The 57,671-nt window shown below is 50.9% G+C and carries 37 protein-coding genes (1 of these 37 running past the window's edge); 13 read left to right on the top strand and 24 right to left on the bottom strand.

Features of this window, described 5'->3' with window-relative positions; all coding sequences use genetic code 11:
- The 10 genes from lptB to GX117_00315 form a co-directional block, all read right to left on the bottom strand.
- Positions 1-686, bottom strand: the 5' portion of a protein-coding gene (gene lptB, locus GX117_00360; GenBank protein NLO31797.1) for an LPS export ABC transporter ATP-binding protein. Its footprint begins 22 nt before the window's first position; 686 of the gene's 708 nt are visible here — the first part of the coding sequence; it begins with the start codon at positions 684-686; its stop codon lies off the left edge, out of view.
- Positions 687-737: 51 nt separating this feature from the next.
- Positions 738-1,619 (bottom strand): hypothetical protein, encoded by an 882-nt coding sequence (locus GX117_00355; protein NLO31796.1) that lies wholly within the window; start codon positions 1,617-1,619, stop codon positions 738-740.
- Entirely contained in the window at positions 1,616-2,209 is a 594-nt protein-coding gene (lptC, locus tag GX117_00350; GenBank protein NLO31795.1) for an LPS export ABC transporter periplasmic protein LptC, read from the bottom strand. Before lptC ends, GX117_00355 begins: the two co-directional genes overlap by 4 nt.
- The gene (locus GX117_00345) at positions 2,206-2,982 is read right to left on the bottom strand and encodes a type III pantothenate kinase (protein NLO31794.1); all 777 of its coding nucleotides are present in this window, start codon (positions 2,980-2,982) and stop codon (positions 2,206-2,208) included. Before GX117_00345 ends, lptC begins: the two co-directional genes overlap by 4 nt.
- A gap of 221 nt (positions 2,983-3,203) precedes the next feature.
- Positions 3,204-3,950, bottom strand: coding sequence for a biotin--[acetyl-CoA-carboxylase] ligase (locus tag GX117_00340; GenBank protein ID NLO31793.1), 747 nt, complete (start codon positions 3,948-3,950; stop codon positions 3,204-3,206).
- Entirely contained in the window at positions 3,937-4,773 is an 837-nt protein-coding gene (nadC, locus tag GX117_00335) for a carboxylating nicotinate-nucleotide diphosphorylase (protein NLO31792.1), read from the bottom strand. The genes GX117_00340 and nadC overlap by 14 nt, the downstream gene beginning before the upstream one ends.
- Positions 4,774-5,201: 428 nt before the next feature.
- Entirely contained in the window at positions 5,202-6,119 is a 918-nt protein-coding gene (locus GX117_00330; GenBank protein ID NLO31791.1) for a hypothetical protein, read from the bottom strand.
- Positions 6,120-6,179: 60 nt separating this feature from the next.
- On the bottom strand, positions 6,180-7,496 hold the full coding sequence (locus GX117_00325; protein ID NLO31790.1) for a hypothetical protein: 1,317 nt from the start codon (positions 7,494-7,496) through the stop codon (positions 6,180-6,182).
- A 180-nt stretch (positions 7,497-7,676) separates the two neighbouring features.
- On the bottom strand, positions 7,677-9,392 hold the full coding sequence (locus GX117_00320) for a PKD domain-containing protein (protein NLO31789.1): 1,716 nt from the start codon (positions 9,390-9,392) through the stop codon (positions 7,677-7,679).
- A 267-nt stretch (positions 9,393-9,659) separates the two neighbouring features.
- The gene (locus GX117_00315) at positions 9,660-10,364 is read right to left on the bottom strand and encodes a small multi-drug export protein (GenBank protein ID NLO31788.1); all 705 of its coding nucleotides are present in this window, start codon (positions 10,362-10,364) and stop codon (positions 9,660-9,662) included.
- 66 nt (positions 10,365-10,430) lie between these two features.
- Between GX117_00315 and uvrC the strand changes: the two genes are divergently transcribed.
- Complete coding sequence (uvrC, locus tag GX117_00310; protein NLO31787.1) at positions 10,431-12,278, top strand: excinuclease ABC subunit UvrC; 1,848 nt, start codon at positions 10,431-10,433, stop codon at positions 12,276-12,278.
- A 44-nt stretch (positions 12,279-12,322) separates the two neighbouring features.
- Here the strand turns inward: uvrC and GX117_00305 are convergent, their stop codons facing one another.
- The 9 genes from GX117_00305 to hisI form a co-directional block, all read right to left on the bottom strand.
- A complete protein-coding gene (locus GX117_00305; GenBank protein NLO31786.1) occupies positions 12,323-17,125 on the bottom strand; it encodes a tetratricopeptide repeat protein in 4,803 nt (1,600 codons plus the stop codon).
- A 41-nt stretch (positions 17,126-17,166) separates the two neighbouring features.
- Positions 17,167-18,333, bottom strand: coding sequence for an N-acetyl-alpha-D-glucosaminyl L-malate synthase BshA (gene bshA, locus GX117_00300; GenBank protein NLO31785.1), 1,167 nt, complete (start codon positions 18,331-18,333; stop codon positions 17,167-17,169).
- A gap of 154 nt (positions 18,334-18,487) precedes the next feature.
- A complete protein-coding gene (locus GX117_00295; protein NLO31784.1) occupies positions 18,488-19,879 on the bottom strand; it encodes an NAD(P)(+) transhydrogenase (Re/Si-specific) subunit beta in 1,392 nt (463 codons plus the stop codon).
- A complete protein-coding gene (locus GX117_00290) occupies positions 19,876-20,184 on the bottom strand; it encodes an NAD(P) transhydrogenase subunit alpha (GenBank protein ID NLO31783.1) in 309 nt (102 codons plus the stop codon). The genes GX117_00295 and GX117_00290 overlap by 4 nt, the downstream gene beginning before the upstream one ends.
- Before the next feature lie 74 nt (positions 20,185-20,258).
- Complete coding sequence (locus GX117_00285; GenBank protein ID NLO31782.1) at positions 20,259-21,425, bottom strand: NAD(P) transhydrogenase subunit alpha; 1,167 nt, start codon at positions 21,423-21,425, stop codon at positions 20,259-20,261.
- Positions 21,426-21,609: 184 nt separating this feature from the next.
- Positions 21,610-22,440, bottom strand: a complete 831-nt coding sequence (locus GX117_00280; GenBank protein NLO31781.1) for a glutaminyl-peptide cyclotransferase — start codon at positions 22,438-22,440, stop codon at positions 21,610-21,612.
- 82 nt (positions 22,441-22,522) lie between these two features.
- On the bottom strand, positions 22,523-22,966 hold the full coding sequence (locus GX117_00275; GenBank protein ID NLO31780.1) for a hypothetical protein: 444 nt from the start codon (positions 22,964-22,966) through the stop codon (positions 22,523-22,525).
- A 275-nt stretch (positions 22,967-23,241) separates the two neighbouring features.
- Positions 23,242-23,415 (bottom strand): 50S ribosomal protein L33, encoded by a 174-nt coding sequence (gene rpmG / locus GX117_00270; GenBank protein ID NLO31779.1) that lies wholly within the window; start codon positions 23,413-23,415, stop codon positions 23,242-23,244.
- Positions 23,416-23,572: 157 nt separating this feature from the next.
- The gene (hisI, locus tag GX117_00265; GenBank protein NLO31778.1) at positions 23,573-24,043 is read right to left on the bottom strand and encodes a phosphoribosyl-AMP cyclohydrolase; all 471 of its coding nucleotides are present in this window, start codon (positions 24,041-24,043) and stop codon (positions 23,573-23,575) included.
- A gap of 296 nt (positions 24,044-24,339) precedes the next feature.
- Here hisI and GX117_00260 point away from each other — a divergent pair, with 296 nt between their 5' ends.
- The 3 genes from GX117_00260 (at position 24,340) to dinB (ending at position 30,189) form a co-directional block, all read left to right on the top strand.
- Positions 24,340-27,669 carry a DUF4981 domain-containing protein gene (locus GX117_00260; protein ID NLO31777.1) on the top strand — a complete coding sequence of 1,110 codons (3,330 nt, stop codon included), beginning with the start codon at positions 24,340-24,342 and terminating at the stop codon, positions 27,667-27,669.
- Between the two features lie 98 nt (positions 27,670-27,767).
- Positions 27,768-28,928, top strand: a complete 1,161-nt coding sequence (locus tag GX117_00255; GenBank protein ID NLO31776.1) for an exo-alpha-sialidase — start codon at positions 27,768-27,770, stop codon at positions 28,926-28,928.
- 52 nt (positions 28,929-28,980) lie between these two features.
- Complete coding sequence (gene dinB / locus GX117_00250; protein ID NLO31775.1) at positions 28,981-30,189, top strand: DNA polymerase IV; 1,209 nt, start codon at positions 28,981-28,983, stop codon at positions 30,187-30,189.
- Between the two features lie 43 nt (positions 30,190-30,232).
- Here the strand turns inward: dinB and GX117_00245 are convergent, their stop codons facing one another.
- Complete coding sequence (locus tag GX117_00245; GenBank protein ID NLO31774.1) at positions 30,233-32,308, bottom strand: hypothetical protein; 2,076 nt, start codon at positions 32,306-32,308, stop codon at positions 30,233-30,235.
- A 657-nt stretch (positions 32,309-32,965) separates the two neighbouring features.
- Here GX117_00245 and GX117_00240 point away from each other — a divergent pair.
- The 4 genes from GX117_00240 (at position 32,966) to GX117_00225 (ending at position 38,818) form a co-directional block, all read left to right on the top strand.
- Positions 32,966-33,280, top strand: coding sequence for a hypothetical protein (locus GX117_00240; protein NLO31773.1), 315 nt, complete (start codon positions 32,966-32,968; stop codon positions 33,278-33,280).
- Between the two features lie 211 nt (positions 33,281-33,491).
- A complete protein-coding gene (gene cysE / locus GX117_00235; GenBank protein ID NLO31772.1) occupies positions 33,492-34,280 on the top strand; it encodes a serine O-acetyltransferase in 789 nt (262 codons plus the stop codon).
- A gap of 172 nt (positions 34,281-34,452) precedes the next feature.
- Complete coding sequence (locus GX117_00230) at positions 34,453-35,853, top strand: hypothetical protein (GenBank protein NLO31771.1); 1,401 nt, start codon at positions 34,453-34,455, stop codon at positions 35,851-35,853.
- 157 nt (positions 35,854-36,010) lie between these two features.
- Positions 36,011-38,818, top strand: a complete 2,808-nt coding sequence (locus GX117_00225) for a hypothetical protein (GenBank protein NLO31770.1) — start codon at positions 36,011-36,013, stop codon at positions 38,816-38,818.
- A gap of 58 nt (positions 38,819-38,876) precedes the next feature.
- On the opposite strand, the gene GX117_00220 is transcribed toward GX117_00225, so the two are convergent.
- Together GX117_00220 and GX117_00215 are read right to left on the bottom strand one after the other, a co-directional pair.
- Complete coding sequence (locus tag GX117_00220) at positions 38,877-42,695, bottom strand: tetratricopeptide repeat protein (GenBank protein NLO31769.1); 3,819 nt, start codon at positions 42,693-42,695, stop codon at positions 38,877-38,879.
- Between the two features lie 108 nt (positions 42,696-42,803).
- Positions 42,804-47,039: a tetratricopeptide repeat protein gene (locus tag GX117_00215; GenBank protein NLO31768.1), complete on the bottom strand. Its 4,236-nt coding sequence runs from the start codon at positions 47,037-47,039 to the stop codon at positions 42,804-42,806.
- Between the two features lie 52 nt (positions 47,040-47,091).
- Here GX117_00215 and GX117_00210 point away from each other — a divergent pair, with 52 nt between their 5' ends.
- Together GX117_00210 and GX117_00205 are read left to right on the top strand one after the other, a co-directional pair.
- On the top strand, positions 47,092-47,340 hold the full coding sequence (locus GX117_00210; protein NLO31767.1) for a hypothetical protein: 249 nt from the start codon (positions 47,092-47,094) through the stop codon (positions 47,338-47,340).
- Between the two features lie 220 nt (positions 47,341-47,560).
- On the top strand, positions 47,561-48,919 hold the full coding sequence (locus GX117_00205) for a Gfo/Idh/MocA family oxidoreductase (GenBank protein NLO31766.1): 1,359 nt from the start codon (positions 47,561-47,563) through the stop codon (positions 48,917-48,919).
- Between the two features lie 61 nt (positions 48,920-48,980).
- On the opposite strand, the gene GX117_00200 is transcribed toward GX117_00205, so the two are convergent.
- Positions 48,981-50,501, bottom strand: coding sequence for a sugar isomerase (locus GX117_00200; protein NLO31765.1), 1,521 nt, complete (start codon positions 50,499-50,501; stop codon positions 48,981-48,983).
- A 272-nt stretch (positions 50,502-50,773) separates the two neighbouring features.
- Here GX117_00200 and GX117_00195 point away from each other — a divergent pair, with 272 nt between their 5' ends.
- The 3 genes from GX117_00195 (at position 50,774) to GX117_00185 (ending at position 55,893) form a co-directional block, all read left to right on the top strand.
- Positions 50,774-52,600 carry a hypothetical protein gene (locus tag GX117_00195; protein NLO31764.1) on the top strand — a complete coding sequence of 609 codons (1,827 nt, stop codon included), beginning with the start codon at positions 50,774-50,776 and terminating at the stop codon, positions 52,598-52,600.
- 136 nt (positions 52,601-52,736) lie between these two features.
- Positions 52,737-54,041, top strand: a complete 1,305-nt coding sequence (locus GX117_00190; protein ID NLO31763.1) for a metallophosphoesterase family protein — start codon at positions 52,737-52,739, stop codon at positions 54,039-54,041.
- A gap of 106 nt (positions 54,042-54,147) precedes the next feature.
- Positions 54,148-55,893: an MBL fold metallo-hydrolase gene (locus tag GX117_00185; GenBank protein NLO31762.1), complete on the top strand. Its 1,746-nt coding sequence runs from the start codon at positions 54,148-54,150 to the stop codon at positions 55,891-55,893.
- A 226-nt stretch (positions 55,894-56,119) separates the two neighbouring features.
- Here GX117_00185 and mgtE read toward each other — a convergent pair whose 3' ends face one another.
- Positions 56,120-57,493: a magnesium transporter gene (mgtE, locus tag GX117_00180; GenBank protein NLO31761.1), complete on the bottom strand. Its 1,374-nt coding sequence runs from the start codon at positions 57,491-57,493 to the stop codon at positions 56,120-56,122.
- Positions 57,494-57,671 lie beyond the last annotated feature (178 nt).

Below are 57,671 nucleotides of genomic sequence, written 5' to 3'. Positions count from 1 at the left end.
AGATATATTTTTCGAACGAGCGGATCCTCAGCAATATCTTGAGGCTTACCCGCTGCCAATAGAGAGCCTTCATTGATGATGTAGGCGTAGTCTGTAATAGCCAGTGTATCACGTACATTATGATCGGTTATAAGAACGCCGATTCCCCGCTTACTCAGGTCGCGGACAATCAGCTGTAAATCGGCTACAGCAATGGGATCAATACCTGCGAAAGGCTCATCCAACAGAAATATTCGCGGTTCGATAACAAGGGCGCGAGCAATTTCCGTGCGGCGCCGTTCTCCCCCGGACAAGGTATAGGCAGGACTGTCGGAGAGATGGGTGATATTGAGTTCGGTCATGACGCTGTCGATGCGCGCGATACGTTCCGCGCGTTTCAGCGATTGGTATTCCAACACGGCTTGAAGGTTTTGCCGCACCGTCAATTGTTGGAAGACAGAGGGCTCTTGGGGCAAATAGGCAATTCCGGCGCGGGCACGGCGATACAAGGGCGTCTTGGTAATGTTAATGCCGTCGAAGTGTATGGTGCCGGCATCGGGTTTCAAAAGCCCGACAATCATACTAAAGGTAGTGGTTTTACCGGCACCATTCGGACCAAGGAGCCCCACCACCTCGCCTGCCTCCAAGGCAAGAGAAATTTCTCGGACAACGACCCGTTTTTTAAATGCCTTGGTCAGGCCTTCCATATAAAGTAATGCCTGTTGGTCCGTTGACACCGTGCGCTCCTTTAAGTTGGATTAGAATGCAAAAGGATAAGCGGCTTCCAATAGAAGCCGGTTCAGCTTACTCAAATCATTTTGTTCAAGATTGTCGGCAGCCGTCAATTGGCGTGCTTCGTCAGATAATGTTTTACCTGCCCACGCATCGGCAGCATAGAATCCCTGTGCCGGCAATATGCCGTTAAAGAGTCGTAAAATATCTTCTTTGCGTTCGACCAACTGCGCCGTTTCCATCTGAAGCAGCAGTTGCTGGTTTTGCGTTGACATCTGCTTGAGGATCTGACGACCGGGAGAAGGATCGGCTGAAGCGGCTTCCGCCTTAATGGCGTTCATGAGACCGGGCCAGTCTTTAATATCATCCTTGCGCAATTCATAGGCTTTGGAGGCGGGCGCAGCGGCACCATTTGCAGCGCCATGCAAAGGCACCTGATCGGCTCGTACGCGGGTAACCTCAAAAGTATTGGTTTTCAGATTTAGAATCATCTTTTCACCGCGCAAACCCTGCAGCCGCTCGCTATTCACGACGGGATTGCCGGAAAAGACGAGTTCCCCCGAATTAAAATTCCATTCTGCACGGCCCGCGCTGATCTCGGCATCGGGGTGCTTAACCTTGACATTACTTTCCATGACCACCGTCGCCGGTGTGGCACGCCCTTTTTCCCAGGTAAATTTCATGGTACCGGCTTCGATGGGCAAGTCAGCCAAGCCGGGTTCATCGGAGAGAAGCCGTATACGTACACCGCCGGTCATCTCTTCGATGGCGCCGGTCGCGAAATTACCTTTCATCGTACCGGCTTCTATTTCCATTGAGGAATAGCCGCCCATGCCGCTGTCTGTTTGCGCCATTAGCGGCAGACTCAAAAAACATAAGGCGATTATGAAAATCTTTTTAGGAATCACGTTAGTTCCTTTCCAAAACGCACCACGCCGGACACGTCCGTAAGTTCAAAAACACGTTCATCGGGGTAGAGGCGCATACCGGCAGCGTTTAACTGTAAATCCGGATCATCAATAATAACAGATCGATCTGTTTTTGCGGTTCCTTGGGTACCTTCTTCCCGAGACCATTCAATATCATGCAGCATTATTTTTAAGCTTCCTGCCACCATCCGCACTTCTCCTTCCAAGCGCGCACTTTTGTCCTGCTCAAAAATACCTTGTGCAGCATCCAAGGTAATTTCCTGATCATCTTTAGAATAGATGACGGCATGGGCCTTTTCAAAAGAATAAATCTGTTCCTCTTGAACGGAAAAAGAGTCGGCACTGATCCACAGTTCGGGTTTGCCCGTTGCCGTATCGGCGCTGGCGGGGCGGTGCATGTACAAATTAATCCCCTTCATTTGCATGGGCTCCACAATGGGCGCCGCTCGTGAAACCAATGCGCCCGTATTATCTTCAAGAATCGGCGCAGCTCTTTCTTCCTGAACAGGCTTGCTGCAAGCGCTGACCAGCAAAAGAGATACCAGAACACCTAGGATAACTTTTCTCATGATCCTTTCCCCAAGTTCCGTTCGTAAATGGCGCGCAGCCCTTTCAGGGTCAAGAGCGGATCCACAAGATCGATACGTTTGGAAACACTGCTTATCCGACGGGCATAACCACCGGTCGCAATGACCTTCGCATCACGGCCCAGTTCATTGCAAATTCGACCCACAATGCCATCGACCATATCCGCATAGCCATAGGTCAGGCCCGCTTGAATGTTGGTTACCGTATTGCGTCCGATCACTTCTTTGGGCGCTACAATATCGACGCGAGGCAGTCGGGCACAGCGTTCAAAAAGGGAATCTGCCGATAATTGTATGCCGGGGGCAATGACGCCGCCCAGCCACTCCATACGCTCTGTAATCACGTCGAAGGTAATGGCCGTTCCAAAATCAATGACGATGAGGGGGCCGGGATATTCTTCGAGGGCGCCAACGGCATTGGCGATGCGGTCTGCGCCCACTTCCCTCGGATTTTCACATTGGAGCATAACACCCGTTTTTACGCCGGGCTCAACCATCAGCGCATCAATGCCAAAAGCGCGGTTGCACACATATTGAATGGCGCCGTTTAAGGGCGGCACCACACTGGACACGCAGCAACCGGTGATTTCCTGTTGATTCACCTGAATACTTTGCAACAGCATGGTCAACAAGATCGACAATTCATCGCCGGTACGGTAATTCGAAGTAAAGACGCGCCATTGACCCAAGAGTTCCTTTTCTTTGTATAAGCCCAAAACCGTATGGGAATTTCCGATATCAACTACAAACAACATGATTGCAGTATCCTTTTTTCAAAAAGTTCAACACTATTTTCAGCCTTATTTTGCGTTGCCCCTCTCGCGCCGAGATGATCGTGAGAGGATACGGAATAAATTACTGTATGTCTTTCGTCGCTCTAAACGCAAACAAAGGGCAAGCTCTCTTGATCACAATTTTATTCGATTAGAAAAATGTTGCGCTCCTGTATCTTTGATTGGCGGCGCCTCAACACCGGCTAGGGGCTGTTGGGGATCGTTATGTCGCCGTATTCAATCCGTTGTATGCCTGCTATAGTCTCGACGAAGAGCGTGCCTTCCATATCAATGGCGGTCACTCTGCCGCTGATGTTGCCACGAGAAATCTCTTTGCCGATCAAATCACAGGCTTTGACCCATTCTTCATGAACAGCAAGCAATTGTCCGCTCTTTAGCCGCTGCACAGCGGCGTCAAGGTGCATGATCACCGTATAGAACAGTGCTTGCAAATCCTTGGTTTCGCCGCTTGCTATCCGCAACGACCCTGCCTTATGGCGCAAGGACGGCGGGAAATCTTCTAAGTCATGGTTTACGTTCACACCAATGCCAAGGGCGATTCGGTTCTCCCGTTGTTCGATCAAAATGCCGCCTACTTTCCTCGTGTTACACAACAAATCGTTCGGCCATTTCAGCCGTATAGGAATCATCAAGGAAAGGGCATTATATAAGGCAATGGCAGCGGCAAAGGCAATCCCGCGCAACGGCCCGTTGAGACTCACACTGAAATACAAGCCTTTACCGGCAGGGCTGTGCCACTTCGTCCCGTGCCGGCCGCGGCCTTGCGTTTGTTGATCCGCTATGAAGACCGTTCCGTCTGTCTCACACGCCATGGCGAGCAGATTGGTCGATTCGGTCTGCGGATACCAGATAATTTGTTTGGCAAGGAGCCGGGTGCCATCCAGACTTTTCGGATAGGGGCTGCCCAAAACGAACTCAGGCGTGCTCAATGAGCAAGGTCATATCAATAGACCGGGCAGAATGGGTTAAAACGCCGACCGATACGAATTGGACGCCTGTTTCAGCCATGGCACGGACCCGATCAAGGGTGGCATTGCCACTGGCTTCAAGAAGTACCTGATGATCCTTAACGCGGCTTACCGCTTCTTTCATATCGTCCAAACTCATATTGTCCAACATAATAACACCGGCGGCGGCCTTCAGTGCTTCGTCAAACTCATCCAAGGTACGCACTTCAACAGCAATACGCATGAGATGGTGTGTTCTTTCTGTTGCGCGGCGCACCGCTTCCGTTATGCCGCCTGCCATCATCACATGATTTTCTTTAATCAAAATGCCGTTAAACAGCGTATGGCGATGGTTGGATCCGCCCCCGTGAACGATCGCTTCTTTTTCCAACTGGCGGATCATGGGACTCGTTTTTCGCGTTCCGCATATCTTACAGGGAAGTCCTTTAACTTCCTTCACAAACTGGGCGGTGAGCGACGCAACACCGGAGAGGCGCTGCACAAAATTCAACGCTGTCCGCTCGGCTGTGAGCACGGCCTGCGCATTTCCGGTGAACTCTGCGAGCAAATCACCATTGCCGAAAGGAGTGCCGTCTTGTAAGCCGCTCCAGTCTTGAACGTCAGCTTCCAAGAGATCAAAGGCACAACGAAAAGGACGCATCCCACTGAGGACGCCCGTATCTTTTGAAATCAATCGGGCGCGGCACCGCAGATCGGGGGAAACGGTGGTGTTGGTCGTTAAATCTTCCTGACCGATGTCTTCAGACAAAGCCAGGGACACTGTTTTTTCAAGCATTTTTTTCATGTATCAAACTCCATAAAGACGGGTAAGGACCGCACAAAAATCTTATCTCTCCCCCTTTTGCTTTCAGATTTCGATTGTGGGCAAACCGTCGCTCCAATAAAAGACTGTATTATACCTAAATGAACAACCTTGATAATTTTTTATAAATGAATGTCTATTATGTCTATATTAATGCGGCACTTTCCCGGTTCCCGCATGGTACAAAAAACCGGCGTGACCGCTTTGTAGTCAGTCCGGCATCATCCTTCCGAACGCTATGGTATAGCATCCCGGCGAAAAAACCCCTGCAACTCCTGAACAATTCTAAAAAAAGAAGGAACCCAAACTTATCCGATAAATTTTCATGGATTCGGGTTTTGTCGAAATTATACCGTATTGGGACCGGTGCGTTTCTATTTTATCAAAAGGAGCCTCTTTTTACTGAAGTCTCACATCCTGTAACGCAGGCGCAGCGGCGGCGCAGGCGGCATCCGATACGCCTTGGGCTTGGCGGATTCACCACTTTTTTCATCGCTGCTTTGAGGTTGCGGAAAGGCACGCACACGGAGTTGATACCCAAAGGGTGAAGTCAACGGAGCGGTGCTGTCTTCCCGTTGCTCTTGCGCTCCTGTCGTTACCTCTTCTCTATGGGCTGTTTTCAGACGTTGCTGCTCGGCTCCTTCAATGAGAGGCGCTTCTATTTTTTTCGTGGCAGGCGAGGTCGTGTCTTGCCCCGCTTCAAAATTTAAGCTTAATCCGGGATGGGTTTCGGATTTATCGATGGGCTCTCCCAGATTGGTGGGCGAAACGAGACGGTGCCCTCCTTCCCCTTTATCAGGATAAGGTTCTTCAGCATCCCACGGGCCTGATTTTCCCGACGCATCAAATTGCAAGTTTTTATCGCTGAGAGAAGGATAGCCGTCACTTTTTTGAATATCAGGAAGAGCATCTGTAAGCCACGCTTCTTTGTCTTCCTCCTTTATCCCCTCCGGTACGGTGGGTATAGGTAAAGTCTCTTTAATATCGGTTATCTGAATGTTGTGAGCGGAGCCGCCATCTAGAGGCTCAATAACTTGCCTGTCCTGCCGAACCGCTAATCGACCGAAATAAACCTGACCGTTCTCCATCTCTACGTATAACGGCGCCGTGGACGAGATTTGTTTCACGTTTTCCAAGGGCGTCATCATCTGACCAGCCAAGGAGGTTCGAAAAACGAGGGTATTATTTTTAATCCGCGAAAAACTTCCCGACAAGGTCTCCTTATTCTCCAAAACAATGAGATCACCATAGGCCTGTGTCGCGAACAAACAGTGTTTCGCAACCAAGCACAGCAGGCAGCACATCCATTTGAAAGAACTTTTTTTCATGGCAACAATTAGTGACAGTGATAATACACACGGATTCGGAAGGAACCGCAATTTATTCTATTATTTACGGCGCGGTCCCCAACTGGGTCCTTCTGCGGGCATCTCAACGCGGGAGACCGCTTTTTCCGTCATGGTGCTCAAGGTAATAGCCCACAATTCGGGACGGCCCCGACGGCTTGAAGTAAAGGCAATATGCCGTGAATCGGGCGACCAACAAGGCGCTTCATTGATACCGGGCGAGTTTGTAAGCCGCTGCGGATTCGAACCATCGGCGCCCATCACATAAATTTCTAGACCTTCGCCTGAAATAGACGATACAAAAGCAATCATCTTTCCATCAGGCGACCAAACCGGATCATAGGCGGAGCCGCCATGGAAGGACAAGCGGTTTTGGTTCGAGCCGTCAGCATTCATGACATAAATTTGCGGCCGCCCGGCACGGTCACTCACGAATGCGATCCGGCCGCCATCAGGCGAAAAACAAGGCGACGTGTCGCCATCCCGATTGTTGGTTAGACGTAGCGTATTGGACCCGTTTTTGTTGCGCAAATATATTTCTGCGTTCCCGTCTTTACTCAGGGTCATGGCTAAACGTTCATTATCCGGCGCCCACATGGCGGCGCTGTTGAGCCCCACTTCTTTTGATAAGGGATGGGTAGCGCCTGTGGCGCGATTCAACACGTAAAGAAAACTGTAACGGTCTTTGTACGAGAGATAAACGATATCTGAGCCGTTCGGCGATATTTCCGGCATGATAGACAGGGAATTGTGATTGGTTAGGCGCCGCACATTTGCGCCATCATAATCTGCAACATAAATTTCTTTGACGCCGGGCCCGGAAATGCCTGCAAAAACGATTTCTGAAGTACCGATACCGGGCACCCCGTCGACCACACGGATGACCTCTTCTGTGAAACGGTGGGAAGCCAAACGATAATGGCTTCTGTCGACGCGGATTTCTTGACCATAAAGTTGTGTATTGCTATAGAGGTCAAAGAGCCGAAATTGCGCTACCAATGAATCGCCATCCTGATAAATGTAGCCATGTACCAAATTTTCCGCACGGGTCGCGCGCCATGCGGGCAAATCGATGGCACTGACGTTGGCTTCAATTCCGGTGAATCCTGCGGGATATCGTGCCGGCGGCAGGGCTACAAAAAGTCCGGAAAATTCAAGGTCATCGGAGACGGCTTGGGTCATTTCCGCGGCAATACTGACAAATTGCGCATCAGATACGGCGAAGTTGGGCACAGCTACCAACACACGGCTGTCCATGCCGATATCGGAGGTAATACGCACAGCTTCCTCAGTGTATCCGTGTATTCCGGCAATAAGAATAATCAGCGGAATAAAAACTAACGGTCTAAAACTATTCATCCTCTTTATCCTTTTAATGTATGTTTTTATGCTTCGATCTTGTCCACACCGGATCGAGCAAAGGATACCATAATCTCTATGATTATCCTATCTAAATTATCCGAACACACGGAGTTGTGTGCAACTTATCGCTGCCAATGCTACGACCTTTGCGCCAAAAACAAATGATCTCTCAAGATTTTAGTGTATTGTTCTTGGGATCAGGCTTTCTAAACCGGCAGTTTGAAACATAGAATCGGTGAAACGATACAAGCCGTATCCATAAAGTTTTCCCGGTCCCTCAAAGCTTTCCGGAACCAATACTTTATATTTCATTGAACCCGGTATGGCGGGCGGCGTAAACCAAGAGAATTCTAAGTCTCCCTCAGTACCTTCATCGGGTAAGACATCGGGCAGTGTCCCCAGACCATTGACACATTCAACAAAAGACCAGCCCTCGGGAAGCGTCTCAACTAATCCAAAGACCAGCGGCGATTCAATTCCAAACGCCTCAAAAAATACGGTGATCTCTATTATTTCGCCGGGAGTATACGCACCAACCTCGCGATCAAGTACAAATATGGTCTGATAGCTGCGCAGTTGTGTTTCTACCTCATTGGAACTCAAAAGCTCCCCCTCCGCTTCGTACACGGCTATGGGAGGGAATAAAACAATTGCTTCCTCATCGGGAGCTTTAAGGCGATAGCTGAATGTCAAAGGAAAGGTGAAGGGTGACGACCAAGAAAATTCTAACAAGTCTTCTGATCCGATGTCGGATGACGCAGCTAAGCCGCCGTCATCAACGATCCCTTGAAAAACCCATGACCCCGGCAATTGCTCTTGCACGACCAAAGAACTAAGCTCTATTTCGCCTTCAAATTCCAAGGTAACAGTAAAGACTATTTCTGCGCCGGCCTCATATTGATAGTCTGTGTCTACGGTGTGTTTCATACGAAGTGTTGGAGACTGCGGTTCCACAGGCACATCTTCGCCCTCGCCTTCAATAATTTCTTCGCCCTCGCCCTCAACGATCTCTTCGCCTTCACCTTCAGTTATCTCTTCGCCTTCGCCCTCAGCAATTTCTTCTCCTTCACCTTCAGTTATCTCTTCGCCTTCGCCCTCAATAATTTCTTCGCCTTCACCTTCAACGATTTCTTCGCCTTCACCTTCAGTGATCTCTTCGCCTTCGCCTTCAACGATCTCTTCGCCCTCACCTTCAGCTTCGGCTTCCCCTTCGCCTTCAACGATCTCTTCGCCCTCACCCTCAATAATTTCTTCGCCTTCACCCTCAGCTTCGGCTTCCCCTTCGCCTTCCGTCTGATTTCCTTCAACTTTAATATAGGCACGCTTTACTTCACGAAATCGGCCTATGTCCAATATGAGTTCAAAAGAAACGGAATATAAGCCCGGTTCATCATAGCTATGAATGGGATTTTGCACTTCTGAAGTTGTGCCATCCCCAAATTCCCATAGAACCCCCCGGACACGATGTTGACCACTCCGAGACACGTCAACAAACTGAACCGTCAGCGGCGCAGCCCCGGTTCTTGTTAAGGCAATAAAGTCAGGGCTGACATCTGAATCTCTTGCGGTAACTGTGACGGCCTCAGCTTTTTTCACTTCCTTTTTAAACCACAGGCTGTATGCGGTTAGGCTAACCGTATATTTACCCGCTTTTGTATAGGTGTGCCGGGGTTCTTTTGCGGATTCGGTTGGTGTACCATCTCCAAAGTCCCAGGAATATCGGGTAATAGGCAGCATCCGTCCATAAGAATTGTTCTGGAATTCGACTTGCAGGGGAGCTTCGCCTGAAGCAGGCTGCACGCTGAAATCTGCTTCCGGGCGCACGAGCTCAGATAGGGCAACAACGGCGCTGATAATAACGCACAGATATAAAAACAGGAGTTCAATTTTCATGAAAATAGTTTTCCTCGTATCGCTATAATATTTCAATCACCCAACACGGGGGATGATGGTACCGTTGTTTACTATCTTGCGTTGTCTAATAGAAAACATCATAAAATTCTTATCATTATGCCCTATTAAAGCAAAATTGAAGAGCGTTTATATCTACAGCACGCCCGCTTGCTATGATAACGAAATGATCTTACCTGCGCAAATCATTGCGGATAAAATCATTCCGTTTTTTTTAACGAGTCTTTTCCATTCCTTGCCGGCAGCATCCTAGGGTTTATCTAAAGGCGTGCCGCCTTGGGGGGTGGAAACACTTTGCTTACGCTTAGTTCCCCAAAAGACGCCGAGCAACGCCACAAGCAATACAGCGACAAGGATCATGGTCGCCACATCAGAATTCCATTTATTCACGTATTCATAAAACCAGACCCAAGCGGCGATGGCGATAATATTTCCCGAATTTACTGCGACGAGCGTAAGTCCTACTGACATGCCTATAATATATCCGAGAATAGAACCTACTAATGGACCGGTACTCCAAAAAGGAAATAAGACAAAAATCATCAATCCCAGGAATCCATAGGGGGCTATAACGGGTTTATAATTTAAGGCAACGGTATGTAAGTTGTCCAACGTAGTGCCAATGTATGGAATACGCGTTAAATGTTTATAGCCTTTTACAAAAACAGGAAACACCAGGCAAACGACTGTAAATTCAGACACCGACGTCAAAAGAAATAAAAACGTGGGCGAGAAACCGAATTCACGTCCAACACCGACGGTGGCTGCTCTGCCCAGAAAGCTTGCGTAAAAAATGATTTGCCACGTTTTACCATAAGGCGCCCCCCAAAAAAACCATGCGCCAAGCCACACAGATAAACTGACTAAGAGCAGGAAGAATCCGAGTGCTATCAAAGTGGACAAGAATAATGACGAGGGTTCGCCCTTTTGTTGAATGGACTGGGATTGTTTCATGTATAGTGATTCCACACCGCTGAAATTATTACTAGACACAATGGTAATTACCGTATTGTATACAAAATGAAAGACAAACAAGACAACAACATTATTTCTTCCGCGCTGAAGAAAGATGCCGATGCAGCGCCCACAACTCCCGGCTGCTACATCATGCGTGATGAGGCAGCCAAAATCATGTACATCGGCAAGGCAAAAAACCTGCGCGCGCGTATCCGCAATTATATCAATGAGAGCGATAGCAGATACAGTGTGAAATTTCTCATGCGCCGCGTCGCCTCTATAGAGTATATACGAGTCTCTTCCGAAAAAGAGGCGCTGCTCCTCGAAAACACCCTCATCAAAGCGCATAAACCACGGTATAATGTTCGCCTACGAGATGATAAAACCTATGTGAGCCTGCGTCTGGATCCTACAGAAAACTTTCCTCGCCTGACCGTAGTGCGCCGCAGAAAAAAAGATAAAGCGCGTTATTTTGGTCCTTATCATGATACACGAGCGGCAAGAGAAACGATAAAACGCCTCCAAAAACTGGTGCCGCTCCGTGTGTGTTCCAACCACGTGCTGGCAAACCGAACACGACCGTGCATCTATTATCAGATAAAACAATGTCACGCTCCCTGCGTAGGATTGATTAGCAAGGAGGATTACGCGGCATTGGTGCAGCAAGCACTACTCATATTAGAAGGCCGCAGCGGCGATCTCCAAGAACAATTATTAAAAGAGATGAACACCCTCTCTGATGCGCTCCGTTTCGAAGAGGCGGCAGTGGTACGGGATCGGCTCCGTGATCTGCATACTACCATGGAACCGCAACGCAGTGTCGTACACGGTCGGCGTGCCCGAGACAGAGATGTCTTTGGCTATCACGCAGAAGGAAACTATTTGCAGCTCCACGTTCTTTATTATCGTAACAACGCCATGGTTGGCGGCAAAAGTTTCGCTTTTGATCGCATTGAAGCGCCTTTACCGGAGCTGCTGAGTTCTTTTTTATTGCAATATTATGAATCTACGCCCTTTATCCCATCTGAAATTCTCGTGCCCATCGACTTGGAAGAACGCAGTATCCTCGCAGAAATCATCAGTGAACAGCGCGGTGCTCCAACCACCTTGCGTGTACCGAAACAAGGCGTCCTTATCGGATTGGTGGAATTAGCGTCGGATAATGCCCGTCAGGCCTTTATTGAACGGAAGGGGCATGAAAAAGCGATTCAAAATACCCTCGAAGAAATTCAACAGACGCTCCATTTACCCGTATTGCCCAATCGGATTGAATGTTTCGATATCTCAACCATCCAAGGCGATACAACCGTGGCGGCCATGGTCGTTTTTGAGCGCGGTGTTCCGGTAAAGAGTTGTTACCGGCATTATATGATTCGCTCCATTGAAGGGCAAGATGATTACGCATCGATGCGAGAAGTAATCTTTAGACGCTATAGTAAAATTTCACGACAGGAAGATCTGCCTGACCTTGTGCTCATTGACGGCGGGAAGGGACAGCTAAATGTTGCCCATACCATTCTTAAGGATCTTGGTTTTGATAGGCTCGCGTGCGTCTCTATTGCCGAGGCGCGCAGCGGGAAAAATAACAGCGCATCCTTTGAACGCTTTTTCATACCGGGTCGAAGCAATCCGATCATACCGAAACAGAATAGCTCGGTCGTTCGGCTTTTGAGTATCGTCAGAAACGAGGCGCATCGTTTCGCCATTACTTATCACCGAAAGAAACGTTCGAAAACAAGACTCACCAGTGTTTTGACTACCATCCCCGGGATAGGCTCAAAACGAGCAAGACAATTGTTGAGTGCCTTCGGCTCGGTCGCTGAAATCAAAAAAGCCTCTGTGGAACAACTCGCCGCTGTTCCTTCGATTAGCAGAAACTTGGCGCAAATAATCCATGACGCCTTAGAATAACAACAGAGACTTACAGACCATCCTTGAAGGATAATGTCTTCGAATCACCGCGGCCCTTTCTCGAGTTTTTCGAGGCGTTGTCGTGGCAAATGCGCAGTGGGATGGACGTTACTAATTGCCTGCCATCCTTGCAAACGTGCTTCCGGATCATTTTTTGCCGTATAGGCGGCATCTAAAAGCTCCGCTGTTTTAAGAGATTCCGGTTCACGCATTAGCAGACGGGTGAATTGCTCGATCGCTTCATCAATAACACCTGCGCGGAGCAAGACCTCTCCCAAATGCATGAAATGAGACAAGTTTTCCGGTTCCAGCTTTTGCGCTGTCCTCAATAAACGCTCCGCCTGTACGAGCCCTTCGTTATCCTTATTTTGAAGTGCCACATCTGCTAGGAAGCGAGCGCTGTCGTCGACAAGTTCCGGGCGTTCTTTTGCCGCCGTACGAATTTGGTCAATACCCAAGTCCTCATTTCCCGCAAGGCAAGCCAATACACCCGTAATCCAAAGGGCTTCCGACGATTGCGGATGCATTGCGGACAGCTTGTCGGCTAAGCGCTGTGCTTCGCTTATATCGCCTGCTTTTACCCATGCCAATACGCTATAGGCATAAGGCAAGGGTGATTCCTCTTCCCCGTCTTCGGTTAAAGATAACCATGTCTCCAATTGCATCTCCTCGGGAAGATGGTGGAACAAGAAATGCGCGGCTTGTGCGGCGGCGCCACTATCGGCTTCGACCCGGATCGCCTGAACCCAGCTTTTAACAGCACGTTCCGTCTTTCCCCAAGCCAATTGCGTCTGACCTAAACGCAATAAGACGAAGCTTGAGTCGGGCGCCATCGCAGAGGCAAAGGAATACATCAACTCCGCTCTGGACGGTTTTTCTTCTTTGAGAAAGCCTTCACCCAGCGCCATTAATTGTTCAACCATGACAGGCGCGTAAGGAGAACTTGCGTCCAAAGACTTCCGTACCAGCGCCACGCCATGCCCCCAGTTCCCCGCTCCGATCAATGCGCAGCCTTGATTAAAAACAAGATCACGGGGAAAGTTTTCGGATTCGCTCAAGTTTTTATATAGTTCGGCCGCCTCTACATAGCGGTTATTGGCTTCATAGGCACGGGCAAGATAACGTCGTATGAGCGGATGTGCGGGACGTTTACGATCCAAGTCCTGCCATATCTGCAACAGCCGTTCCGGTTTATCACAACTGCGCTGCACGAGCGGAAGAATTTCGCTCAAGTCTTCCACGTTGGACAGCGCCTCTTCACACAAGGCCAAAGCGCGCTCGGTCTCGCGCTGTTCAAGATGGGCAAGAATCCGAAGGCGCCAGCCTCGCTCTTTTTCGGGAGCTAGGGCGACGGTCACTTGTCCCAGCCGCTCCATGGCATTCGTCCGTCCTTCGTCGTGAAGCTGATCCAAGACCATGAGGATCCACCCAATCGCATCATCCTTCAGTTCGGGCCGTGCCTCAATTTGAGTCAAAATCTTTTGTGCGTCGTTGGCTTCTGCTCCCGTTGCGATCTCTGATAGAGCTATCAAGATGGGAAGACTCGCACCGATGTCCTCAGTGGAATCCATTGTTTTCAGAATGTCGAGAGCAGCCGAATACTCTCCCGATTCAAAAGCAGCCCGCCCTTGGACCTCTTGTTTGCGAAGAATCAAATCGTGAATGGCTTTATTCTCAGGAAATTCTTTTCCCAGCTCTTGCCAATAAGAGAGAGCGTCTTTATCGGGGCGGCTCAGCATCTGATCCATCCACGCAACGGTTTCCTCTGCCATAGAGCCATTGATCAAGCTTTTTAAAAGCTCCATAGCCGGTTCAAATTCGTTTCCCAAAGAAAAAGCCTTCGCCCGTCCCAGCGCCAGCCTTTCACTGTCGGGGAAATAATCCAGTGCACGCTGGTACGTATCCATGGCTTTGCTCACCTCATTAGCGGCGAGTAAACGGCGCCCTTCCCGATCAATATAAAATATCACGACGTCTTCCAGCAGAGGATGCTCGCCCAAGATGCGGAGCAGTTCTTTTCTATCCGATAGGAAATAAGCAATTCCTTTTTGGGCAATCTTATAACGAAGCATCAGTTCCGGATGATCTTTGTGTGTGGGATAGGCCTTCCCATAGGCATCAGCGGCGGCGGCATCTAAACCGGCCCTTTCCAAAGTGATCCCAAGCTGTAACCAAGGATAAAGGGATTGGGGGTGCTGTTCAGTCAAATCTTTCCAAAACGACAATTGCTCTTCCGTCGTGGCGCTGCTTTGGAGCAAAGAGATCATACCGTTAACAGCGACTTCATTATCCGGTTCTTCTTCCAAGACGAAACGGTATTGTTCGAAAGCTTTATCAGGGTCTTTCGCGCACATCGCCCCTGCCAGCTGTATGCGTAAAGGACTGCGTTTCTCGGATTTCTGATCCCATATAAAGCGATAAATATATTCTGCTTCACTTATTTTGTCTTCAATCAGATACTGATGGCCAATCACTTCCAACAGTCTCAACTGGCGGCTCTTTTCGTCCTCGGTACGGGGATTAATAGCGAATGCAGCATCCAAAGCCTCCTCCGTCTGCCCCTCTCTAAATAGCAAATCGCTAATGAGTATGCGTGTTTCAGGTTTTCGGCTCAAGACCAATTGTGCGCGGGCGAGAAAACAGGCTTCTTCTTTACGTCCGAAACTTTGTGCTGCAAAAAACAAATTAGGATTGTCCACGGCGTTCATTTCTTCTTGATAATACAGGAGCGGATCAGGCAATCCGTTAATTCGTTGATAGCATTTTTCAGAACCGGCATCGTCCGTAAGCGCCACCTGCATCAAAAAATCCAGTTCATCAGGCGGTGACACTTCGTAGAACCCGAGAAAAGCGTCTGCTTGATCATCGGGCAATGCGATCCCTTGAAAGCGATTTCTACCTAGCAAGAACTCCTTATCAACGAGCGGCATAAGCAGCTCATAAACGGGAAAGTAGTAGCGGATGTTATGGCTCTTTTCGGAGACATAGGGCAAAGGCAAGAGTTGCGAAAAGTCGTTGAGGTTTATCACGGAATCATATTTTTGTATGAGCCATTCTACGCAGGCATCGGCCTTTAATTCGACCATCATCAGCCGCGTCCGCACATGCCAGAGACGAAATTCGGGATTGAAAAATCCGGCAAGGATTTTATAAAGGGTTTGAAGATCCGAATCCGCGGGACCTCTTGCCGAAGTGTTCTCAGGGGCAAATAGAGTCCAACCGTGTTTACTTTCCATACGGACCGGCACAGGTGTCGTTTCCGCCTTTCTATACAGATTCAATAAAGGTCTGATCTTGTGTTCTTGGTAGATGCGCGATACCATGAGCGGCGCGATCAGCAAAATAAAACATAGAGATAAAAATACGGCGGCGCGGATACCGGAAACAATCCACCACCCTTTGGGGGGCACACCGCGTTTGTAGAGATGAACGGTAAAAATCAGTGTCCAATTGAGCAAAAAACCAAGGATCCAAAAAGGGAAAAAAGCAAGGGGAAAAGCATGTCGGTATTCACACTGGAGCCCAATATATCCCAATACGTATAGGACGAAGAAAAAGATGCCCAATGCCCACAAGGGCTGATGAACCGCCAAGATGAGGAGAACAGCCACTGCGTAAACCAGCCCGAAGCGATTCAAATGAGCCGCCAGCTTATGATGAAAAGAATACATATACGCGTGCCCTTTCGTGGGCATAGCAAAGGTGTGCGGATAGGCATCGGCATAGCGCAGATTCCTCAAGACGGCGCCATAAGCTCTGGCAAGAAAATCAGCGGGAAAATAGCCAATAGCCGATTTAAGCCAATTCGTTCCTGCCACATCGGCACCTGAGGTATCTAAGGAAAAATTACTTTTGTTTTCGCCGCTTGTTCTGCGCATATGCGATTGGATAGCAGAAAACACATAGCAGTCTGAGCCTGAGGACAAGGGTCTGTAAGATGCAGGAAGCAGTCCTAGATTGTATTGTCGTTTCGTGGAGAGACCTTGTACTAAGTGGTGATTAGGGTGGGTTGGTCCCTCTATTTCTGTAAACAATGGTAGGATTGTGATCAAAAAACAAAGAGGTAAAAGAAGCACTGACATTAAAGGGCGCAAGCGCGACCTACCTGTCCCGTCCACACGTAAGGCGACAACACTCAAGACCGCCCAAGCCAAAGGCATGAAAACAACGAGATCCATCCTGAACCCGCAGCCAATACCGATGGTCACGCCCAAGACAATGGAGAGAAATAATAATTGGCGCGAGGAGATCTTGTGTCGGATAGCCCAACCTAAGCCCCACAATACACTCAGGATAAAAGGAGCCTTGCTGAAATCCCGTAATTCTGTGATACGCCCCAACATTGCCGGAGAAAGTATTACCAAAAACACGAGAACGAAAGCGATGGAGCGGCGCATCCCAAGCCGCATCAACCCATAAATAGCAAGGCTTGACCACGCAAAGAGCAGCGCAAGCAAAGGTTCCGTACTGGTCCACGAAATACCAAAGAGCCGCCAAAAGAGTGCCACACTATAATTTAAATAGCGATGATACGTGGCTACTTGTGAGGGACTTTCCACGACGATTTCCGGAACGGCGTCTTCGGGAAGGGATTCAATTTCGCCATTTAAGAAGGCGCGCAGCTCCGGGTACTCTAGGACGTTGGGTGAAATAAAGCCTTTGCCTTGAACGAGCATAGCAGCAGGACCATAGAGCAGTTCAATGCCGGTCACAGAGGAACGATCGGTGCGCAGCGAACGTAAATGTCCATAGCCGACAGCGCCGCCTATACAAAAGATCAAGAAGGCTAAAAGAATGTCTATGATAGGGCTATGCGAAAATAGGCGCTGTGTCCACCTCGATTTCACGCGTATTCCTTTCAGCAAAAAACAAGGGCACTAGAGGCGCATTATTTAGGCATACCCGGAAGATGTCCTTCTGGGTGGGGCATATTTGCGCGCCGCGCTAATATCTCCTCGTACAACGCCTCATATTGGTCTACAATCTTCTCGCGGCCAAATTCTGTGGCGGCGACCTTGCGGCCCCGCTGGCCCATCTGCTTCGCCAATACGGGGTCACTCAAAATTTTTATGGCGTGCAGTGCCATACTCTCAATATCGCCTACCTCACACAAAAAGCCTGATTCGCCGTGGCGCACGACCTCGGTCACGCCGCCGCTGCGCGTCACAATGACCGGCACTTCACTCGCCATCGCCTCAAGGGGCACCAGTCCGAAACTCTCGTGTTCACTGGGCTGCAACAGCAGGTCAGCAGTCGCCAATAAACACTCGATATTGTCACAATTGCCGAGATATTGAATTTTATCTTGGATACCCAACTGTTTCGCAACCCCCGTTGCAGAGAGCCGTTCGGGGCCGTCGCCGATCATGATTAATCGGGCGGGCATCTTTTCCAAGACTTTGCCAAAGACACGAACCACGTCGGTGACCCGTTTGACGGGCCGGAAATTAGAGATGTGCATGAGAATCTTTTCGTTGGGCGCTGCCAAGGCGATACGGTCGGCAGGCTGATCACAAAAGCGATCCATATCCACGAAATTATAAATGGTCTGCACCGGCTGGGTCAGCTGAAATTCGTTTTCTGTTTGTTGGCTGAGCCACTTAGAAACAGCAGTAACGGCACAACTGTTTTCCATCACATACCGGGTGGCACGGTAAAAACTGGGGTGTGTTCCCACCAAGGTGATGTCGGTCCCGTGCAGCGTCGTGATTAAGCAAAACTGTTTTTCACGGGGCAGCATATCCCTGCCCACGAGAGCAGCCACCGAATTGGGCATGGCATAATGACTGTGCCACACTTGGATATCATATTCTTCCGCCACTTCGGCGATTTTACTGGAGAGCGCAATGGAATAAGGCGGTATTTTGAACAAGGGATAACTAATGGTTTCCACATGATGGGTGTAGAGATTGGGAATAAAGCGTCCTAGCCGAAAGGGTTCTTCCAAAGTCACAAAATGAACTTCATGACCACGTTGCGCGAGGGCAAAGCCCAATTCAGCCGCTAATACACCACTGCCGCCGACGGTCGCCTGACACGTAATACCTATTTTCATACTATATTTAACGTCCTATCGTTTTCGATTTTTGAACAAGAGCACACTATACACCATGTTCCCTCACAAATAAAACAGAAGAAAGAGCAAATCACTTCCTGAACCACCGAATACAGTGAGCAGCGACGCGCCCGGTGCAGCCCCTGTTCGAAACTTATTGCAGGGCTTCCAATTGATCTTTTAGGTCGGCTACGGTGACCGAAGCGTCTCCCCAAAGCGTTACCACATGGGCTTGCGTATACAGTGTATTTTCAACACCTGAATAGCCCGGTTTCGCATCAAGATTACACACAATCACCGCCTTCGCTTCGGATACCTTTAAAATAGGCATACCGAAAATAGGCGTCCCTTCCGCCGTCGCTGCGGCAGGATTCATCACATCACAAGCGCCCACGGCAACGACCAAATCTGTTGCAGCGAAACGGTCATTGATTTTAACCATATCATAAAGCATTTCATAATCAACGCCCACTTCCGCTAATAACACGTGCATATGGCCGGGCATACGGCCCGCCACCGGATGTACCGCCACCCTCACGTCTTTTCCCCGTGCCTCCAAGGCGTCCATCAGATCTTTTACCACCTGCTGCGCCTGCGATAATGCCATGCCGTAACCGGGCACAATAATCACGGTCTCCGCCTTTTCCAACAAGGCAGGAATATCCGATTGGGTCAGACCTTGCGCTGATTCCTCTCCCCTATCGTCAGCCACAGCCTCATCCGTTGCCGCGTCTTTTTTCTGAGTACTATAGACCGTGAAGCCGCTCAAGACCGCCCATAAATCCCGATTCATAGCGCGGCACATAATTTGCGTTAGAATCATCCCCGCCACGCCCACAAGGGCGCCGACACCTGCAGTCAGTATATTGTCCATGGCAATACCGCTCACGCACGCCGCAACCCCGGAAAGGGAGTTTAAAAGCGAGATGATGACAGGCATATCCGCGCCGCCTACACGGAGCGCCATGAACCAGCCATAGACCAAGGCAAGCACCGTCAAGATATATAGAGACACGTGACCAACTCTATCCACGGGAATCACAATCAACACGAGTATCACCACGAAAAGGATCCGAAGCGCTTGGGAATAGCCGAGAAAGGACACGGGGCGTGACGACAGCTTTCCTTCAAGCTTCAGCGCCGCCGCCATACTGCCGCTAAAGGTGACGCTGCCTATAGCAAGGGCGAGCGACGCAATAAGCCGGTTGGCCCACGTCATCTCCGCGGACAAACACGCGAGAATCACCAAGGCGGAAGCGGCACCGCCAACGCCGTTAAACAAGGCTACCAGCTGGGGCATCCGTAGGGTACCCGCCCGCTGCGCCAACAACAAGCCCAGGATACCGCCCACGCCGAGTGCGGTCCATGCCGCAGCGTTCATGAAAAGCGCGTATTGGTGGAAGGTGAGTATGACAGCAACAGCCATGGTCAGCGCGCCCAGGCGGTTCCCACGCAAGGCTGTTCTCGGCGATTGCATGAGGTAGATACTATAGAGAAAAACGGCGACAAGTGCTGCAGGCGGAAAATAGCTGTAAACAATACTCATTGCTTGCTCCCCTCTCCACTTTGATCAGACTTAAACATGCGCAACATGCGTTCTGTCACCCAATAGCCCCCCGCCACATTGATCATGGCCAAGCCAATCGCGATAAGGGCAATGTACCAGCCCGGGCTATAGGGTATTCGATCATGGAAAGCCGCCATCGCCGCCAAAAGCGAAATTCCCGATAAGGCATTCATGCCGGACATGAGCGGTGTATGCAAGAGCGGCGGCACCGCCATAATGATGATATATCCCAAGAAAGCACATAGGGCAGCGAAGAGCAACAGCAAGGGCAACACGACAGTCATATCTTTTCTCCTTACTTGTGCCGAGAGCGATGAGATTGCAGTGTTCGAAAAAAGGACGGAGCTCCCTGAGGTCTTTAGTCTCCTGCCAATCCCATAGCTCTTAAGGTACCTTGATGAACGATCCTACCGTCACGGGTCACGCAGGCGTCTTGAATCAAATCATCGGCAGCGTGTTCATCAATATTCCCATCAACGGCAATATGACCAATATATTCATAGAGATTATGGGCAAACATGCGCGTGGAGTCTATGGCTAATGAAGCAGGTATATTGAGCAGTCCCACGAGCAGCACATCCTTGTGTACATAGCTTTCGCCGGGCCGGGTCAATTCGCAATTGCCGCCCTGATCAATCGCCACATCCACTATGACCGCGCCTTTTTTCATACCTTCCACCATGGCTTTTGTGATAAGTATAGGCGCTCGTTCTCTGGGCACCAAGGCGGTGAGAATGATGATATCACTTTGCGCAACGACGGGCGTGAGACTCGTCCGCTCCCGTTCATAGAGGTCTTCTGACAGGCGCTTGGCGTATCCGCCTTCCCCTACGCCCTCCCCCTCTTCAAGCGCAAATGGCACCAAGAGCGCGCCGAGACTGCGCGCCTGCTCGTTCGCTTCAGGCCGAATGTCTAAGGTGCTTACCCGCGCCCCCAAGCGCTTGGCAGTGGCAATGGATTGCAAACCGGCAACTCCTGTACCTACCACCAGTACTCGGGCAGGCTCTATAATGCCTGCATCTGTGGGGATCATCGGTACAAAACGTGCCAGATGATGGGCAGCTGTAATGACGGCTTTATACCCCGCCACTGTGCTCATGGAAGTGAGTGCATCCATATGCTGTGCTCTGGAAACACGGGGGATGCTGTCGAGGGAAAAACTGGTAATATTGCGCGCCGCTAACAGGCGGACTGTGTCATGGTTCAAAGGATTAGCTGGATGCAAAAAACAAACCAAGACCGTTTTCTCGGGAATGAGCTCGCCCTCATGTACGCCCAGATCCGGATTGAATTGTGGTTCTTTTACTTTGAGAACCAGCGTAGATCGGGCATACACGTTTTTGACATCTGCAAGGATTTCCGCGCCGGCGGCACGGTAGCTGTCGTCGTCAAAAAAAGCGCCCAAACCTGCCCCCGCTTCAATTAAAACTTGCGCCCCTGCTGCCACGTAGCGGGCCGTCGTTTCCGGCGTGACTGCCACGCGCCTTTCGCCCGAAATGATTTCACGGGGCACCCCAATCGTCAATCCCTTTAACGATGTCATGGCTCATCTCCTTGAGTGTGATAAAACACGGTATGACGTCGATATCGAAATCGCAACGAATCTTATTATACCAATCTGTATTGTCTATCCCAATTATCAAGCTCTGGGGGAAGCGGCCGCCACTATAAGACAATTTTACAAGGGCGGGATTATGAAGAAGGATAGTTTATTGCGGATAGGGAATGCTGCGCTGTTCTACCAATCGAATTTCAAAGAGCTTTGGCCAATACTTTCCGGTCACGAAGAGGCGCTCCCCCGAGGCATCCCAAGCAATGCCATTTAAGACATCAACGTGTTTGCGCTCTTCTTTGGTGAGGAGTCCTGTCAAATCAATCCAAGCGGTGACATAGCCGGTCTGAGGGTCGATGACGGCGATACGTTCTTCTCTCCAAATATTGGCGAAAACCTTGCCGTCTATAAACTCAAGCTCATTGAGGTTTTTAATGAGCTTTTGACCGTCACGCACATAAAGACTGCTCAGCGGTTGGAAGCTGTCTTTATCGAGAAAGCGCAATTGCGCCGTGCCGTCACTGAGAATAAAACGGCTGCCGTCAAAAGTTAATCCCCACCCTTCCCCGAGATAGCTATACTTACCTTTGCTTTCAAAGGTATTTCGGTCATAGATAAAAGCAGTCTGATTTTTCCATGTGAGCTGGATAATTCGATCCCCCTGCAACGCAATACCTTCCCCAAAATAGCTGCGCCCCAGATCAACACGCTGCAAAGTCTCGCCCGTCTCCAAGGCGACTTTTTTCAGGCAGGAAGCGCCGTGCATACCCGTCCCTTCATAGAGGAAACCATCGGCAAAAGCCAATCCCTGTGTGAAGGCTTGGGGATCGTGGGGAAAGGTATTGACCACTTGTACCGTATAAAAGACAAGGGTTTCAGGCGGTTCTCCGTCCGTCGGCGGCACAGAACGGGGACAATTCACACAACAGCCCGCAATGAAGGCCGTGCTGAAGAGGATCAGAAAGAGGAAAGCATAGGAGCTGAACATGCAATAATGCACTAAAAACGCATTCCTTTTATAAGGGTTGTTCCGCAGTGTCCCGCGCACTTCCATGACAAGGACTTGTGATTTATTCGTAGCTGAATAAAATATGGGGCGCGTTGACCGTGTCGTAAATGACACGCACCACAAGCACGGTGCTATCGTGGGCAACGGACATATCTGCAGGCAGTCGGTGCACGTATTCCACATAATCACCATCTATAAAAAAGGTGACGGCAGCTGCGAGCACCGCGCTCTCACTTTTAAAATTAAAGCTTTGGGTGAGTCCGGGCTGGAGGGCGACGGTGTGTCCGCTACGATCGGCGGGCAACAAATTGCGTGCATTCTTAAGGAATTGCCGTTGAATCTCTTCATCCTCACAGAAGGGCGCAATTTTGATCGAAATCAGGGGATAGATACTGGCGTTGATAACCTTCGCTTGGTATGCTTCCGCAGGTGTGCACTCAGGCAGCAACGAGAGGAAACAGACCAACCCCAGCGCTCCAAAAAAGTGAATCATCCAAACACGCATAATTAAGGCTCCTTATTGCTCAGATACACACATGAAAGCAAAGCATTATTCATAGATACATACGCGTATCATGTTAGTACTGAGTGTACAAGAAAAACAATGCTCTTTTCCACAGATCATTCAATTGCAGAAACCACTGCAGAACTTCTATGTCGAGAATTGAGATCGACGCTCGGAAATGGGTCAATACGAACACCGTTCAAAGCGCAGCATAGGGACGCAGGCATGCAGCAAGAATAGGCGGCGAAGTATCATCGCCGCAATGCCGGCACGCCTTATTTCTTCTCGCGGTGGAGCGTGTGCTTGCGCAGGGTCGAATTGTATTTTTTCAGTTCGAGCCGTTCGGGATGGGAGCGCTTGTTTTTCTCCGTATTATAACGAGAGGTACCCGGCGCTTCCGTACATTCCAAAATGATGGTCTCGCGATTGCCTTTTGCTTTGGATGCCATAATATCTTTTCCTTCTCTCAACAGCGCTTATGGATAAGCGCAAACCAGTTCTATCGTAATGAATTGCAGTCCATTCGAATTCCGTTGATCGCTGTCGAATGAACCTCACATAAAACGCATGTTAATCCTTTGTTCCAACACGGTAATAAAGCTGTTTTTATATGCGTGTCGGATTAGGCGCATCCCCATACACTTCTTTGGGGTCAAAAACCTTTTCCGTCTCCGTAAAGGTCAAGTCTAAGGCTTTTTTAGCTGCCTCGCCCACGGGAACGGAGCGGTAGAAACAGGAGCGGTAGCCCACGTGGCAGCTTGCGCCGCCTTGAACATCCACACGGAGCCAAACCGTATCCTGATCATCGTCAATCCGCATTTCGATCACTTTTTGAACCAGACCGCTGGTAGCGCCTTTATGCCACAGTACCTGACGGCTGCGGCTCCAATAAACAGCCTCTCCCAATTCAATGGTTTTTTTCAAGGCTTCTTCATTCATATAGGCGTGCATCAGCAATTCGCCCGTTTCAAAATCTGTGGTCACTACCGGAATCAATCCATGGGCATCAAATTTAGGCGCCAGCTCATTTCCTTCTTCAATCTGTTCAACAGTCAGCCGTTTTGCAAATACAATCACTTCTTTTCTACCTTTCTTGGAAAATGTGCCGGGAGTCAGCGTTAGAGACAGCTATAGATATGACCTAAGGATGAACGCATAGTATAACAAATCTTCCCCGCCTCTTGCATCTCTGCGGAGTTACCGTTTCACGCCCCTTAAAGCCTTCCTTTTCCAAAGGTGGAATCGGCAGGGCAAAGGCAAGTAAAATGGTTCCGTGAGTCACGGACGGCGCAGCCTCGAAATCGCGCGGTGATATCCTTAATTTCGAATAGGAGGCATGCGCCGTGTTGAAATCAGGAAAAGGAGTCTTCTCTATGAACAGGAAAACAACTGTGCACAAAATTGGAACGGACGGGGAATCCCTGAAAGGGGCTTTTTTTTTGGTCCTCTTGGCGGGATGCTTTTTGATGCTTTCCTTCCCTGCCTGCAGCTTTGCGGATAACACAGTCTTGGAAGACTGGCAAAATCCGCGTCTGTTGGGGATCAACACCCTGCCGCCTCATGCGAGTGCGGTCATTTGTCCGGACAAAGAAACGGCGCTGCAAATTGGTCCCATTTGCAACGAGGAACGTATCAAATCGCCGTGGTACCGATCTCTAAATGGCCTGTGGAAATATCATTATGCCGCCAACCATTTGGGGCGCATTCCGGACTTCTCCAACCCTGAATTTGACGATAGCGATTGGGATACCATTCCTGTCCCCTCCAATGTGGAAATAGAGGGCTACGGTATTCCTATTTATGTGAACATTCCCTTTCCTTGGCCTAAACCATGGAAACCGCCTTTCGTGCCCGAAGACGATCCCAACAACACGGTCAGTTCCTACCGGCACCGTTTCACGCTGCCCGAGGAATGGCAGGACCGACGTATTCTCATCACTTTTGACGGCGTCAATTCCATGTTCTATCTTTGGGTCAATGGGCAGCAAGTAGGCATGGGTAAAGACAGCCGCACCCCGGTTGAATTTGATATTAGCGATTTTGTGAAGGAAGGAGAAAACCTCATCGCTGTCGAGAATTTCCGCTGGTGTGACGGCTCCTATCTGGAGGATCAGGACTTTTGGCGCATGAGCGGTATTTTTCGGGATGTGTATCTTTGGTCAACCGATTCCGTTCACCTTCGCGATTTCGAAGTACAAACATTTCTCGATGAAGACTGCCAAGACGGCGTCCTAAAAGTGGGTGCAGAAATCGAAAGTCTTCAAGGCAATGACGGAGAGGTCACGCTGCACGTCGAATTGACTGATCCTCAGGGCACAATCATCGGCGGCACAGAAAAAATCATGGATCTAAGCGTGGCGGGAACGGTCAAAGAATCCCTCGAAATTGCCGTGACAGCGCCGGAAAAATGGAGTGCAGAATTCCCGACCTTATACCAATTGGTCTTGTCCTTACGTGATGATTCGGGAAAGCCCATTGAAGTGACTGCCGTTAAGACCGGTTTCCGCAGGGTAGAGATTATTGACGGCAATCTGCTTGTCAACGGCAAACGCGTTCTTGTGAAGGGCGTAAACCGTCATGAAACCGATCCGGACTTGGGGCAGGTGGTGACCATGGAAGGCATGATCCGAGACGTCTTGCTCATGAAACAATTCAACGTCAATGCGGTGCGGACGAGTCACTACCCCTGCGTCCCCGCTTGGTACGACCTCTGCGACCGCTACGGTCTTTATGTGGTTGATGAAGCGAATGTAGAAAGCCACGGCATGGGCTATGGAAACCAGTCTTTGGCGAATCCGCCGGAGTGGCGTGATGCCCACGTAGACCGCATGGTCAGAATGGTGGAACGGGACAAGAACCATCCCTCTATTATTATCTGGTCTTTAGGCAATGAAGCGGGTAACGGTCCCAATTTCATGGCATCCTATGATTGGGTAAAAGCCCGTGATCCGCACCGCCCTGTGCAATACGAACGGGCGGGACTGGATCGAAACACTGATATTTTTTGTCCCATGTACGCGTCGCCTTCCATGCTGGCAGATTATGCAGATGGCAAAGCGGTAGACGGCGGCTGGGGACGTTCTTTCACCATAAAAGCCGGCGAAGCGCGGACGAAGCCCTTTATTCTATGTGAGTATCTCCATTCCATGGGCAACAGCAGTGGCAACATGTGGCTCTATTGGGATCTCATTTATTCGAAGCCCTACCTGCAAGGCGGCTTCAGTTGGGATTGGGTGGATCAAGCCTTGCGCACCCCTGTCGCTGTGGAACCGCCCCGCGTTCATCGCGCTGTCCGCGACGACGAAGATTGGTTTTGGTCCTATGGCGGTGATTACGGTCCGCCCGACACGCCCAGTGACAGAAATTTCCTCTGCAACGGCGTGCTCTCCCCCGATCGTGTCCCCCACCCCGGACTTTATCAGGTCAAACATGTATACCAATACATCCATTGCTCAACGGTGGACCTTGCCGCCCGTACCGTGGCGATTAAGAATTGGTTTGACTTCACGACGCTTCCCGACTTGGTGACACTGCATTGGCGGGTAACCGGGGACGGAAACAGGATCCAATCGGGAAGCTTCCCGTGTCCTGCCGCAGCGCCCGGCGATACCGCCACCGTGACGATTCCTGTACAGCCCTTCCAACCGGAACCGGGTGTCGAGTATTTCTTAGAGCTAAGTTTCCAACTGGCGAAAGACGAACTTTGGGCGGAGCAAGGCCATGAAGTAGCGTGGGATCAGTTTAAACTGCCCGACTATACGCCGCCCCGCTCCCTTCAGGCACAGGATATGCCTGCGCTCGTGGTGGTCGAAACCGCTGAAGAAGTGACCATTGAAGGCGAGACCTTGACCGCTCGTTTCAATAAAGCAACCGGCGAGCTTGTCTCCATAAATACAGCAGGAACGGAACTGCTGCATACACCGCTGCGTCCCGACTTCTGGCGCGCGCCCATCGATAACGATCGCGGCCGTAATATGCCCAATAGCCAGGGGATCTGGAAGACCGCTCATGAAGAGGCACAGCTCCGACAGTTTCGCATCGATGACGCTGATCCGAGCCGCGTGAAAGTGATTGTCACCCATAACCTACCCAAGGTTGAGGTGCGCTGGAACACCGATTACACCGTGTTCAGTAACGGTGAAATCTTGGTAGAAGCTTCCTTCCTTCCCAAAAAGAAGAATAAACCCGCTTTGCCTCGGCTGGGCATGCAGCTGGTACTGCCCGCCGGATTTGACCGTATCACCTGGCTGGGTCGGGGCCCCTATGAAACTTACTGTGATCGCATGGATGCTCCGATAGGGCGCTATAGTGGTACTGTAGCGGAACAATTCTGCTATGATTATGTCAATCCGGGCGAAAGCGGCAACAAAGTAGAAGTCCGTTGGACAGCCCTGCAGCAAGATACCGGTCAAGGGTTATTGGTCACGGCTGAAGCAGACAAGCCGCTCAGCATAAACGCCATGCACCATAGCATTGAGGATTTAGAGACGGCAATCCATCCCTTTGAACTGCCCCATCGCGACCTTGTTATACTCAACATAGACTGGAAACAACAGGGGGTCGGCGGCGATGATGCCTGGGGATCTTGGCCTCATGAACCTTATTTAATTCCTTGTGAAGCCACATCTTACCGCTTCCGGCTGCGGCCGATTACTACCGATGACGACATTGATACGTGGGCGCGCACGGCGAACCCACGCTAATAGAAGCTGTGTTCATGACCTGTATCGTCATGAATACTTGAATCAGACGATTCCGTGCCAACAACGCACATGATCTTAACGGAAAAGGAGAAAATACAGTGCAACTACGATTATTACTTGTTTTGTCGGTTCTTTCTTTAGGTGTATTTACCCTTGTCGCCTGTGCCCAAGATGGGAAAGCGGAAATCAAACCTCTTGTCGAAAACAAAGGGGCGGAGTGGGTCAACGCATTAGACGAAAGCGCCGTATTATCTGCGAAAGATTTTGAAGCTCGCGTGCTGGAAGCAGGCGGCAGGGTCGATTTTGTTTTTGGTGATGATCGGCCTTTCCCCGAATGTCACGCCAGCACCGTTGCCCAAGCGCCTGACGGAACCATGATTGCCGCGTGGTTCGGCGGAACCAAAGAAAAAGATCCTGATGTGGGCATCTGGATGTCACGGCTCATTGATGGGCAGTGGCTGCCGCCCTATCTAGCCGTCAAAGTGGAAGAGACGGCACACTGGAACCCTGTTCTTTTCACCGATGCAGAAGGCGAAGTACACCTGTTTTTTAAAGTGGCTACTGATGTGCCCATTTGGAAAACATGGTGGATGAGTTCCAAAGATAACGGCGTCACGTGGTCCGAAGCCAAGGAAATGGTTCCCGGCGATGTGGGCGGCCGTGGACCTGTAAAAAACAAAGCGATCATCCTGTCCGACGGCGCTTGGCTTGCCCCCGCTTCGACCGAACATAAACTGTGGGAGAGTTTCGCCGATCGCTCCACCGACCGCGGGCTGACATGGGAACGTTCTGAAGATTTCCAAATCGACCGATCCATTTTCAAAGGCAAAGGATGTATCCAGCCCACCTTCTGGGAATCTGCACCCGGTAAAGTACATGCTTTAATGCGTGCCTGTGCGGGCCGTGCATGGCGCGCCGATTCAGAGGATTACGGTAAAACTTGGACCCCCATACGGGATGCAGGGCTGCCCAATAACAACAGCGGTCTCGACGCCATCAATCTTGAAGATGGCCGGGTGCTCTTGGTCTTGAATCCCGTGGATAGGAATTGGGGCGCACGGACGCCGCTGTCGCTGGCGATCTCCTCGGATAATGGTGAAAGCTGGAACTTGTTCGCCCATTTTGAAGATGATCCGCCCACCACGAAATTTGAATTCTCGTATCCCGCCATCATCTCCACCAAGGAAGGTATTGCCGTATCCTATACGTGGAAACGGGAACGGGTTCGATACTGGTTCATCCCCCTTGCTGCGCTGTGAACCGAAGCTAGGTATTAAACCTTTCTTCGTACACCGCCCTTGATGTTGAATCATGCAACGCCGTTTACTTCATATTGATATGGACGCCTTTTTCGCGTCTGTGGAAATCGCGCGTAACCCCAGCTTACGCGGTCAACCTGTTATTGTGGGCGGAGGCGCCGGTGACAGCCGTGGCGTTGTTACCAGCGCCTCCTATGAAGCGCGCCATTTCGGCGTGCGCTCCGCCATGCCCATCGCCCAAGCGCGACGCCTGTGCCCCCAAGCCGTCTTTATCCCCTGTAGCCATGGATTGTACGGCAAGGTATCACGGCGCATTCACGCCATCTTAGAAAGCGTCACGCCCCAAGTGCAGATGGCATCCATTGATGAAGCAAACTTGGATATTACGGGTTCCATTCATTTATTTGGCAGCGAAGAGGCTTTGGCCGCACATATCAAAAAGATGATCTGGGAACAGGAGCAAATCACCGCAACCATAGGGATCGCCTCCAACAAAGCTGTTGCCAAGATAGCTGCCAACGAAGCGAAGCCTAACTGCTGTCTGACCATTGACCCGGGAGATGAACAAGCATTTTTAGCGCCTCTATCTGTGCGCGTATTGCCGGGCGTCGGCAAACATACGGGCGACTCCCTCGAACAATTGGGCATCATGACCGTGCAGCAGCTCCGTGAAATACCGCCGGGACTCCTCGAACGCTGTATGGGCGAGAATTTGGCGCGGCACCTGCGCGTCTCCGCCATGGGAGAAGGGGACGACCGGATCGTGCTGAATGTCCAACCCAAATCCATTAGCCGAGAAACTACCTTTTCATCAGATCTGACGGATTGGGAAGTCATCCAATCGGTTCTCTTCCGCTTGGTCGAGGACTGTGCCTATACGATGCGCAGCGAAGGATTGGAGACGCGGCGCGTAACCTTGAAAGTACGGTATCGTGATTTCTTGACCAAAACCTTCTCCAAGTCGCTCAGCGAATCCACCTCCCTGGATACGACCTTGCTTGACGCCATCGCTGCATTGGTGCCTAAAGCGAAAAGCAGACGTGCCAGCGTGCGCCTCATTGGGGTGAATCTTTCCGCCCTAAGCGCCCACCAGCATCAGTTAGATTTGTTCCACCACGAACAACAAAAGAAATGGGAACGGGTCATGCAAAGCGTGGATGCAGTACGGGATAAACTGGGTTTTGATGCCATGGGTCTGGGCCGCGGATTAAACCTTACTGAGAAGAAAATAGCGACCGAAAAAAAGCCGGACGAAGACTAACCTTATCCCTGCCGACGGCAAGCGCTTTGTGATCAAGTCCTTGTTAATTTCCCGCTCTGACCACTTCGCTCCGCCACCGATCCTTGTATAAGCCGATCTTTTCAAAGGGGATGTGTTGCAGACCGAGTTCGGCCGCTTCGCTTTCCGACCAGTGGAGTCGTTCCTCCGCCGATTCTCTCATGAAGCCGCTGTCGGGCAGCTCTCGGTTGCCCCGTGATTGGATAACATCGGGAGCACGAAGGAAAAGCTGATCACAACGCAACACCACATTGTTCTCAACCCTATTAAAATCATGATCGTCTAAGAGTTTTGCCAAGGCGGGATAGCGCTCCAGATAGAGGGCGCGGTCTATCTCTTCCGCGTCAAGGGCATCTGCGACAAAGGCATGCCAACGTTTCTCGCCCCAAGGTGAAAAACTGACGGCAGCCGCATTGTCTACAAAGAGATTGCCCGTAATTAAATTATCTTTTCCTCCGTGAATCTGTACACCGCCAAATACGGTAGGCGCCATGGAACAACGTTGAAAGATATTGCCTTCTATAACCACGCCGCAAATGGCATCGTCCAGACGGATACCTGCCTGCATAGAATGGGCATCTTCTTTATCTTTCTTCGGATTGCCCAAATGATGCCAATAATTGTAGCGATACACGTTTCCGTAATACGTCGGATCGCCCCACATATCAGCGCCGCCCTGATCATCGGATTCCAATACAGCTCTGTAGATTTCGTTAAATTCCAACAGATGATCGTTGCCGCCCACGCGGAAAGCACTGCTTGCCACATCATGAATGAAACAGTGGCGGATCTCATTGCCGACACCTGATAACAAGACTCCGGGCGTATAACAATGGTCAATCCGTGACAGGTGGTGGATATGGCAGTTTTCAACTCGATGTTTTCCCGGGCGCAAGCTTTTGCGATCGCCGCCGCTAAGCACTATGCCGCCGCGGCCCATAGAATAAATGTCGCAGGATTGAACATGATGTTCGAAGCCGCCGTTGATCTCCAGACCATTACCCGCCATTTTACGAATGACACAGCCTTCTAGTCGGCAGGCAGTACCGCCTTCCAAAAGAATGCCGTCTGCCGCGCCGCATTCCCATTGAATACCTTCAAAGGAAAGGTAGGCAAGGTCTGTTGCATGCACCATCGAAAAGAGCGCGGCAGAAAGCGACACTCTTGCGCCCTCCAAATCCTGTTTCGGATAGAGGTACAGCTTTTTCTCTGCCCTGTCCAAATACCATTCACCGGGCATGTCCAGTTCACAGAGCAGGTTCAGCGCATAGTAGCGCTGCTTGGCGCGGTAACCATAACCATGCCACGGCTTCTCCAATCGAATGATACGGTTTTCAGCATCGATTGACGCAATCTTTTCGTAGGAATCAGCCCAGTCCCAATACCAATAGCCGTAAAGCCAAGGGTCCGGCTCGTTGACCCACGACAAGGGACGCTCTTCAAGAAATTTGAAAATACCGTCCTTAGGCGTGTCCGCCTCGTCCTTCGCAGCTTGAACTGTGTCCCCTTGGATTTCGCCGGTAAAGATAAAGCCTTCGTTGGGCCAACGCGCCGGTATCATGGGCACATCCTCAACGAAGAGTTCCATGATCGGGTGGGTTACGAATCCCCTGCCACTTGAAAAACCACCCAGCAGCAGTGCAGGCACCTCATCCAATCCCGCTTCAGCAAGATCGGCGCAACGTATATGTTCCCGAGCTGATTCCGGCAGCCTTGCCAAAATCTCCGGATCGTCAACAGCCCTAAAGTTGCGCAGCGGCAAGGCTCCCGTAAAACAAGGCGCTTCAGCTCCGAAGGCACAATAACGAATGGGGGCGGCAGCAGTTCCGGAATCCTCAGCAGTCAAAACAAACGTACGGCGCTGTTCATAGGTGCCGCCGGCAATATGAACGGTAACACCGCCGTCGGGAAGCCCTGCTTCTTTTTTTAATGCGCGGATGGCATCCCGTGCCTTTTCAAGACTTCGAAAAGGAGCCTGTTCTGTTCCCGGATTATCATCGGCACCATCAGGCGCAACAAAGAAGTCGGCAAAGAGCGTTGATGAACTCAGCAGCAACAAAAGCACTATAAAAAGATGGGCGACGGACTTGGTCGTATTCATTTTATTTTCCCTTGGAGCGGATACGCTCTTAGCATGAGTCCTGCAGCATCGGCTGCAGGGGACTGTATTTTCTATTTCGTCTTATTTTCCGGTATGGGCGGGAGTGTTTTCAAATAGGGATAACCACCATTAACAGCAACCTCCGTGTCGTGCACCTAAGTATCTTCAAAATCCCAATCCACATAAGTATTTCTATCGTTAGGATAGATCATCCGGGTATTTTTGTGTCCTCCGCTGCCGGTAAAAGCCTTTTTATGATCATATCAAGATAATTAGAATGATAGACATTTTATGAAAAGATTATTTGAAAAAATTTGCAGTACGGTAGCGGTCGTTGCATTCCGACGGAAGGACGCTGTATATATACGGAATAATAAGAATTCCTCCGTGTGTTTCTTATATAGGAATATTTGCTGCTATAACACGCATAGGCTATTGTTTCGAATCAAAAGGTTACACCGAGGAAAACACAGTATTCCTCGCCCTAATGTTATCCCGACCTGGAGAGACTGACCCTTGCCCAAACTTGGAAATTCTGCATAGTGTATAATAGTGACTATGAATACATTTAAATGTGTTTAAGAATTGTATGTGGACAGGTCTTTTACCGCTATGAGGTAATCGCTTCGCCTGCCCAAAATAAAAGGAGCCCTATACATGGCCGAACCGTACACGATTGAACAACTGGCAAAACTCGCAAGTAATTTTGTCGTAAAAAACAAAGGGATGTGGGATCACGAGAAATGGCAACAATTTTGTGATGCCGCTGCTGCGCTGGGCATTAACGACGACGAAGAATTGCGTCTGTGTCTGGGGGAACTTCTGGAACTGCTCAAAACCTTTTATGTTTCTTTGCCCAAACGTGTGAAAGCGCCTGCCAAAGCCAAGGCAAAACCAAAGGCAAAAGCGAAGCCAAAAGCCAAGGCGAAAAGTACAGTTGCTAAGGCTCCCGACTCAGAGAAAGGTGCTTGAGTACCCAAGGGGCTCATTGCAAAGGCTCCTTGCGACCGCTGCCGGGCAGCGGCGGCGTCCGCACTGTTGCCGCCTGATCCATAGCGGCACAAAAAGCGGTTCATGACCGGAGCGTTTCGCCTTGTCTAAAACAGGCTTGTGCTCGGAGCCCTCCCGATCCCCTCTGATTGAATTGAAGCAGACTAGCTTATAAAGGATTATTATACATTTTATGGAAACGGTTACCCCCGATAGTTTGTGGGAACAAATTCGTGCTGAAGCAACAGAAGGCGCTTGGCGTGAACCATTATTGGCGAGCTTTTTGCACACTACCATCCTCAATCATAAAACCTTTGAAGACGCTTTAGGCTTTCAATTGGCAAGCAAATTGGAAAGCGCCACTTTGCCTGCACTGTCTCTTCGCGACCTAATCGAAGAGGCCTATGACGCAGAACAACAATTGGGTCAATTCGCCCGAGCAGATTTATTGGCAGTCTACGGCCGTGACCCGGCGTGCCGCAAATATTCACAGCCGCTCTTATACTTTAAGGGGTTTTTATCGATTCAAGCCCAGCGTATCGCCCATTATTATTGGCATAAAGAACGCATTCATTTAGCGTTGTTTCTGCAAAGCCGTATCTCTGAAATGTTTGGTGTTGACGCCCACCCTGCGGCGCAATTGGGCAAAGGCTGCTTTATCGATCATGCCACAGGCGTTGTCATCGGCGAGACCGCCGTAGTGGGTGAAAACGTGTCCATGCTCCATGGGGTGACCTTAGGCGGAACAGGCAAAGAACAAGGCGACCGCCATCCGAAAGTGCGCCGAGGTGTCTTGATTTCCACAGGTGCAAAAGTACTGGGCAATATCGAAATTGGCGAGGGCGCTAAGATCGCTGCCGGCGCCGTCGTATTAGAAGATGTGCCGCCCCACACCACGGTGGCAGGCATACCCGCCCATCCCATCGGCAAAGAATCCTTTGCGCAGCCCTCCCTCGAAATGGATCATCATTTCGAAGGCTGAAACGAAGCGCCTATAGCATAAAAACCTTCGTGAAATACGCGATTTACCCCGCCGCTGTGCTATGATCAAAGTACAGTAATAACAGATCGAAGATATCACCTAGATCAGGAGACACGGCATGCGCTTATTTTCAGCTTTTTGGGAGATAGTGGGACTGTTGCTGTGTATCGCATTGGGGACGCAGGCTTTCGCTTCTCCTCTTGACATTGCTTCCAAACGGGAACTCTTCGTCGACGATTTTCTAATCGACGCCATGGAAGGGACACAGCTCGTTATGGGGGTGCCGGAACATAAAGGCACTGCACTGCTCTTTGATGAAGCTTGGGAAGGACGCTATTGCGGCTACGTTACGGTATTTTGGGATGATGGGCAGCGCCTTTACCGCATGTATTATCGAGGCTTACCGGAAGCGGGCAAGGACGGCTCTCAAAATGAGGTCACCTGTTACGCGGAAAGCAGCGACGGCATCCTTTGGAATAAACCGAAGCTGAAACTCTTTACCGTGCGGAACAGCAGCGAAAATAATGTGGTTTTGGCGGGGCATGCACCCTACTCCCACAACTTCAGTCCCTTTCTTAATATACGCCCCGGAGCACCGGCGGAGGAACGCTATCTCGCGCTGGCAGGCACTTCTTCAACAGGACTCAGTGGTTTCGCTTCGGAAGACGGCTTCCGGTGGCATAAAACGGAAGAAGCTATGATCACGGAAGGCGCTTTTGATTCTCAGAACGTGGCGTTTTGGTCGGAATCAGAATCCTGTTATGTCTGTTATTTCCGGAGCTGGTCGGAAGGCGATTACAAGGGCTATCGTTGGGTCAGCCGCTGCACCTCTCCCGATTTCAGGCATTGGAGCGCACCTGTCGTGATGGATGCAGGTGACCGTCCTCCCGAAGAACTCTATACGAACCAGACCCTCGCTTACTATCGTGCTCCCCATATTTATGTTTCCTTGGCGGCACGCTTCATGCCGGGACGGCGCGTGGTATCGGAAGAGGCAGCACGCAAGCTGGGCATTGAGGAGGGGTACTACAAGGACTGTTCCGATAATGTGCTAATCACGAGCCGCGGCGGCAATCACTACACACGCACTTTTATGGAAGGCTTCATACGGCCCGGCATCGGTTTGGAAAATTGGACCTCACGAACCAACTATCCCGCTTGGGGTATTGTTCCTACGGGTGAGACTGAAATGTCCTTTTATATCCAGCACAATTACGGGCAGCCGACGGCGAGGCTTGATCGTTACAGCATGCGGCCCGATGGTTTTGTGAGCCTACGCGCCGGCTATGACGGCGGAAGTATGACCACGAAACCCCTACTTTTTACGGGAACGGCACTCTATATGAATTTCAGCACATCCGCCGCCGGATCCATCCGCGTGGCATTGCTCCATGAGGACGGTTCAGCCATTGACGGCTACGGCTTAGACGATTGCCCGGAAATTATTGGCAATATGGTGGATCAACCCATAGCCTGGCAAGACAAGGAGGATATCCGTGCCTTGGCGGGCACGCCCATACGCCTGCACCTTGTCTTGAAAGACGCCGATCTATATGCCATCCAATTCCGTTAAAATCTGACACATAGTTTGTACTCGATTGTATAATGAATATGGGAGTAGGTTATACGTGCTCCTGTGTTTGTCTTTCCACGCAATACAGATGGATAATAATCCCTTTGGGATTTACATACTGAAGTGATGATTCTCCACAACGATGGAAATAAGGGACTTGAGTACAATGCGATTCATCTTTTCTTTCTCAGTCGTAGCGTCTGTAGTGATGGGTGTCTTGGCCGGGTGCTCGGACAAAGACCTTCAATTTACCAGTGCAAATCTCAACACGACTATGCGTGAGTTTGTTTGGGGTGCATTAGACGGTTCCCCTGAGGCAAATGAGGAAGAGCATTCCGACCGGGAATTAGTGGAACCGGATGTCATCCGCCGTTCCGGAGATCTTTTATTCATTTTGAATCAATACAGAGGATTGACCATTGTGGATATGGCACGGGAAGAGCTGTTATCACAGACGCCTGTAAACGGTTATCCCCGTGATTTATATTTGGTCAATGATCAGGCTTACGTGTTGGTCAGTTACGCACGTAATGTCTCTGTAGAGAATGAACTCATCCGTGTCACGTATGGCTCCATGCTCTATGTGCTGGATATCAACGACCCGACGAAGATCACGACCCGCGGCACTTTCGGGTTTGATGGCGATCTTGTCGACAGCCGCATGGTGGGGAATACCCTCTATGTGGTCACAAGCGATTACAGTTGGTACGAATACAGCCAAGACGGGACAAGTGCCGACTCCGAAACCGTATCCTACGGCACCACCGGCGCGACAGCCATTAACATTACTACCCCGGAAAATATCTACGTGGCTGACCAACTTCTCTTTGAAGGATACGGAAACCTTATTTACGCTACGGAGAACGCCATTTTCACCGTAAGCCACGATTATGGCAGCGGAAACAGCCGCATTGACTACGTGGATATTAGTGATCCAAAAGGGAAAATCATGCTGCGCGGCTCCACTATAGTGCCCGGGTATATGGCAGATCGTTTCAAAATGGATGCTTGGCAGGGTAGTTTGCGAACCGTGACTAATACATGGGGACAAAACCGTCAAACGATTGTGACCGTTTTTGATATTACCAATCCCGACAGCCTGATACAATTGGGGCAGACTGCCCTCGAAAGTGCTGAAGGCGACAGTCTTTTCGCCACCCGTTTCGATGGTCCTCGGGCCTATATCGTCACTTATTTCAACGTGGATCCCCTTTTTATCGTCGACTTAACAGACCCGCGAAATCCATACGTGGCAGGTGAATTGGAAGTGCCCGGATGGTCTACGCATATTGAAACACGGGGCGATCGGTTAATTGCGCTTGGCGTGGATGATTCTGAAGGGCGCCGTGTTATGGTAAGCCTCTTTGATGTACACGATCCGGCGGCCCCTAAACGGCTTGACTATGTCAGTTTCGGCGACGAGTGGTCTTGGTCATCCGCCTATAATGACGTCAAATCCCTCTCCATTTTCGATGATATCTTGCTGATCCCCGTAAGCGGTTTTAACAAAGAAGAGGACAAACCTTATAACCGTCTGCAATTTGTTTCGTGGCAGCGTGACCGCTTGACGGTGCGCGGCCGCGTTGATGTGCAATCTGAAATTGTGCGTTCCTTTGCCTATGATAATTTGTTTTATGGCGTGACTCAAGAAGAACTTGCCATCATTGACGGATCGGACTTATCTCTGCCTGTTGTAAAAAACAATCTTGTCCTTGCGGAAAATATCATTGATGTGCTGCTTCTGGAAAATGGCGCGATCGTCGAACTTTTGGCGCCCCACGGACGTCAAGAAACGGTATTGCGTGCCCTGTCTCATCCGGGCGGAGAAGAGGCGGGCACATTCGTCTTGAAAAATACAGAACTGTCTCAGGCTTTCCCTTGGCATAACAGTATTGTTTTGGTCACGAAGGCCTACGGCTATGAACCCGAATACAGCGCCCGCTATGAAATCAGTTTGGTCGATTTCAGTGACGTTTTTCACCCCGTCGAAATCGGGAATTGGGTCGCAGATATTGAGCCCCTTTGGGGGTGGGGGTATTGGGGCGGTATATATCCCGCAGAAGGCATGTTTTACCGACCCTATACTAACGGTTATTACTCAGGAAACACCGCTTTCTTAGCCGGTGATTTCCTTGTCCTTCACGGAGGCCGTTCTCAGTCAGATTGGTGGAGGACGCGCTTTGAACATATTTTTGCAGTCTTGGATCTTGCCGATCCCGCAGCTCCCCATTATCTAAGCTTAGGCACACAGAATATAGAGCAAGTTACGGCGGAAGGTCATTTGATTTATATCAGCTCCTACGACACGCTTTATAGTGCCAACAGCATGCAGCCCCGGTGCGCCTATTTTCTGCAATCGCTCAATCCCTTTGACCGCACGCTGGGGCAACGCATCAATGTGCCCGGACTTATCATTCACAGGGTGACGGGTACGAATTACGCATACTTTAAAGATCACCAATACAACAAGGACAATACCCTTGCCACAGTGCTCCATTCGGTCATCCTTTCAGACAGCCGGGCTGCGTTGGTTGACACGGTCGTCTTGGAATCTGACTACCAGAGTTTTATGCCTGATGAAGAGAAGCTATATTTCGTCGGTATGCCCTATACGGTTGATGAAACGCTTGACGGGGACGTGTCTACTTCCACGACAAATGACACCGATAGAGACAGTAACCTGTCGTATCACATCGGCAAGTATATTTTGACCCAAGAAGGTATGATCGAATTGACGGCACAAAAACCCGTAAGCACGGAATGGTGTACACTCTTGGGCGCACACGCAAATCATCTGTATTTGACCGTTTCGGGAACCGTCATTGCTCAATACGATTTCAGCGGCTCGAATCCTGAATTGAAAGCGCTGGAATCGACCATGTCTTATCCGTGGAAGATTTCTTTTGTCGACCATACCGCCTATATTCCCTTGGGATATAGTGGTGTGTTTATCATGAATCAATAATAAGCCGTTGAGTCGGTACAGCCCCCCTGTGGCGGACACAGGACTACAACCGATAGCTTCAGTTTTCTGTTGTTTCTCCGGCTTTGATGAGGTAGGGTCGCAGCGCTTCGCTCCAGCGACGGTATCCTTCATCGCTTAAATGTAATTCGTCGTCACGGAAACATACGGGATCGGGCAAGCCCTTCTCATCCAGAAGCAAAGGAACAAGATCGACGAAGATCATGTTTTCCCGCGTGGCAAGCTGTTCAGCGATAATCCCATTGGCGGCGAGCATGACCGGCGCATACTGCCAGCGGGAAGCACTGGGTTTGGTGCTGATCACAATAATCTGCGCCTTCGGTGCCACTGTGCGCAGCGCATCTACAGCATCCAATCCATCTTGTGCTGTCTCTTCAGCGGTCTCATTTCTGAAAACGTCGTTATCACCGGAATACAAAACAAGGATGGAGGGCTGGTGGCTGCGCACGATCTCCTTGTGGAAGAGAGTCACTTCTTTATACACAGAGCCGCCAAAGCCGCGATTCACAACAGGTAAATCGGGGAAAAACTTCTTCACATCCCACATGCGAGCCGTGGAGCTGCCGGTAAAGAGGATATCGCCGGGAACGGGTGTTTCTGCCTCATCTTCCTCGGCAAAACGCTGCATATCTGCCCAGTATCGGTTCTCTTCTTTCATTTTTTGAAGGGCAATCTCAGCTTCGGAACGAGGCTCAGTATTTGCCAAATAATCGCGGGTGATTTCATCCATGAGCGGATAGAGGTCGACACCTGCCTTTTTCAGTTGATCCATCTCCTGTCGGAGCTTGTCGTAGTCGCGCATCTCCAAGGCCGCGAAAAAGATCGGTCCGAATTGCTGCGCGTAGCTGTCATCCATACTCATGGCAGTCCGGTACGACTCGACGGCTTGTTCCGTATCCTTGTTGGCAATGTAAAGCACGGTAAGAAGCCCAAAGGCTCCGGGCGACGGATGCTCTGTTCCATCAAGATAGCGGTTAAGCCCTGCCATCGCCTCTTCAAATCTACGCAGAATAATTAAGTTAAATACCCGCGACGTATGGGCGGCTTCGAGTCGCGGATCCGCCTGCACCGCCTCCTCCAACGCTGTCACCGCCTCTTCATACTCGCCGCGGCTCTGTGCAAGGATTCCGCGCCGATAGGCGTTGATCCCGTTGAGGCTCGCCGTCGTATCAGCCCCGCTGCGTATATCGTGAATGAGAAACTCGGTCATCGTCCTATAATCGGGGTCTTTTTCAGCAACACGCAGAAGCAAGGGAAGCGCCTCTTCCTGTCGCTTCGCAGCAACCAGATGAAGCGCTAATTCAAGGGCCGCCGGGTTATTGTCGGGATTTATTTCCACTGCTTTGGCAAAGGCGCTCAGCGCTTGTTCTTCCTTTGCATTCGCCGCTGCATCAAAGCCTTCCCACATGCTGCGGATTGATAACGCTGCTTCGGACACACCTTCGCCCGATGCAAGGGCTTTCGCTAAACTGTCGTAGCTCTTGCGGGTCTGAGTATCTGTGTCAAAAAGCATCTTCATGGTGTTGGCGGCGCGGTCCAGGTTGTTATGTTCAGTTAGAATCATTGCAAGATAAGCAAAACTATCAATAAGAGGACGGTCGGTGGCGCTTAGATACTGCTGCAGCAGTGCTTCTACGTCTTCATCGCTGTCCCCGTCGACCCAGACATAGGCAAGCATAAGCTGAGCAGCAACCAGTTGGGGATCAGTCGCGCGGGCATGTTGCAGCATACGTTGCGCTTTTTCCGTGTCGCCGGTGCTGAGTGCTAAAAGCGCCTCACGATAGTCCATAACAGCGCTTAATTTTGCGGGAATGTCCTGACCATTTGCCAATGCATCAACGAGACTGGAGAGCATATCACGATACCGATCATCGGCATTCATTGCAAGCAGTAACGCTTCTCTCGCTTCGGTATAGGTTCCTTGTTGTGCCAGCTCCAGCCCTATTTCGACATGAGCGAGGGCAAGCATGGGATCCAAAGCCGCCGCCTTTTGAAACGCCTGCAGCATGAGGCGCGGCTGAACATTCTTGCGCAAACCATAGGCTTGCCAAAGCGTTTCGATGGCTGCTGCCTTGGTATCGAGTTCTTCAGCCGCATCCAAGGCTTTACGAAAATTCCCATAGATTTCTTTGGCGAAGGTATTGATCTTAAAAATACCGTCAAAGATTTCTTTTGCCGCCTCTCGTTCTCCTTGCAAAGCCAGAGCCGTTGCAAGCTCTCCGAAAGCTTGCATGCTGTGATGCTCCAGGTCTCCCGCTAAGCTGTCTTTTTTGATGTCCGAGTCCGTATATAAAGCTTCTATAGAATCGGGCAGGGCTGCCGTTCCCCTGTCCATGCGATAGATATAGATTTCGCGAATGGCAGGAAAAGACCAGCGTTCAAAAGGAATAGACCATTCTTCAAGATAACGCTCAAAATCTTGGGGCGGGCCCGGCTCAAAATAGTCCATAGCCACGAGCACCCAGACTCGTGTGTCTTCCGTCTCCGAAGGAAGTATGCCTAGACACAGAGCAGTCTGCGCGGCTAAAAGGGAATAAGTACTCGCTGAAGCCACAGGAATCTCTAGGTTTTGCGGTGTCAATACTTCCATATTGTGTAGAAAAATATTTCGGCTAAGCCTGTTCTTAACCAGCAATACATCGTGAGGCGCAGCCTGTTCTTGAAGGAAGAGTGCGGCGGAACGCCAATCGCTGCGCTGCGGACCCGGCTGCAGCCAAAACCATTGGAGAAACATGAGTCCGCAAAGGAGCAAGGGCAATACGAGACGGCGACCGGGAATTTTGGACGCTCCAAATGCTGCGCCCAAAAGCAGGTATAAGGCAAGGGTACTATGAATCGTATAGCGCGGAAACATACAAGGGCGCATTGTCCAAGACAGTATAAATAAACTTATGGGCGAGATAAGAAGCCAGAGATAAAAAAGGAGTCCATAGTTATTTTTGGAGGCGGAATCTTGTGTCTTCTTTCGCGCCCCACTCGCCGCAACTTGTAAAAGACCGACTAGGATCAGTACGGCAAAGACAAGGTCAACAACCACGCGCAGCGATCCCAAGGAAGCTGCTATCGCGCCCAATCGAAACTGCCAATGAAAGGCGGAAATATCGTCGAAGAAGAGATCAGCGCCAAGGGATAAGACGCCCGGCAGTGCAATCCAGCGTGCTGTGGTATCTTGCGGCCAGAACCGAAGCGTGGAAAGATAAAAGGCTGTGGGCGCCAATAAAATCACTTGCACGATGCCCCACTGAAAGAGAAAGCCGCGCCACACCTTCAAACGAAATAGCAAAAAAATACCTAAGGAAAGAGGCAGTAAGACCGAAAAGGCATGGGTCCAATACAAGAGCAGGCAGGCAATAGCATGGGCTGCCCACCATGACAAGCGCCGCTCCTCGAGAAGGCGGATAAAGGTCCACACGACCAGGGCGGTAAGGAATATAAACAGAACGTAAGCGCGTATACCTTGGGCGTGGTGTATATGGTTGGGCGACAGGGCGACCAGCGCGGCCGCCAACAAACCTGCACGTCGGCTCACCATGCGTCTGCCCAATCCGTAGACGAGGGGAATGACGGCAACACCGATAAGAACACTCAGAAGCCGAAGACTCAATACGGAATCATGCACATAGTGTGTCCACCAATATTCCAGACTGTAATAACTGGGCAGGCTGAGCGGATCAAGGCTTAGATTCCACGCGAGGAAGTCGGAAAGGGTAGGCGTATTCAAATACACATGGCTGGCGTATTCATCCCACCACAAAGACTCCTTGGTAATCCCGACCAACCGAAGGATGACAGCGATTCCCATGATTAACAGGAGCACAAAAAGACCGGCAATCGTATGTTGTTTTTCTTTTGTATTCATGGACAAATCATAGCCCAAGGGGGTGGTAACAGTCCAACAGCCATACCGAGAAAACAACCTATCGGAATTCTTGTTCTCCGCCCCACGGCATTAGGGAAGGGTTTCCTTTTATTCCTTTATGGCGCCGGCAGCGGTCAGTTTCTCCCGTACATCCTGCCAGTCGGGCCGCTCGAGAAGGACCTGTTGATATTCTTTGATGGCAGCGGCGGCATTGCCCAACTCAAGCTGTATATCGCCGAGCAACACACGGACACGCAAATTATCGGGCTCAATGCGGCGCGCCTCTTCAAGTACCTGAAGGGCTTGCTCCTTTTTTTTCTCACGCATATACAGGCGTCCGAGGTTCAACAGAACATTGGCGTTTCCGGGCATAAGCACACGCGCCCGTTCAAAAGCGTCGATGGCTTCGACAGTGCGCCCGTCGCGGGAAAGGAGATCTCCGAGATTATTCCATGCCAGATCAAAATCAGGATAGCGTTCAATCGCTTCGCGGTAATAGCGTTCTGCCTCGTCCGTACTGCCCCGCGCTGCTAAGGCATCGGCAAGGCCTACATGAAGTCCGGCATCCTCCGACAACAAAGGCAGTGCCCTTTCAAAATACTGCAAGGCTTCAGCAGCCAATCCTTTTCGCATGAGCAAAAAGCCATACTGGCGCAAAGCCAAGGCATGTTGCGGCTGCAAGGCAAGAGCACGTTCATAATGCTGTTGTGCGGCGTCTGGATTATTTTCCGCGGCCAAGACATCGCCCAGTCCGACATGGGCATCTGCATCGTCGGGCGTCGCCTGCAGGGCACGTTCAAACAATTCTTTTGCCTCACCTTCTCGATTCAGCTGTATCAAGAGGAAGCCCAGATTCTTCGGCGTGTTGACATTATCAGGATCCAGTTCCAAAGCACGTCTGTAATGGGTGAGTGCAGCTTCCCCATCACCGGCATCGCGAAGGAGCCCCGCCATATGGTGATGAGCAAGGGCAAGGGATTCATCAGCGGCGAGCGCATCGTGAAAGGCCTGTAATGCCCCCTCTTTATCGCCGCGCTCCTCTAGAAGCAGCCCCACATTGAGCAGTGACGGCCCATGGTGGGGATCCATACGTAAGCGGTCCCGAAAGCGGTTCATCGCTTCCTCACTGCGGCCCGTGACGCTGTACACATAGCCTAAATTAAAGAAGCTGTCCCCGTTCACCGCGTCCAAACACAGGGCGTGCTTCAACCATTGCTCCGCTTCCTCGTTCCTATCGATCAGAGAAAGGGTGAAGGCGAGGCTGTTCATGGCGTCAATATAGCCGGCATCCCAATGCAAGGCATTTCTGAAGGCGTCCACAGCGGCTTCATAGTGCTTCAATCCTGCCAAGGCACGCCCATAATCGTAATACAGGCGGGCGTCCTGATCGTGGTCTTGCAAGAGCATCTTGAACAGCGATTCCGCCTCCTCAAAACGCTGTGCATCGATGAACGTGATGCCCAGGTCGGTACGCGCCCCGTCGTCCTCCGGAACCTCCTCCAAATATTGGGTGAAATTATCGATCGCTTCCTCATTCTTTCCTGCTGCGTGCAAGCTGAGCGCGAGATTCTTCCACGTCTGCGGACGGTCAGGGGCGGCTGCCTTTGATTTGTCGAGCGACGCAGAGGCTTCTTCAAAACGCTGCAGCCCGTAGAAAGCGAGTCCTTGTTCATACAACAACGAGGCATCTTCGGGCGTCTGCTCTAAAGCGATTTCCAGGTAAGGCAGCGCGCCCGCCCCGTCACCCCGAGACCGCAGCACCGTCGCCACGCTGCAATTTGCCGCATAGTGCTTGGGATCACGCTTCAAGGCGTCGTAGAAATGAGTCATAGCCTCCGGTATCATGCCTTGTCGCTGGCGGATGAGCCCAAGGTTATAATGGATCTCCGGATCGCCGTGCAGCGTTTTCACTGCTCCTTCCAAGTGGGACAGCGCCTTTTCGAAATCGCCGCTGTTAATGTAGAGGACGCCCAGCTCGAATTGCGCTTTGCCATGGTCAGGGTTCAGAGCAAGAACCTGAAGGAGATGCTTTTCTGCCTCTTGCAGGTCGCCAAGCGCCTTCAAAGCACAGCCATAATTGTAGAGGGTATCGACCGCTTCGGGCAGCAGTGCAAAGGCCTTGTCGAAAGCTGCTCGTGCTTCCATTTCACGGCCCAGCCGCCCCAAACACAAACCCAAGTTCGAATAAACCTCCCCGTAATCGGGCGATACCCTTAACGTCTCGTTAAATTGCATCACGGCCGCTTCGTACCGCCCCAGGTGCATGAGCGCCAAGCCCGTGTTGTAGTGGAATTCCGGATTGTCCTCGTCTTCCATCAGCGCCTGTTCCAGCTGCGCTAAGCCCGCTTTATAATGACCGAGATCATTCAATAAAAGTCCCAAATTAAAGGCCGCCATACTGTAATTGGGATTGTAGCGCAGCGCCTGTCGCAGCAAGGATTCCGCTGCCTGTACGTCGCCCTGTCCCTTGCGCAGAACAGCAAGATCAACCAAGGCGCGGGCATGCCGCGGATTTACGGCAACCGCCTTCTCCAAGGTGTCGCCTTGTTCAGCGCCCTGTCCCATATAGGCATAGACACGGCTGAGTCCATACCAACTATCGGCATCCTCCGGCGCTCCGTGCAATCGCGATTGAAAAGCCTGAACCGCCTCTTCATAGTGTCCCATCTCACTGTAGGCAAGACCTAAATTATAATAAGCCTGCAGATAAGCCGGATCAATTTCCAGCGCCTTTCGAAAACAAGTTAAGGAAGCTTCCTGTTCTTTCAGATCAAAGAGCATCACGCCCCGATTGTAGTAGGCGTCAGCATCATCAGGCTGGTAAGCGATCCAGCGCTGCAAATCGTCCACGCCCTCCCGAAGTCGGTTGGTTGCTGTCCATGCCTGCCGTCTTTCATCGTGCCACCGTGCCCGGTCGGGCGTGAAAGGAATCCATTGAATGCTTGACAGCAGATAAAAACAGGCGAAAAGCAGTGCCCATCCGATACCATAACGATATCGGCGGCCCCTGATTAGAAGAAAGAGTTGATGCAGCGCGATTCCCCCGAAAATCATCATGAAGGGGATCATGGGAACGCGATACCGTGCGGTCACATAAAAGATGGCGTAAATGCCCGTGTACAGTATGATAGAGAATAAAAATAATGCCCCTAGAAGCCGTTGTTGTTTTACGGGGACAGCGTTTTCAGAAATATTTTCGGAAGTTCCCGTCCCTTTTCCAAAAATGAGCAAGATCACGCCCAAAAGGAAAATACCCATTATAAAGGGGAAGCCCGGCAAATAGCGTAGTATAGCGGAATGCTTTTTGTCATAAGCAATGATTTTATTTTCATCAATCTCCTGCGGACCCCAGAACAACACGACCTTCTTGAAAACGAGGCGCGCCCAGTCATGAGGATGACTGCGAATATAGTGCCACGCCTTTTGCGTGAGATGCCCGACCAATGCGGTATAGTCGTGGGGCGGCAAGCCAGAAGCCTCCGCGTAGCGTTCATACATTTTAGGAAAAGCAAAGAGGGACCATTCGTTGTTATCGCTATAGGCGCGCAGATCGGGTGAGTCAGGATTAAATCCCGTTGCCCAGGGATTGTTAGAATAATAAAAAAGGATAGGGCCGTCACCGGAAAGCACGGGGAACACGCCGGCATGGCGGTAATTGCGTAGCGTTACCGGCGCGAGAGGAATAGCAAGGGCAAGGAGCAAAACAAGGGGACTGAAGAGCGCTGTACGTCGGCGGCTGCCTTGGGGCCGGCGAAAGAGGACTACCAACAAGAAAAGGGGTAGAAAAACGATAAACTCACCACGGGTGAGAAAAAGACAGCCGAGAACGAGTCCCGCCCAAAAGACGGGGCGATAGGATCGCGAGGAAAAAGAAAGGGCGAGTAAATCCACTGTCGCCAACAACAAAAAGATACCAAGGCTCGTCTGTCCAATATCCATGTCATATAAGGGGAAAATAAAATACAGCGACATGAGCAGCGCAGCAAAGAAGGCGATCCCGTGATGAAAACAGCGACGCGTGAAATCGTAGAGCAGCAGGATGGAAAATAATCCGAGCAGCAGCTGTATTAAACGGGGCGCGGCAGCATTCAAGCCGAAGACTTTGTACACGCCGGCTAAAAACCACGGGTAAGCAGGCGGATGGCAATAAGGCATCCAGTCGCAAAAAGGTGAGTCTTTACCCGGTGGTGGTGTCCAATCTCCTGTGACAATAGCACGCGCCCAGTAGTCCTTAAAGGCGGCATCATGCATTGGATAGCCATAATCAGGTTCATCGCGATATTCCTGAAAAACATAAGCGCGGATGATTATGGCGACGGCGAGTAACAGGAGGATTGGTATCAAGCGCCTGAGCCGAATAGGTGAGGTTCTATCCTGCAATTGGGGGTCCCTGTATGTGAAGAACAACGGGAAAAAAGAAATACTTCAGCCGTCTATTGTGGTGGAGAAGAAAGGTATAAATCAAATGAATAGCCGAAGCTTTGGGCAAAAAAGATTGACAGCTCAAGTCGTTTTTGTTGCCATAGATGGGCAGAGAAAAAAAGAAGCTATCGCCACCGGGCGCCGCCTACGGCAGAAACACCCTCCCCGACCAATGGAACCTATGTACAAAACTTCAACGATATCGCTTTTATTCGTTGATTAAGGAGTAGGCAGGTACTGGTTATACCTTAGAGGAAACTTATCGTCGGGATTTACAGTCTTTTTGATTGAAGATTAGGATGCGTGTTATCCTCTTTTTACGTTGCAAGCAATTGTTTAGATTTCACCAACCATAAGGAAAAGTCAGTATGGACAGTATCAGTTTAAGTCGCCGCGCATTTCTCGCCGCCACTACGACCAGCATGGCCTTTGGCGCGGTGCGCATGGAAAACGGAAAAGAAATCATTGACGCGCCGCCGGTAACCCCGAATACGGCCAACGTTATACCGAGAAAACTCTCCCCTAACGAAAAGGTCAATGTTGCTGCTATCGGCGCCGGCGGCAAAGGCTACAGCGATATTATGAACTGTAAACGCCTGGGCGAAAACGTGATTGCCCTGTGCGACGTTGATTGGGATCGCTGCCAGGAAGGTTTCTATCGGCTCCGCGACGCCAAACAGTTTAAAGATTTTCGGATTATGCTTGAAAAGATGCCGGAAATTGATGCCGTCACCATTTCCACGCCCGACCACATTCACGCGCCTGCCGCCTATATGGCCATGAAAATGGGCAAACACGTCTATGTCCAAAAGCCCTTAACCCATACCGTCGCTGAAGCGCGGCTGCTGAAAAACATCGCCGCCGAGACGGGCGTCATGACGCAAATGGGTAACCAAGGTCACTGCGGCAACGGCGTACGAAGCCTTTGCGAAATGATCTGGAGCGGCGCCATCGGCGATGTCCGTGAAGCCCACGTTTGGACCCATCGCCCTGTGTGGGACAACCAAGGCTTAGCCGAACCGCTGCCGCCTGAAGTGGCTCCGGAAAACTTGGATTGGGATCGTTGGATCGGCCCTGCGCCCTGGCGTCCCTACCACCACAAATTAGCGCCCCATGACTGGCGTGCATGGCAGGATTTTGGCGGCGGTTCCCTCGGCGACATGGCGTGCCACATTATGGACGGTGCCTATATGGCGCTGAAGCTGGTAGAAACTTCCGATTACACGGTGGAAGTGGTTCATCAGGAAGGGCGCAACGATCAGACCTTCCCCTTGCTCACCACCATTAAATATTCCTTCCCCGCCCGCGGCGACATGCCCCCCGTCGATGTGTATTGGTATGACGGTCATTACCAAGACGAAAAGACAGGCGAAAAAGTGTATAACCGCCCGGATCGTCCGGCAGGAGTCCCGGAAGGGGATGTCCTCGGCGATGAGGATCTCAACGGCTCCTTCTTCATCGGCGATAAAGGCATTATCACGGCGGGCGAATATGCGGGCAATCCGCGTCTGCTGCCCGACGCCGCCATGAAAGAATACACCTTCCCCGACGAGACCTTAGAACGTATTCCCGATGAAAACCCCTATCTGGATTGGATCCGCGGCATTAAGACGGGCAAAGTGCCTTGTTCGAATTTCGATTACGCAGGTCCCTTCACGGAAATGGTGAACTTTGGTAATCTGGTGGTGAAATCCGGTCAAAAACTGCACTGGGACAACCAGAACGGCGTGGCACGTAACGTGTCTAACCCCGCGGAAATCGTCAGCAAAGAATACCGCAAAGGCTGGGAACTGCCCTGCTAAAGACAAGACTGTTTTATCTTCGACGCCGTCGCTCTTGCGAGAGGACGGCGTCTTCTTTATATTAGGCGGTGATGGCGTCCACGGTCACGCCAATCTGAGGCGCGGCATAGGCAATCTCTTTGAGATAATCGCCGTAAACCATCATCCAGTGGGAATCACGCACTTCGTTGATGAGCCGCCGCCAATCGCCATGGATACGCACATCCTGTTGGGATCGGCAAATCTCGAGGAAGGGATTATCTTCCACAACGCCGCGTATCCCCACCCAGCGGCCTGTGGCGAATTCAGGGCTGATAAAGGTCAGCTCTTGGCCGACGGGGATTTCCACTTTCGGCGCCGCGCCATATTCCGATTCATAGTGGGTGAGGATCTCTGCCGGATCATAGTGTACGCCGTCCATACGCCGCGGCCCCGTACAATGAGCACAGGTGACCACACCGTTATGGGGAAAGGTGGAGTTGTGCATGAACACGGGCTTGCCCGACAGATAGCGCAAAAAGATGCCGGCAGGAACAATTACAAAATCCGCTTCACAAAAAGCGACCTGTCCCTCATCGTTCAACAAGCCCAAGGTCAGACAAGCCGTTGTCTGGGACATGGGGATAATGGTGCTCATACACTGGTTAATGGTCATCAAGTCTGTGCCTGCTTCCTCCATAAGATCCTTGAAGATGCCGTAGAGCATAAAACTTCGTACGACGAAATCCCGTTCCGTGTTCAGCGTCGTACGGGGCAGCGCGAGATACTGATCGGTCCACGTCTCACAAAGCGCCATCTTCTTAGGGTCAGCTAACACCGACACGATACGTTTTTCGAGATCCGTGTAGGAGGCGTCGACTATATCCATCTTAAAGCGGTCTTGGGCGAACTGCGGCGCAGTGTCATCGTATTTACCCTGAGCGCCGCCGATGGCAAGAACCCGAGCGCCCATGAAATTGTGTGCGGCAAATCGGGCGCGGAGCCGCCAAAGCAATTCATCCGTATCATCTACCACCACATCCTCCACGGAAGCACGGCGCCGCGGATCGGCTGCTTCTCCGCTTTTGGTCAATTGACGCACACTCAAGGCTTCATACCAATAATAGACTGGGCCTGAACGATGCCGTACAAAGATCAATCCACCGTCCGGCAACAACGCGCTTTGCAACAGCTGCCCCGAGCCCGTGGCGGGATACACAATCACCACGTCGGGATTGGACGCGTGCGCCTGCTGCGCTTCTTCCTCGGTTTTTATAGCCGCCACGGGAAGCAGCTCGAGAGGAAAATCAGCTCGGCGGCTCAGGCTTTCCAACTCTTCTGTAATGCGCAGCTTTTCTTCGGCCGCCGCCTCCTCCGTTTGTATGCCGCCCCACGATTTCCATGAGTCTTGGACCCGCGGTTCAGGAGTACGGTACATCAGGATAGGCTGCACGCGCAAGGGTCTGCCCAAGGTATGGGGCTTTCGGTTCCCATCCCAATAATCAGCGGGCCAATCGGGCGTCGCTGCCGCGGCTCCTTTCGAGAAAGCGCCTACGGCTGTGGCAGCCGTCAAGGCTGAGGATACCCCCAGAAAAGATCTGCGGTTCATGCAACAGGTACACATTCTCAATCCTCCTTGTTCCCGGCAAACGTTAGGGCATTTGACCTGATATTTGTGCAGAAATGATTATATACCACAGTGCTGTGTTCTTGACAAAAAGGAAAGGGTAGTCCTCTCTTTGTGCATGGTGTTGCTCTTATACCGCTTCGTTCTGATCTATTTTCGCACTTTAGAACCGAAATTTTAAAGGTGTTTATTTTGTTTTTTTTTATGTTATACTCACGAGCATGATTAAAAACGACCGAACTCCACCGTATTTTGTGTGCGCCACTCTTGTGACACTGGTTTATTTTTCCATCGCAGCCTTCGCTCCCGCCTATGGAGAAGAGGCGCGTCCTCCGCAAGAAACAGCGGGGCCGACTGCAGAACAGATGAAACAGCTGCTGCAAAACACGCCCGCTTCCCCCCTGCTTTTCCCTGAATTGGAGGCCTTATCTCCAAGCGAGCTTGCCGCGCTGCCAGTAAGTGCTGTGCTCGTGGACTGGGGCAAAGGGGCGGCAGCAACGACAGAACTCCCCCAACTCACCTACTCTTTGTATCGTCTATTTAAAAAGACCGGTGACCGAAGCGCTTTTCAAACGCCTTATTTCGAAAAAAGGAGTTTGCTCGCCCGTGAAGCCCTCGTCCTATTGCTCAGCAATGATCTGACGCGCTTGGATCGGGTGAATGATCTGATCTGGTCTATTTGCGAGGAAACATCTTGGGTTCTCCCTGCACACGAAAAAGATGCATCCTATATTGATCTTGCCGCCGCTGAAACAGGCGCTTGGCTCGCGCAAATTGCCGCGACCTTGGGCGATACCTTACCCAAAGAAATTCATGAACGTGTTCATCAGGAATTAACGCGCCGTATTTTCGACCCCTTCCTCACCTATGGCGAAAAATACGGCTGGAGCCGAGGACTCAACAATTGGACGGGCGTATGCGCCGGGTCGGTAGGACAAGCCTTTCTCCTCTATGAAAAGGACGAGGATCGTCTTGCCCAAGCGCTGGCACTGATTGTGCAACAATTGGAACGCTTTATTGACAAGGGTTTTCATACAGACGGCTCCTGTTTGGAAGGCATAGGCTATTGGAGTTACGGTCTCAGTGAATATGTGGTCTTTGCGGAGATGCTGCGCGTGCGCACGGCAGGCGCAATTGACTTGCTTGCCCATGAGAAAATGCCGTCCATTGCCGCCTATCCCCTATCCGTCTATTTAGGCAATAACACCTACGCCAGCTTCGCCGACTCCCAAGAACGCAACACCATCGACGCCTACCTTGCCGGTCATCTGTCGAAACGAACGGGCAATAAAGCCCTTGCCGCGTTGGCTTCGCCGCAGCCCCAAGGGCAATTCCATTTTGCCTTGCGCAATATCTTATGGGAAATAGAAACCGTTGAAAAAGATTTGCCCATCACCGATCTGTTCCTTCCCGAATCGGGAATCATCAAACTCTCCACCCCTGTCTCAGGCGGCACGCTGACTGTCATCGCGAAAGCGGGTCACAACGCGGAACCTCATAATAATAACGATGTGGGCAGTTTCATTGTTGCCGTAGACGGAGTGGTTTATCTCTGTGATCCCGGCGCGGGCCTGTATAACCGGGATTATTTCAGCGGCAAACGCTATGAAAGTATTTTTGCAAATTCCTACGGTCACAGCGTTCCACGGATTCAAGGGAAGCTGCAGGCTACGGGTCCCCGCAGCAGCGGAAGCATTGAACAGCTTGGCGACAAAGGAACACGCATCCGTTTTGAAGCCGCCTATGCTATGGCCGAATTAGAAGAGGCCGAACGAATCATCCAACTGCAGGCCCAAGGCTTGACGCTGCAAGATCGTTTTCACTTCCAAGAAGGAAGCTTTGACGTGGAAGAAGCGCTCATGACCTGGCAGCGCGTAGAAGCCGAGGGTGATACGGTACGGATTATGACCGACACGGGCACCCTCGAAATCCAAAGTGACGGGGGCAGCTTTGCGGTGGAAAGTCTGGAAGATATCTGTAAAGCAAACAAGAAAAAAGGGATATTATCCCGCATCACTTTGACGGGTACTGCGTCGCCTGACTTCGCCGTAAAATTCCGCATGCAGTATTATCCCAACACGACGGCGACACCGTAGACGGAAATAGAAAGTCCTTATTTAAACTATTTTTATATACATCGCTTTGTTAGACTCGAAAAAGAGTTCACTGTTTTTTTATGTAAATTGGAAGGCGAAGGCGTCTTCCGGAACCTAGTAAAGGAGACAAGAAAAAATGACACATCCTGATGAGAAATTGACCGCTTCACGCCGCTCTTTTCTGAAGAGCACCGGCGCGGTGGGCGCCTCCATAGCCATGGCAGGCGGCGCAGGCGGCGCGGCGAGCATTATGGCCGCCACACCGGCAGCGGCAGCTTCGGACAAACCCAAAGACGGCCCCTTACACACCTACTTGACTTATTCCGATGATCCGACCACGACCATCGACGTGAACCTCTGTGTCAAACGTCGTACCGGTCGTGTAACCGTCTACTATGACACCGTTCCTCGTGACGGCAATCCGAAATCCTATGCGAACAAGATTGAAGCAACCTATTACCAGACGCTCATCGAATTGTATGACCGCCGCGCCATTTATATGGCAACGTTGAAAGATCAGAAACCGGGTCAGACCTATTATTTCGTCGGCGGCGATCCCGAATACGGCTACACGACGGAACGTTCTTTCTGCACCCTTCCCGGCGGCGATAAGCCTTTCCGTTTTGTGGACGGCGGCGACATGAATATCGGTGAACGTGCGCGCAAGCTCCTGAAATGGGCAGGCGAGCAAGATCCGGACTTTGTGACCATCGGCGGCGACATTCCCTATGCCAACGGCCTTTTCTCCGAATATGTAGACTGGATTCAGTGGTTCAAGAACTGGGATGACTTCATGCACACCAGCGACGGCCGCATGATCCCCATGGTAGCCGCCATCGGCAACCACGAAACAAACTCCTATATCTCCGATGATATCAACATGCGTTCGCCCTTCTATCTCGGCTTTTTCGGGCGTCAAGGCAAATATGTGTTCCACACCAAGAAATTCAGCGATGACGTGGTTATCTTCTTCTTAGATACGGGCCATCTGATTTCCATTGACGGCTGGCAGACCGACTGGCTTGGCAAAGAGCTTGAAAAACACAAAGACGTGAAATATAAATTTGCCAACTATCACGTGCCCCTCTACCCTGCGCACCGTGATTTCGAAGGGCTTCCCTCGAAAATGGCACGTACCCACTGGGGCCCGCTCTTCGACAAATATGGACTCACCATCGGCTACGAACATCACGACCACGTGTTCAAACGTTCGAGACCCCTCAAAGACAATAAAGTTGTCGAAAGGGGCGAAGGCACCATTTATCTCGGCGACGGTACCTTTGGCGTTGATCCCCGAGAGGTTGATTCCGAACCGCGCTGGTACAATGAGAAAGAAGGCCAAATTGCCCATTTCTGGGTTACCGATGTACGTCCCGACGGCTTGAGCTTCAAAGCTATCAACGAAGACGGCGAGGAAGTGGACGCTTTCACCCTTCCCTGATCTATGATAGTTAAAGAATACTGCATCTAATAATTGCCCGGTGATGTGTCGCGCCTCTACGGAGCGGCCATCCCGGGCATACACAATTATGAAGGAGTTACGCCCTATGCCTACGCGCTTTATCCTCACCCTGCTGATGCTCAGCCTCGCGCTTACTTTCGCATCTGCGGCAGCCGCCGATTCGCTGCCTTTTCCAACGGAACTGGTCGCCTTTACGCCTCTCCTTGAAAACCCGGTCTTTGAAGGCGGCGGAGAAGGCGCTTGGGATGAAAACCTGCGCGAGCGGGGATGGATCCTCTACGAAGAGGGCATGTATCACCTTTGGTATACGGGCTATCCGTCAGATAAGCGTGTCCGCAAACAACTGGGCTACGCTACTTCAGCCGACGGACTCCATTGGGAACGCTACGCGAACAATCCCTTGGACGTGGAAATGTGGGTGGAAGATATGATCGTCGTAAAAGTGGACGGCAGCTATTATATGTTCGCTGAGAATCATAATGATGAAACCCATCTCTTGATTTCTAAAGACCGCATTCACTGGCAGGAAGAGGGGGAGTTAACGATTTTAAAAACCAATGGTGAAGCCATTGACCCGGGGCCCTTCGGCACGCCAACAGTTTGGTATGAAGATGAGGTCTGGTATCTCTTTTATGAGCGCGATGATGAAGCCATTTGGCTCGCCACTTCCACCGATCTCAAAAAATGGGTTCATGTGCAAGATGAACCCGTATTGGAACGGGGACCCGACGATTACGATCAGGCCATGATCGCCATGGATCAGATTGTCAAATATGAGGGCATTTACTACGCCTATTTCCACGGGCTCATCCCCGGCAATTGGCCGCAAGAATGGACCTCCAATGTGGCGGCTTCAACAGACCTGATCCATTGGGAAAAGTACAGCGGCAACCCCATTGTGGACAATGATAAGTCCAGTCCGATCTTGGTGCAGCATGACACGGGCTATCGTTTTTATACGATGCACTCCGAAGTCTTCGCCTATGAGCAAGGAGAAAGTAAAGAAGCCCTGCGCCAACGGAACCAATCTTTCACGGTGTGGCAGCTGCCCAATGGAGACATGCCTCAGATGATGTCTTATGTCATCCAAACCGTCTACAATAAACTCATCGTCATCGACGGCGGCTACTACCAAAACGCTCCCTATTTGCGGCGCTTTATAGAATCGCGGGGCGGCAAGGTCGAAGCGTGGTTCCTGACCCACGTTCACCTTGATCATTGCCAAGCACTGACCGATGTGCTGAACAATCCGGAGGGCTTGGAAATCAACGCGCTCTACGCCTCCTACCCCGACCGCGAATGGTTTGAAAAGAACTGTGACGAAGGTTCCTTCAAAGTCTATGAAGAACTGACCGATGCCGTAGATAAGAGCGGGAAAGAAGTGCTCATGCCCGCACCGGGACAAGTCATTTCCATTGACGGCATTTCCATTCGCGTCCTCGGCGTATGCAATCCTGAAATTCTCGTGAATACGTTGAACAACTCGTCCATGGTGCTGCGTTTTGATGACGGCATCAAATCTGTTTTGTTCTTGGCTGATCTCGGCGTCGAAGGAGGCAATAAATTAATGGCAAGCCCTGAAGCCGCCTATCTGCCTTCCGACTACGTGCAAATGGCACATCATGGACAACAAGGCGTGAGCGAAGCCGTTTACGAAGCCATTGATCCGAGCTATTGCCTGTGGCCTACGCCCAAATGGCTCTGGGATAATAATTCCGGCGCCGGGGAAGATTCAGGACCCTGGCAAACCAAAAGCGTGCGCAGCTGGATGGACAAGCGCCCCATAAAACAACACTACCTCATGTTTAAAGGACTGCAAAAGATTAAATGATAAGGTGATAGAATGAACGGGATTGCGTAAAGATTGACTTCGGGGCAAGACGTGTCCACCGATCAGAATACGATGAGATTCCCGGAGATATCACCCAATACATCAAAGACACACTCCACATCGAACAAGGAAGCGGAGACACTATTTAATCTGTTTCGAGCACGGGGACAGGGCTAAAGCGCCGTGTTGCGTTTAGCCCTTCCATTTTATGGTCTATGCTCTCCCCTTAGCCGCCGATAAGCCCCGCTTCAATGGCTGCCCGTGCAAGGGTCAACACCACAAAAAATCCGCACATATCGGTGAGGGTCGTCAGCATGGGCGGCGCGCCCAAGGCGGGATCAATACGCATTCTGCGCAGGAGCAGCGGTATGAGTCCACCCAGCGATACGGCAACGAGTGTGTTGACGGCGAAGGCTGTGCCGATGACTGCGCCCATGATTGCGCCATCTTGAGAAAAGAGGGCGGCAATCAATCCCAAGGCGCTGCCCAAAAGAAGACCATTGATCAAACCGATCTGTATTTCTTTGAACCAGACATGTTTGAAGTCTTCTGGTTTAATTAAGCCTAGGGCGAGTTCGCGAATACTGACCGCTACCGATTGATTGCCGGTGCAGCCGCTCATATTGCAGATGATGGGCATAAAGAACACGAGAATAAAGAGACGATCGACCGTTTCTTGATGGCCGAGAACCACACTGGCGGCGACCATGCTCAAGATCATATTTAAAAAAAGCCACGATAAACGGCGCGTGCTCCGTTCCCACAGCGGCATGTTGCGGAACTCTTCTCCAAAGGCGATACCGCCCATGCGCAGCAGCGTACGTCCTTGCTCCTCGCCCCACTCCTCCACCACATCCACTTGACGGACAACACCCTGAAGCTTGCCCGCCTCATCGACGACAGGTAAAGCCCAAAAGGGGTAGCGTTCAAAGGTATCATTCAGTTCTTCCAAGGAGGTGTTGGTGAAGACGAAAATGGGATTGGCAATCATGAGGGATTTGATCGGCTTATCGGGCTGTGCAAAAAAGAGATCACGAAAGCGCAATACACCGACCAAAGCCCCGCGCGCCGAATAGACATAAATATATTGTCCCCCGATAATGGATTCTTCGGCAGCGTGGCTGTGCAGATCATCCTGTATACGGGCGACGGTATCATCCTCACCATAAGCGAGGAATTCGGTTATCATCATCCCGCCCGCAGTGTCGGGTTCATATTGCAGCAGCGCTCTGGCATTCTGCGCCTCTTCGGGATCCATTTGTTTCAAAATGGCTTCGGCGTCGTCCTCATGGAGTTCGCCCAAGATATCCGCCCGCCGGTCGCTCTCCATCTCATCAATAATGCTCGCCGCTTCATCAATCGGCAAATCCTCGATGATATCGGCGCCTTGGGCATCGGTCATCTCTTCGATAATGTCGGCGGCATCTTCAGGCTCCAACAATAAAAGTACTTGGTTACACGCCTCTTCATCGAGCCGTGAAAAGGCACGCGCCGTTTCGCCGGCAGGGAGGGCGTCTAGAAAATCGCTGAGTCCTTGGGCATCGTTTTCTTCCACGAGCAGGCGTATTTGTTCCCAAGACTGCATGGGTGTTTCGGGCATGGACTATATCTCCCCTTTGAGAAGGATGGTTGAAGGTTATGAAACCAATAAAAATAAACCGAGAATCGAAGTGACAGTTTAGGAAAATCCACCACGGCAGCGATGCAATGCATCTTGCCAGCCGGCGTAGCGCTTTTCACGTGTTTGCCTATCTATTTGCGCCGTGAAGCGGCGGTCT

Source organism: Candidatus Hydrogenedentota bacterium (assembly GCA_012523015.1).
Taxonomy (GTDB): Bacteria; Hydrogenedentota; Hydrogenedentia; order Hydrogenedentales; family CAITNO01; genus JAAYBJ01.
Note: the sequence above shows the minus strand (reverse complement) of the source record. Positions and strands in the feature narration are given on the sequence as shown.

Bases quoted from the DNA above. Each gene is read 5' to 3' on its own strand.
- lptC (NLO31795.1), bottom strand. From the start codon at position 2,209: ATGAGAAAAGTTATCCTAGGTGTTCTGGTATCTCTTTTGCTGGTCAGC.
- GX117_00345 (NLO31794.1), bottom strand. From the start codon at position 2,982: ATGTTGTTTGTAGTTGATATCGGAAATTCCCATACGGTTTTGGGCTTA.
- nadC (NLO31792.1), bottom strand. From the start codon at position 4,773: ATGAAAAAAATGCTTGAAAAAACAGTGTCCCTGGCTTTGTCTGAAGAC.
- GX117_00330 (NLO31791.1), bottom strand. From the start codon at position 6,119: ATGAAAAAAAGTTCTTTCAAATGGATGTGCTGCCTGCTGTGCTTGGTT.
- GX117_00325 (NLO31790.1), bottom strand. From the start codon at position 7,496: ATGAATAGTTTTAGACCGTTAGTTTTTATTCCGCTGATTATTCTTATT.
- GX117_00320 (NLO31789.1), bottom strand. From the start codon at position 9,392: ATGAAAATTGAACTCCTGTTTTTATATCTGTGCGTTATTATCAGCGCC.
- GX117_00315 (NLO31788.1), bottom strand. From the start codon at position 10,364: ATGAAACAATCCCAGTCCATTCAACAAAAGGGCGAACCCTCGTCATTA.
- uvrC (NLO31787.1), top strand. From the start codon at position 10,431: ATGAAAGACAAACAAGACAACAACATTATTTCTTCCGCGCTGAAGAAA.
- bshA (NLO31785.1), bottom strand. From the start codon at position 18,333: ATGAAAATAGGTATTACGTGTCAGGCGACCGTCGGCGGCAGTGGTGTA.
- GX117_00295 (NLO31784.1), bottom strand. From the start codon at position 19,879: ATGAGTATTGTTTACAGCTATTTTCCGCCTGCAGCACTTGTCGCCGTT.
- GX117_00290 (NLO31783.1), bottom strand. From the start codon at position 20,184: ATGACTGTCGTGTTGCCCTTGCTGTTGCTCTTCGCTGCCCTATGTGCT.
- GX117_00280 (NLO31781.1), bottom strand. From the start codon at position 22,440: ATGTTCAGCTCCTATGCTTTCCTCTTTCTGATCCTCTTCAGCACGGCC.
- GX117_00275 (NLO31780.1), bottom strand. From the start codon at position 22,966: ATGCGTGTTTGGATGATTCACTTTTTTGGAGCGCTGGGGTTGGTCTGT.
- rpmG (NLO31779.1), bottom strand. From the start codon at position 23,415: ATGGCATCCAAAGCAAAAGGCAATCGCGAGACCATCATTTTGGAATGT.
- GX117_00260 (NLO31777.1), top strand. From the start codon at position 24,340: ATGAACAGGAAAACAACTGTGCACAAAATTGGAACGGACGGGGAATCC.
- dinB (NLO31775.1), top strand. From the start codon at position 28,981: ATGCAACGCCGTTTACTTCATATTGATATGGACGCCTTTTTCGCGTCT.
- GX117_00245 (NLO31774.1), bottom strand. From the start codon at position 32,308: ATGAATACGACCAAGTCCGTCGCCCATCTTTTTATAGTGCTTTTGTTG.
- GX117_00240 (NLO31773.1), top strand. From the start codon at position 32,966: ATGGCCGAACCGTACACGATTGAACAACTGGCAAAACTCGCAAGTAAT.
- cysE (NLO31772.1), top strand. From the start codon at position 33,492: ATGGAAACGGTTACCCCCGATAGTTTGTGGGAACAAATTCGTGCTGAA.
- GX117_00220 (NLO31769.1), bottom strand. From the start codon at position 42,695: ATGAATACAAAAGAAAAACAACATACGATTGCCGGTCTTTTTGTGCTC.
- GX117_00205 (NLO31766.1), top strand. From the start codon at position 47,561: ATGGAAAACGGAAAAGAAATCATTGACGCGCCGCCGGTAACCCCGAAT.
- GX117_00200 (NLO31765.1), bottom strand. From the start codon at position 50,501: ATGTGTACCTGTTGCATGAACCGCAGATCTTTTCTGGGGGTATCCTCA.
- GX117_00190 (NLO31763.1), top strand. From the start codon at position 52,737: ATGACACATCCTGATGAGAAATTGACCGCTTCACGCCGCTCTTTTCTG.
- GX117_00185 (NLO31762.1), top strand. From the start codon at position 54,148: ATGCCTACGCGCTTTATCCTCACCCTGCTGATGCTCAGCCTCGCGCTT.
- mgtE (NLO31761.1), bottom strand. From the start codon at position 57,493: ATGCCCGAAACACCCATGCAGTCTTGGGAACAAATACGCCTGCTCGTG.